This window comes from Sphingobacterium pedocola (genome assembly GCF_015209965.1).
GTDB lineage: Bacteria > Bacteroidota > Bacteroidia > Sphingobacteriales > Sphingobacteriaceae > Sphingobacterium > Sphingobacterium pedocola.
Map to the genome: position 1 here is coordinate 1,067,720 of NZ_MU158689.1, position 57,671 is coordinate 1,125,390.

The 57,671-nt window shown below is 39.0% G+C and carries 52 protein-coding genes and 2 tRNA genes (2 of these 54 running past the window's edge); 24 read left to right on the forward strand and 30 right to left on the reverse strand.

Features of this window, described 5'->3' with window-relative positions:
- The 3 genes in view from C4F40_RS04445 to moaCB are tightly spaced (at most 1 nt apart) and all read left to right on the forward strand, a layout consistent with a single transcriptional unit that may run on beyond the window.
- Positions 1 to 868, forward strand: partial view of a ThiF family adenylyltransferase gene (locus C4F40_RS04445; protein WP_196938154.1) — the 3' portion only. It extends 236 nt beyond the left edge of the window; only the last 868 of its 1,104 coding nucleotides appear in the window; the start codon falls outside the window, past its left edge; the stop codon is at positions 866 to 868.
- A gap of 1 nt (position 869) precedes the next feature.
- The gene (locus C4F40_RS04450; protein ID WP_196938155.1) at positions 870 to 1,298 is read left to right on the forward strand and encodes a molybdenum cofactor biosynthesis protein MoaE; all 429 of its coding nucleotides are present in this window, start codon (positions 870 to 872) and stop codon (positions 1,296 to 1,298) included.
- 1 nt (position 1,299) lies between these two features.
- Positions 1,300 to 2,217 (forward strand): bifunctional molybdenum cofactor biosynthesis protein MoaC/MoaB, encoded by a 918-nt coding sequence (gene moaCB / locus C4F40_RS04455; protein ID WP_231389914.1) that lies wholly within the window; start codon positions 1,300 to 1,302, stop codon positions 2,215 to 2,217.
- Between the two features lie 5 nt (positions 2,218 to 2,222).
- Here moaCB and C4F40_RS04460 read toward each other — a convergent pair whose 3' ends face one another.
- The 3 genes from C4F40_RS04460 to C4F40_RS04470 form a co-directional block, all read right to left on the reverse strand.
- Positions 2,223 to 3,353: a cysteine desulfurase family protein gene (locus C4F40_RS04460; RefSeq protein ID WP_196938157.1), complete on the reverse strand. Its 1,131-nt coding sequence runs from the start codon at positions 3,351 to 3,353 to the stop codon at positions 2,223 to 2,225.
- Positions 3,354 to 3,495: 142 nt separating this feature from the next.
- Positions 3,496 to 3,580, reverse strand: a tRNA-Ser gene (locus tag C4F40_RS04465).
- A 136-nt stretch (positions 3,581 to 3,716) separates the two neighbouring features.
- The gene (locus C4F40_RS04470; RefSeq protein ID WP_196938158.1) at positions 3,717 to 4,601 is read right to left on the reverse strand and encodes a bestrophin family protein; all 885 of its coding nucleotides are present in this window, start codon (positions 4,599 to 4,601) and stop codon (positions 3,717 to 3,719) included.
- 52 nt (positions 4,602 to 4,653) lie between these two features.
- Here C4F40_RS04470 and C4F40_RS04475 point away from each other — a divergent pair, with 52 nt between their 5' ends.
- Positions 4,654 to 5,511 carry a glycoside hydrolase family 25 protein gene (locus C4F40_RS04475; RefSeq protein ID WP_196938159.1) on the forward strand — a complete coding sequence of 286 codons (858 nt, stop codon included), beginning with the start codon at positions 4,654 to 4,656 and terminating at the stop codon, positions 5,509 to 5,511.
- A 36-nt stretch (positions 5,512 to 5,547) separates the two neighbouring features.
- Entirely contained in the window at positions 5,548 to 5,847 is a 300-nt protein-coding gene (gene trxA, locus C4F40_RS04480; protein WP_196938160.1) for a thioredoxin, read from the forward strand.
- Here trxA and C4F40_RS04485 read toward each other — a convergent pair.
- Positions 5,844 to 7,166 carry a hemolysin family protein gene (locus C4F40_RS04485; protein WP_196938161.1) on the reverse strand — a complete coding sequence of 441 codons (1,323 nt, stop codon included), beginning with the start codon at positions 7,164 to 7,166 and terminating at the stop codon, positions 5,844 to 5,846. The two genes, trxA and C4F40_RS04485, sit on opposite strands and share 4 nt — an antisense overlap.
- A gap of 184 nt (positions 7,167 to 7,350) precedes the next feature.
- On the opposite strand from C4F40_RS04485, the gene C4F40_RS04490 reads away from it, so the two are divergent.
- Together C4F40_RS04490 and C4F40_RS04495 are read left to right on the forward strand one after the other, a co-directional pair.
- A complete protein-coding gene (locus C4F40_RS04490) occupies positions 7,351 to 8,466 on the forward strand; it encodes a phosphotransferase enzyme family protein (RefSeq protein ID WP_196938162.1) in 1,116 nt (371 codons plus the stop codon).
- An 18-nt stretch (positions 8,467 to 8,484) separates the two neighbouring features.
- On the forward strand, positions 8,485 to 9,114 hold the full coding sequence (locus C4F40_RS04495) for a carbohydrate-binding family 9-like protein (protein ID WP_196938163.1): 630 nt from the start codon (positions 8,485 to 8,487) through the stop codon (positions 9,112 to 9,114).
- Between the two features lie 537 nt (positions 9,115 to 9,651).
- On the opposite strand, the gene nhaA is transcribed toward C4F40_RS04495, so the two are convergent.
- Genes nhaA through C4F40_RS04510 form a run of 3 tightly spaced genes read right to left on the reverse strand, consistent with a single transcriptional unit; the run spans position 9,652 to position 13,069 of the window.
- Positions 9,652 to 10,839 (reverse strand): Na+/H+ antiporter NhaA, encoded by a 1,188-nt coding sequence (gene nhaA, locus C4F40_RS04500; protein WP_196938164.1) that lies wholly within the window; start codon positions 10,837 to 10,839, stop codon positions 9,652 to 9,654.
- Between the two features lie 3 nt (positions 10,840 to 10,842).
- The gene (locus C4F40_RS04505) at positions 10,843 to 12,150 is read right to left on the reverse strand and encodes an ABC transporter permease (RefSeq protein ID WP_196938165.1); all 1,308 of its coding nucleotides are present in this window, start codon (positions 12,148 to 12,150) and stop codon (positions 10,843 to 10,845) included.
- Entirely contained in the window at positions 12,143 to 13,069 is a 927-nt protein-coding gene (locus C4F40_RS04510; protein ID WP_196938166.1) for an ABC transporter ATP-binding protein, read from the reverse strand. Before C4F40_RS04510 ends, C4F40_RS04505 begins: the two co-directional genes overlap by 8 nt.
- Positions 13,070 to 13,129: 60 nt before the next feature.
- Here C4F40_RS04510 and yihA point away from each other — a divergent pair, with 60 nt between their 5' ends.
- From yihA to cmk, 5 genes are all read left to right on the forward strand, one after another.
- Positions 13,130 to 13,750 carry a ribosome biogenesis GTP-binding protein YihA/YsxC gene (gene yihA, locus C4F40_RS04515; RefSeq protein WP_196938167.1) on the forward strand — a complete coding sequence of 207 codons (621 nt, stop codon included), beginning with the start codon at positions 13,130 to 13,132 and terminating at the stop codon, positions 13,748 to 13,750.
- Positions 13,751 to 13,801: 51 nt separating this feature from the next.
- A complete protein-coding gene (locus tag C4F40_RS04520) occupies positions 13,802 to 14,665 on the forward strand; it encodes a UbiA-like polyprenyltransferase (protein ID WP_196938168.1) in 864 nt (287 codons plus the stop codon).
- Positions 14,666 to 15,022: 357 nt separating this feature from the next.
- Positions 15,023 to 17,392 (forward strand): type I DNA topoisomerase, encoded by a 2,370-nt coding sequence (topA, locus tag C4F40_RS04525; protein WP_196938169.1) that lies wholly within the window; start codon positions 15,023 to 15,025, stop codon positions 17,390 to 17,392.
- A gap of 6 nt (positions 17,393 to 17,398) precedes the next feature.
- Positions 17,399 to 17,812, forward strand: a complete 414-nt coding sequence (locus C4F40_RS04530; RefSeq protein WP_196938170.1) for a hypothetical protein — start codon at positions 17,399 to 17,401, stop codon at positions 17,810 to 17,812.
- 3 nt (positions 17,813 to 17,815) lie between these two features.
- A complete protein-coding gene (gene cmk / locus C4F40_RS04535; RefSeq protein WP_196938171.1) occupies positions 17,816 to 18,496 on the forward strand; it encodes a (d)CMP kinase in 681 nt (226 codons plus the stop codon).
- A gap of 19 nt (positions 18,497 to 18,515) precedes the next feature.
- On the opposite strand, the gene C4F40_RS04540 is transcribed toward cmk, so the two are convergent.
- A complete protein-coding gene (locus C4F40_RS04540; RefSeq protein WP_196938172.1) occupies positions 18,516 to 19,304 on the reverse strand; it encodes a Cof-type HAD-IIB family hydrolase in 789 nt (262 codons plus the stop codon).
- Positions 19,305 to 19,457: 153 nt separating this feature from the next.
- Between C4F40_RS04540 and C4F40_RS04545 the strand changes: the two genes are divergently transcribed.
- On the forward strand, positions 19,458 to 20,645 hold the full coding sequence (locus C4F40_RS04545; protein WP_196938173.1) for a class I SAM-dependent methyltransferase: 1,188 nt from the start codon (positions 19,458 to 19,460) through the stop codon (positions 20,643 to 20,645).
- A 4-nt stretch (positions 20,646 to 20,649) separates the two neighbouring features.
- On the opposite strand, the gene gloA2 is transcribed toward C4F40_RS04545, so the two are convergent.
- Entirely contained in the window at positions 20,650 to 21,036 is a 387-nt protein-coding gene (gene gloA2 / locus C4F40_RS04550) for an SMU1112c/YaeR family gloxylase I-like metalloprotein (RefSeq protein WP_196938174.1), read from the reverse strand.
- 3 nt (positions 21,037 to 21,039) lie between these two features.
- The gene (locus C4F40_RS04555) at positions 21,040 to 21,945 is read right to left on the reverse strand and encodes a DUF72 domain-containing protein (protein ID WP_196938175.1); all 906 of its coding nucleotides are present in this window, start codon (positions 21,943 to 21,945) and stop codon (positions 21,040 to 21,042) included.
- 89 nt (positions 21,946 to 22,034) lie between these two features.
- Here C4F40_RS04555 and C4F40_RS04560 point away from each other — a divergent pair, with 89 nt between their 5' ends.
- Positions 22,035 to 23,828 carry a mechanosensitive ion channel family protein gene (locus tag C4F40_RS04560; protein ID WP_196938176.1) on the forward strand — a complete coding sequence of 598 codons (1,794 nt, stop codon included), beginning with the start codon at positions 22,035 to 22,037 and terminating at the stop codon, positions 23,826 to 23,828.
- 69 nt (positions 23,829 to 23,897) lie between these two features.
- On the opposite strand, the gene clpB is transcribed toward C4F40_RS04560, so the two are convergent.
- Positions 23,898 to 26,495, reverse strand: coding sequence for an ATP-dependent chaperone ClpB (gene clpB, locus C4F40_RS04565; RefSeq protein ID WP_196938177.1), 2,598 nt, complete (start codon positions 26,493 to 26,495; stop codon positions 23,898 to 23,900).
- A gap of 255 nt (positions 26,496 to 26,750) precedes the next feature.
- Between clpB and C4F40_RS04570 the strand changes: the two genes are divergently transcribed.
- Positions 26,751 to 26,823, forward strand: a tRNA-Thr gene (locus tag C4F40_RS04570).
- Between the two features lie 108 nt (positions 26,824 to 26,931).
- Here the strand turns inward: C4F40_RS04570 and C4F40_RS04575 are convergent.
- The 6 genes from C4F40_RS04575 to C4F40_RS04600 all read right to left on the reverse strand — a co-directional run bounded on the left by C4F40_RS04575 (position 26,932) and on the right by C4F40_RS04600 (position 32,418).
- The gene (locus tag C4F40_RS04575; protein ID WP_196938178.1) at positions 26,932 to 27,315 is read right to left on the reverse strand and encodes a hypothetical protein; all 384 of its coding nucleotides are present in this window, start codon (positions 27,313 to 27,315) and stop codon (positions 26,932 to 26,934) included.
- Between the two features lie 285 nt (positions 27,316 to 27,600).
- Positions 27,601 to 28,662 (reverse strand): PA0069 family radical SAM protein, encoded by a 1,062-nt coding sequence (locus C4F40_RS04580; protein ID WP_196938179.1) that lies wholly within the window; start codon positions 28,660 to 28,662, stop codon positions 27,601 to 27,603.
- Positions 28,663 to 28,710: 48 nt separating this feature from the next.
- On the reverse strand, positions 28,711 to 30,771 hold the full coding sequence (ppk1, locus tag C4F40_RS04585) for a polyphosphate kinase 1 (RefSeq protein ID WP_196938180.1): 2,061 nt from the start codon (positions 30,769 to 30,771) through the stop codon (positions 28,711 to 28,713).
- A gap of 78 nt (positions 30,772 to 30,849) precedes the next feature.
- On the reverse strand, positions 30,850 to 31,230 hold the full coding sequence (locus tag C4F40_RS04590; protein ID WP_196938181.1) for a hypothetical protein: 381 nt from the start codon (positions 31,228 to 31,230) through the stop codon (positions 30,850 to 30,852).
- Positions 31,230 to 31,808 carry a DJ-1/PfpI family protein gene (locus C4F40_RS04595; RefSeq protein ID WP_196938182.1) on the reverse strand — a complete coding sequence of 193 codons (579 nt, stop codon included), beginning with the start codon at positions 31,806 to 31,808 and terminating at the stop codon, positions 31,230 to 31,232. Before C4F40_RS04595 ends, C4F40_RS04590 begins: the two co-directional genes overlap by 1 nt.
- 46 nt (positions 31,809 to 31,854) lie before the next feature.
- Positions 31,855 to 32,418: an NADPH-dependent FMN reductase gene (locus tag C4F40_RS04600; protein ID WP_196938183.1), complete on the reverse strand. Its 564-nt coding sequence runs from the start codon at positions 32,416 to 32,418 to the stop codon at positions 31,855 to 31,857.
- Positions 32,419 to 32,677: 259 nt separating this feature from the next.
- Here C4F40_RS04600 and C4F40_RS04605 point away from each other — a divergent pair, with 259 nt between their 5' ends.
- Positions 32,678 to 33,676 carry a YihY/virulence factor BrkB family protein gene (locus C4F40_RS04605; RefSeq protein ID WP_196938184.1) on the forward strand — a complete coding sequence of 333 codons (999 nt, stop codon included), beginning with the start codon at positions 32,678 to 32,680 and terminating at the stop codon, positions 33,674 to 33,676.
- A gap of 59 nt (positions 33,677 to 33,735) precedes the next feature.
- On the opposite strand, the gene C4F40_RS04610 is transcribed toward C4F40_RS04605, so the two are convergent.
- The 3 genes from C4F40_RS04610 to C4F40_RS04620 all read right to left on the reverse strand — a co-directional run bounded on the left by C4F40_RS04610 (position 33,736) and on the right by C4F40_RS04620 (position 37,569).
- A complete protein-coding gene (locus C4F40_RS04610; protein WP_196938185.1) occupies positions 33,736 to 34,743 on the reverse strand; it encodes an ATP-grasp domain-containing protein in 1,008 nt (335 codons plus the stop codon).
- Positions 34,744 to 34,967: 224 nt separating this feature from the next.
- Complete coding sequence (locus C4F40_RS04615) at positions 34,968 to 36,800, reverse strand: flavohemoglobin expression-modulating QEGLA motif protein (protein WP_196938186.1); 1,833 nt, start codon at positions 36,798 to 36,800, stop codon at positions 34,968 to 34,970.
- Positions 36,784 to 37,569 (reverse strand): N-formylglutamate amidohydrolase, encoded by a 786-nt coding sequence (locus C4F40_RS04620; protein WP_196938187.1) that lies wholly within the window; start codon positions 37,567 to 37,569, stop codon positions 36,784 to 36,786. The genes C4F40_RS04615 and C4F40_RS04620 overlap by 17 nt, the downstream gene beginning before the upstream one ends.
- Positions 37,570 to 37,795: 226 nt before the next feature.
- On the opposite strand from C4F40_RS04620, the gene C4F40_RS04625 reads away from it, so the two are divergent.
- Both C4F40_RS04625 and C4F40_RS04630 read left to right on the forward strand, forming a co-directional pair.
- Positions 37,796 to 38,179: a response regulator gene (locus tag C4F40_RS04625; RefSeq protein ID WP_196938188.1), complete on the forward strand. Its 384-nt coding sequence runs from the start codon at positions 37,796 to 37,798 to the stop codon at positions 38,177 to 38,179.
- Between the two features lie 146 nt (positions 38,180 to 38,325).
- Entirely contained in the window at positions 38,326 to 39,537 is a 1,212-nt protein-coding gene (locus C4F40_RS04630; protein WP_196938189.1) for a DEAD/DEAH box helicase, read from the forward strand.
- Positions 39,538 to 39,577: 40 nt separating this feature from the next.
- Here C4F40_RS04630 and C4F40_RS04635 read toward each other — a convergent pair whose 3' ends face one another.
- Both C4F40_RS04635 and C4F40_RS04640 read right to left on the reverse strand, forming a co-directional pair.
- The gene (locus tag C4F40_RS04635) at positions 39,578 to 41,704 is read right to left on the reverse strand and encodes a TonB-dependent receptor (protein ID WP_231389915.1); all 2,127 of its coding nucleotides are present in this window, start codon (positions 41,702 to 41,704) and stop codon (positions 39,578 to 39,580) included.
- A complete protein-coding gene (locus tag C4F40_RS04640) occupies positions 41,691 to 42,977 on the reverse strand; it encodes a BamA/TamA family outer membrane protein (protein WP_196938191.1) in 1,287 nt (428 codons plus the stop codon). The genes C4F40_RS04635 and C4F40_RS04640 overlap by 14 nt, the downstream gene beginning before the upstream one ends.
- Before the next feature lie 130 nt (positions 42,978 to 43,107).
- Here C4F40_RS04640 and C4F40_RS04645 point away from each other — a divergent pair, with 130 nt between their 5' ends.
- From C4F40_RS04645 to C4F40_RS04655, 3 genes are all read left to right on the forward strand, one after another.
- Positions 43,108 to 43,608 (forward strand): nuclear transport factor 2 family protein, encoded by a 501-nt coding sequence (locus tag C4F40_RS04645; protein ID WP_196938192.1) that lies wholly within the window; start codon positions 43,108 to 43,110, stop codon positions 43,606 to 43,608.
- 19 nt (positions 43,609 to 43,627) lie between these two features.
- Positions 43,628 to 43,912: a GNAT family N-acetyltransferase gene (locus C4F40_RS04650; RefSeq protein WP_196938193.1), complete on the forward strand. Its 285-nt coding sequence runs from the start codon at positions 43,628 to 43,630 to the stop codon at positions 43,910 to 43,912.
- Positions 43,913 to 44,150: 238 nt separating this feature from the next.
- Positions 44,151 to 46,364 (forward strand): NADP-dependent isocitrate dehydrogenase, encoded by a 2,214-nt coding sequence (locus tag C4F40_RS04655; protein ID WP_196938194.1) that lies wholly within the window; start codon positions 44,151 to 44,153, stop codon positions 46,362 to 46,364.
- An 89-nt stretch (positions 46,365 to 46,453) separates the two neighbouring features.
- Here C4F40_RS04655 and C4F40_RS04660 read toward each other — a convergent pair whose 3' ends face one another.
- From C4F40_RS04660 to C4F40_RS04675, 4 genes are all read right to left on the reverse strand, one after another.
- Complete coding sequence (locus C4F40_RS04660; RefSeq protein ID WP_196938195.1) at positions 46,454 to 47,404, reverse strand: glycoside hydrolase family 43 protein; 951 nt, start codon at positions 47,402 to 47,404, stop codon at positions 46,454 to 46,456.
- Positions 47,405 to 47,506: 102 nt separating this feature from the next.
- Positions 47,507 to 48,691 carry an oxygenase MpaB family protein gene (locus tag C4F40_RS04665; RefSeq protein ID WP_196938196.1) on the reverse strand — a complete coding sequence of 395 codons (1,185 nt, stop codon included), beginning with the start codon at positions 48,689 to 48,691 and terminating at the stop codon, positions 47,507 to 47,509.
- A gap of 11 nt (positions 48,692 to 48,702) precedes the next feature.
- Entirely contained in the window at positions 48,703 to 49,077 is a 375-nt protein-coding gene (locus C4F40_RS04670; protein ID WP_196938197.1) for a hypothetical protein, read from the reverse strand.
- Complete coding sequence (locus C4F40_RS04675) at positions 49,055 to 49,705, reverse strand: YgjP-like metallopeptidase domain-containing protein (RefSeq protein ID WP_196938198.1); 651 nt, start codon at positions 49,703 to 49,705, stop codon at positions 49,055 to 49,057. Before C4F40_RS04675 ends, C4F40_RS04670 begins: the two co-directional genes overlap by 23 nt.
- A 70-nt stretch (positions 49,706 to 49,775) precedes the next feature.
- Here C4F40_RS04675 and C4F40_RS04680 point away from each other — a divergent pair, with 70 nt between their 5' ends.
- Positions 49,776 to 51,779, forward strand: a complete 2,004-nt coding sequence (locus tag C4F40_RS04680; RefSeq protein WP_196938199.1) for a M13 family metallopeptidase — start codon at positions 49,776 to 49,778, stop codon at positions 51,777 to 51,779.
- A gap of 74 nt (positions 51,780 to 51,853) precedes the next feature.
- Here the strand turns inward: C4F40_RS04680 and C4F40_RS04685 are convergent, their stop codons facing one another.
- From C4F40_RS04685 to C4F40_RS04700, 4 genes are all read right to left on the reverse strand, one after another.
- Positions 51,854 to 52,147, reverse strand: coding sequence for a hypothetical protein (locus C4F40_RS04685; protein WP_196938200.1), 294 nt, complete (start codon positions 52,145 to 52,147; stop codon positions 51,854 to 51,856).
- Between the two features lie 107 nt (positions 52,148 to 52,254).
- Positions 52,255 to 53,454, reverse strand: coding sequence for a pyridoxal phosphate-dependent aminotransferase (locus C4F40_RS04690; protein ID WP_196938201.1), 1,200 nt, complete (start codon positions 53,452 to 53,454; stop codon positions 52,255 to 52,257).
- A 139-nt stretch (positions 53,455 to 53,593) separates the two neighbouring features.
- Positions 53,594 to 53,968 carry a DUF1573 domain-containing protein gene (locus C4F40_RS04695; RefSeq protein WP_196938202.1) on the reverse strand — a complete coding sequence of 125 codons (375 nt, stop codon included), beginning with the start codon at positions 53,966 to 53,968 and terminating at the stop codon, positions 53,594 to 53,596.
- A gap of 135 nt (positions 53,969 to 54,103) precedes the next feature.
- Positions 54,104 to 55,069 carry a KpsF/GutQ family sugar-phosphate isomerase gene (locus tag C4F40_RS04700; RefSeq protein ID WP_196938203.1) on the reverse strand — a complete coding sequence of 322 codons (966 nt, stop codon included), beginning with the start codon at positions 55,067 to 55,069 and terminating at the stop codon, positions 54,104 to 54,106.
- 91 nt (positions 55,070 to 55,160) lie between these two features.
- Here C4F40_RS04700 and recQ point away from each other — a divergent pair, with 91 nt between their 5' ends.
- The gene (recQ, locus tag C4F40_RS04705) at positions 55,161 to 57,350 is read left to right on the forward strand and encodes a DNA helicase RecQ (RefSeq protein ID WP_196938204.1); all 2,190 of its coding nucleotides are present in this window, start codon (positions 55,161 to 55,163) and stop codon (positions 57,348 to 57,350) included.
- A gap of 9 nt (positions 57,351 to 57,359) precedes the next feature.
- Positions 57,360 to 57,671 carry the 5' portion of a 3-deoxy-8-phosphooctulonate synthase gene (kdsA, locus tag C4F40_RS04710; protein WP_196938205.1) on the forward strand. Its footprint extends 504 nt past the window's final position, so the window shows 312 of its 816 coding nt (coding positions 1-312); its start codon is at positions 57,360 to 57,362; the stop codon falls past the right edge of the window.

A 57,671-nucleotide genomic window follows, 5' to 3' on the forward strand; every position in this document is an offset into this window, starting at 1 on the left:
ATTGAAGACTAAAGTCGCAGCGGAACAGCTTCGATTAAATAATCCTTCTATTGAGATCATTGAGCATCCCGTCCGTCTCAGTAAAAGTAACGCAGTCGAAATTTTGCCACAGTATGATATCATTGTAGATTGTACTGATAATTTTGCCATTCGTTATGTGTTGAACGACTGCTGTGTCATACTGCAAAAGCCACTTATTTTTGCCGCTATATATCAATACGAAGGACAGGTGGCTATATTCAATGTGCCAGATGGTCAAGGTATCGCCTGCAATTACAGAGATTTATTTCCGGAAATTCCTGACGCAAATGAGGCTCCTAATTGTTCAGAAAATGGCGTGTTGGGTGTGTTGCCTGGTATAATTGGTCTGATACAGGCGACCGAAGTGATTAAGTTGATTACGGGGCTTGGTGATCCACTTGTGAATAAATTAATGATTTGGAATGTGCTGAATTACCAATCCATGATTTTGGAGATCACGCATCGCGCAGACTTTCATATACCGGATATCGAGTCTTTAGATATCAAACAAGACGTGAATGGAGATCAAGGCCATGGAGGTGATATCGATACAATACACCCAACAGAAATCGAAGTATACCTTCTGGATCCTAAAGTGTGCTTGCTTGACGTACGCGAGTCATATGAAGAACCGAAGTTCCCTCTAGCACATCGAGGGATACCATTATCCATTTTACCCAAACGGGTGGATGAATTAACAGCAATGCATATTATTGTAGTTTGCCAAAGAGGACAGCGCAGCGTACATGCTGCGCTGTATCTGAAAGAGTACTTTGGAAAAAAAAGAAGAATTAGTCACCTTGAAGGCGGAATTGTACATTATTTAAATTATAAGAAAGCAGAATAGTATGAAAAATATATTTGTACAAGGAGCAATATTGCCGGAACAAATTGCTGAAAGTATAGCAAAACATAGCCATAAAAAGAATATCGGAGCCCATGAAATATTTTTGGGCCAGATAAGAGCAGATGAAATAAATGACCGGAGGGTAGCCTCTATCGTTTACACAGCTTATGAAGATATGGCTTTAGTAAAGATGAATGTCATACGGGAGGCGCTCTTTGCTAAGTACGATTTAATCTGTATGCACGTATACCATAGCCTTGGTCAGATCTATGCAGGACAACTTTGTTTATTTGTATTCGTATCATCTAAACATCGTACGGAGGCACAAAATGCTTGTCAGGAACTCGTTGAGCAAATCAAGCGAGAGCTTCCTATTTGGGGAAAAGAAGTATTCGAAGACGATACATATCAGTGGAAACAAAATAATTAAGATGGTAGATATTACGCACAAGCAGAATACCTTGCGTAAAGGTGTTGCTACAGCATCAGTGGTCACATCCGATGAAATGACAATCGAAGCGATAAAAACTGGTCAAGTTCCTAAAGGAAATGTATACGAGTTTGCACGAGCTGCTACTTTACTTGCCATTAAAAAAACAAGCGACATAATTCCCGACTGTCATCCATTACCTATCGAATATGCGGCAGTGGATTTTCAAATCGAAGGTCTTTCGGTTGTGATTACAGTGACCGTTCATACCATTTATAAAACTGGTGTGGAAGTGGAGGCTATGCATGGCGCTTCTGTAGCGGCTTTGGTATTATACGATATGTTAAAACCCATCGACAAAAATATCGAAATTGGTTCCATCCGATTACTACATAAATCGGGAGGCAAAAGTGATCATGTGCAAGTCGCAAAGGAACGAGCTTTTCGCGCTGCAGTGATCGTTTGCAGCGATTCCGTTTTTGCAGGTGAAAAACACGATCGTTCCGGGTTACTTTTAAAAGAACTATTGGAAGAACAAGGTGTGGAAGTCGTCAAGTTTGAAGTCGTTCCAGATGATATAGCGGCCATTCAGAATCAATTAAGAGCTTCTAAGCAGGCTGGTATTGATATTCTTTTATATACTGGTGGGACTGGTGTTTCCGATAGGGATGTTACACCGGAGGCTGTTTTGCCCCTACTAACCAAACAACTACCGGGAGTGGTGGAAACAGCAAGACAGTATGGACAGCAATTTATTCAAACTGCTATGTTGTCTAGAGCTGTAGCAGGATTTTCGGACGGTATGTTGGTGCTGACATTTCCCGGATCTACAAATGCGGTCAAAGAAAATATGAAAGTGCTATTTCCAAAAATTCTTCATGTATTTCCTGTTAAAAGCAATCAAGGACATAACGAATAAGTTTGTTATTGTCTCAGCTTGTTGACGAGCTTTTTGACAGTTTCGGTAGTATAACTGATTTCTTCGGCTGTCGTAAACCTTCCTAAACTAAAACGGATGGAACTCAAACTATGGTGATCCTGTAGTCCCATAGCTTTTAATACATGGGAAGGTTTGTTGGTTATAGCGGAGCAAGCCGAACCACTAGAAACAGCAATATTACCAAGTGATAGAATAAGCTGCTGTGCATTTACTCCTGGAAAGCAGACATTGGATGTATTATGGATTCTTTTGGCCGAATAGCCGTTGACAAAAACATTCTCAATTTTCAGGAGTGCGCTTTCCAAATCATCCCGCAAGGTTCTAATTTGTTCGGTTTCGATAATCATTTCCTTTTGAGCTATGGTGGCAGCTTCTCCCAACGCAATAATTCCGGGAACGTTCAATGTGCCGCTCCTGATCCCACCTTGTTGTTGTCCGCCATGTAGAAGGGGTTTTAATCGTGCCACGGTAGTGTTGACATATAATGCTCCTATACCTTTCGGTCCATAAAATTTATGTGCAGAGAGCGGCATTAAATCAATACCCAATGTATTTATGTCTATGGGTATTTTTCCCAGAGCTTGGGTTGCGTCACATAATAGCAAGGCACTTGCCTGATGGACGATATTAGCAATGCTTTCAATATCCTGTATAACTCCGGTTTCGTTATTGACCAACATAATACAGACCAATACAGTGTCTACTCGAAGGCTGTCTTTGAGAAGATGTAAATCAATAATTCCATCCTTGGTCACCGGAAGATAAGTAACGGTATACCCATTTTTTTCCATAAAACCGCAACAGTCCAATACGGCCATATGTTCAGTGGATGCACATATAATATGTCTGCGATTTTCATTTTCTATTCCTTTTAACGCAAGATTAATAGCTTCCGTCGCACCAGAGGTGTAGATAAGTTCCGAGGGTTTGCATCCTATAAGATGCGCCAAATCTTGTTGGGCGTATTCTGTTTTTTCCAGTATCTCCATACCAAACAGATGCGGGCTGCTGGGATTGGCATATTGGGAGTTGAAGTAAGGTAACATTTTTTTTAGCACCCGGTCATCTACCGGTGTCGTCGCGTTGTAGTCAAGGTATACGATTGATGATTGCATAGAACTATAAATGTAATGAATTATATGGCCGTATCGATAAAAAATACGATTTCGATGATCAAATGGAGTTACCCAGCCCATACCTCTGGTTCGAATCCGCGCAAACGCAAAAAACCTTCATCTTTCGATGAAGGTTTTGCTGCGGAGAGCGAGGGATTCGAACCCCCGAACCTGTGACAGTTAACGGTTTTCAAGACCGCCGCATTCGACCACTCTGCCAGCTCTCCGCGACAAAAGTAGAAATTCTAAGTAGATGTACAAAACTTATTTTGTCCTTTACGTTTTACTCGTTGAAAATGAGCTTAATTAGTTTTTAGCAGTACATGTACCGTTGCATATTTCTGTTAAAACAGACCTTAATAGCTAAGGTAGCAATACTTCGTGTGTGTGCTTTTTGATATTAATGGTGATCTTGTCAATCGGTAAATCATCTGGATCGGTACCGAATGGTTCTTCGACAGATTCTCCTATCATTTCTAACGTCGCGAGTACATAGAAAATAAAGGGTACAGCAGCTATCACAAAATAACCAATTGAAAAAACATATCCAATCGGCAAGGTCGCTGTATATAAGATGATGAATGTTTTTATAAATGAACTATAAGACATTGGAATGGGTGTGTTTTTAATTCGTTCACATGCTCCACATATATTGGTTAGATTTGTCAGCTCTTGGTTTATGATAATAAATTGATCACCACTAATCTTATTTTCGGTGTATAGTACGTTGGTTTTTTTAAATATTAAAGATGCAACTTGGTTAGGTCCGTGTTTCTTATCATCTAGATTTTTGAGCTCCGGGTGATCTACTTCGTCTAACATAAACTTGGTGTAGTCCGAACGAAGAAAATTATAGAGTGTTTCTGCATAGAGGGGTATGGCTTTACGATAGAAACTTCGACTGATTCTATCATCCGTATCCAGGATAGCATTCATTTTGTAAGCTAGCGTACGGCTGGTATTGGTGAGTTGCCCCCATTGTTTGCGTGCCTCCCACCAGCGATCATAGGCGGTGTTGGTACGGAATACCAGTAAAAGGGACAGTACAAAACCTAATAAACTATGTACTATAGTGATGTTCTTAATCCAGCTTTTATCTGATAATTTGAGATATTCTAATTCCCAATAGGCAATGCACCACGAAAAAAGAGCACTAATAATAAGATAAGGAAGTAGCCTTCTGAATATAATGGAAGTATGTAAGTAAATTGTGGTATTTAGCCAGTCCTTAGGATTATAGATTCTCATTGTAAAATTTATAGTTGTCAATAAATCAGAAATACACTAATTTCACCGCAATATGACAAAAAGTAGGAGAACGGTCAAGAAAAAACAAAAATCTGATAAGGAGATACAACGGCTTTATCTATTCTGGAGTGTTGTAATTCCGGCTATTCTTATTTTTCTTTTCACAGCCTATTATTATCGGGGCGGCATCCGGTTCTTTATAAAGAATGTTTTTGAAAGTGGCTACACCAGTGATAGCAAAGAGATCGACAAACATCGTGAGCGGAATACCTATCTGATGTCTAAATTTGATGATCGGATATTTGGTATCGATATCAGCGAATACCAAGGTAATATTGATTGGATAAGCGTGAATACAATTAATGATCAATTTCCTATTGGTTTTATTTTCATCCGTGCTACAATGGGCGTCACAGCTGTAGATAAAAGATACAAGTCCAATTGGAAGAGTGCTGAAAGCCGTGCCAAACTTAGGGGAGCATATCATTATTTTCGTCCGAATGAAAATTCCGTAAAGCAGGCTAGAAATTTTATAAAAACTGTAAAGTTGAGCCCTGGGGATCTTCCTCCGGTTTTAGATATCGAGGAACGGCCTAAACGACAGTCTATGGATAGTCTAAAAGTAGGTCTGAAGAGATGGCTGGAAACTGTCGAATCGCATTACAAAGTTAGACCTATTATCTATTCGGGAGATAGTTACTATACCGATTTTTTAGAGCACGAGTTTGCTGATTATACCTTATGGATCGCCAATTATAATTTTTGGGTCGAGCGTCCGAAGAAACATTGGAATTTTTGGCAGTTTTCGGAGAAAGGAAGTGTTAGGGGAATAAGAGGGAACGTAGATTTAAATTTATTTGACGGCAATATTGAACAATTGGAACAGTTGTGTGTTCCTTTCGGTAATTGACATATACATAAAGTTTTATTAAAGAAATACATTGGAATGGCTAGTTTTAACGAAATAATTCACAAAAACACAATCGTATTAGTTGATTTTTCTGCAGAATGGTGCGGCCCTTGCCAGACATTGGCACCTATTCTTAAAGCCGTGAAGGTGCATTTTGGTGATAAACTATCGGTTATCAAAATAGATGTCGATAAAAATCATGTGTTGGCCGTAAATTTTAAGGTTCAAGGTGTTCCTACATTGATACTATTTAAAAATGGTAACCAAATATGGCGTCAGAGCGGATTATTGCTCCGGTCGGACCTTATCGCTATTATTGACAAACAAATGGATTAATCAATATTGAAAGATTCGGAACCGTTGTGATCTTTTATGATGGTAAAGGCGACTTTGTCAATGCGATTTCCATCCATATCGATTACTTCAAATTGATAGCCCTTGAACGTAATGATTTCACCTTCTATAGGTACGTGATCCAATAAAAGAAATACCAGCCCGCCCACGGTGGTAATATTGCCAATTTCTTCTTCATCATCTTCAGAAAGTCCAATTTCAAATTTTTCAAAGAAATCGTCCAATTGATAACGGCCATCTAAGATAAATGAACCATCTTCGCGTTGCCGGAATAGCTTATTTTTCGGTTCATTAATATTGTCGTAACTTCCTACTAGACCAGCTAATATATCCTTCATGGTAATAATACCTTGAGGACTGCCGTACTCATCAATCACGATTGCCTGTAATACGTGTGCATTTTTTAAGACTTCGAGTACGTTGTAGATGCTGCTGTTTTCATTGACGAAGGGGATAGGCTGAACTAATTTCTCCAACTCTATTTCTGTGCCTTTAATATAACTTTTCAAAAGTGTTTTGGTATGCACTATACCTTTAATATTATCGAAGTTTCCGTCACATACCGGGTACTCGGTATGTTCACTTTCCAAAATATTCTTTTTGTTTTCTTCAAAGGTGTTTTCTAAATCTAAATAAGTAATGTCACTTCGGTGTACCATCATATTGATAGCCCGTTTGTCGCCGATATTAAGTAGTCTATCCACTAAATCGTGCTCGAATCCTTCTATTACTCCGCTATCCACACCTTCGTCAACTAATGCTTTAATTTCTTCTTCTGTCACTGTGTTTTTAGAAACTTTTATATTCATTAATTTAACAAGAAAATCAGTTGATATACTTAATAGCCATACAAACGGTTTGACGACCTTACTCAACGCCGTCATCGGAATAGCGATAATGGCCGAGTATTTTTCGGGTATAGCCATACCAATACGTTTGGGAACCAATTCGCCGACAACCAAAGAAAGATAGGTGATGACCAACACCACCAATACGACCGATAATTGATCACTATAGGGAGCTAAATAGGTATTCTTACTAAATATCTCGGACAGATACGCCGAAATAGAACCTCCGGAAAAGAATCCCGTTAGAATCCCGATTAATGTGATTCCGATTTGTACTGTAGATAAAAATTGGTTGGGTCTTTCTTTGAGTTTGATCGCCGCCTTTGCTCCAGGATTTTTAGCACTTGCAGCTTGCAATCGAGCTTTTCTGCTCGAAACAATAGCTATTTCCGAAGCGGAAAGAACACCATTAAACAAAATTAAAGCAAGGATAATAACTATCTCAGTAATCATATGGTATGTTAAAGTTAATTCAACTGCTCTAATTTACTAAATCTATATTAGAGAACCTGATTTATTTACATTAACACAAAAAATGTGCAATCGTTTGATTGAATAAATCGTTTTTGATAATGCCCGTAATTCGTGATATTGCGTTGCAAAATGAAATTAAGAAATTTTAAACCGTAATAAATTCATGTCAATTTACGATTTTAATAAGATTATAGAAATAGCGAAGCAATTTGATCTAACTAGCATAATAACTGATGCTGAGAGATTTGGGTCTGGACATATAAATGATACCTTTAAATTGTCTACTGGAAATCCCGGGGATAGATCGTATTTGCTACAACGAGTAAATCATGATATTTTTAAGGATATTCCTAGTCTGATGAATAATATTTATTTGGTAACTAACCATTTAAAGAATCAGTTCAAAATCAAAGGCATTTCCGATGTCGATAAATATACACTGACGATCATACCGACCAAGGATAATAAACTTTACCATAGGGACGACGAAGGAAGCTGTTGGAGGTTATTCATTTTATTATCGGATACGAAGAGCTACGATATTGTAGAAACCACAAAACAGGCTTATTCTGGCGGACAGGCATTTGGTCAGTTCCAAAAGCAATTAGCGGATTTGGACGCAACTCAACTGGTAGAAATCTTGCCAAATTTTCACAACATCGATTTCCGGATTAAAAATCTTAAGGACGCTGTCTCTAGTAATAAAGCCGATCGTATAGGGGAAATTCCAGATTTGTTGGATTACGTATTTGAGCGTGAATTGAAGATGCGTCGTATATTGGATCTGGCCGCTACGGGGGATTTACCCTTGCGAATCACACATAATGACACGAAATTCAATAACGTTTTGTTGGATCAAAATGACAATGTACAATGTGTCATCGATTTGGATACAGTAATGCCGGGTTATATAGCGTATGATTTCGGAGATGCAATACGTACGATAATCAATTCTGCTGCTGAGGATGAAATTGATATCGACAAGATAGTATTAAATATTCCGTTGTTTAAAGCTTATTCAGAAGGTTATTTGAGTGAAGCCAAAGAATTTTTAACGGATAAAGAAATTGAATCCTTGATGTATGGCGTGTTACTTTTGCCGTATATGCAAGCTGTTCGCTTCTTGACCGATTATATCGATGGAGACGCCTACTATAAAGTACACTATCCAAACCATAACTTGGTACGTGCAAAAGCACAGTTTAAATTGGTGGATGAGTTGGAAAAACATGAGGAAGAATTGAGAAATATTTTAGAACTTAGCCTTGTCGCTCAGTAAAAATATGAATGCTCGATTATGTCTACACTTGTCGTAAAAAAAATAAACGAAATAAAAGGAACTGATTTTTTCGCGATCCGGGAGGAAATAAAAGATCTTTCCTGGAATTCAGTTGCTGAGTCTCCATGGAAGGCTGATTTTCCATACAGTCCGGTTGTCGGGTTTCAAATTGCGCATACCGATTCTTCTGTGATCTTACACTATGCGGTAAAAGAGGAATTTTTGAAAGCACAATATATTAGATCGAATGAAAACGTATGGGAAGACAGTTGCGTCGAATTTTTTATTTCCCTGGATAATAAGGAGTCTTATTATAATTTCGAATTTAATATTCTGGGTACAGGTCTTATCGGATATGGATCCGCTGTAAAAGCTGAACGAAAAAGATTAGCGGCAGGGATGATTGACGCCGTGAATACATACAGTGCTGTTTGTAAAGTTGACGGACAGAAGAAATGGAACCTGATTTTACAAATACCAAAAACTATTATCGGCACAACGGAATGGAGTGGTAGAAGGTTACATGCTAATTTTTATAAATGTGGAGACAAATTGCCTAATCCCCATTTTATTGTATGGAATAATATAGATCATCCAACACCTAATTTTCATCTTCCTGAATTTTTTGGTGATTTGATTATAGAATAATTAAGAGGCATCTAGAAGGTTTGTTTGTTAATGGTTAATGAAAATGAAGGATTTTCTTAATCATTTTTTTTGCCCTCATCGGCGGGCGGCTCTCCTTCTTTTGCTTGGCCAAAAGAAGCAAAACCCAAGACTTGGTCAATGTTGCGCTAAAAGCTTTTGGATTTACTAAACAGCTCCAAGCCGTTTTCACTTCGGGGATCTGTTCTTATCGCAAATCCAAAAGGCTTTCTTAACGCTACATCGACCTAGGTCGTCCTCCTAAATTCAGCTGAGGTAATAATTTAATAATATACGCACGATTCGTACATTTTCGACAAATATCGCCTCAGCCATTTGCCGACAGCAGGAGGAGGCACTAGCCAATGTGGCAAATGGGTACAGCGATGATTTTTTGATTCTTTTTATAAAAAAAGAATGAGCCTGTCCGGCGGTGAGGACAAAAAAGATTAAAAAACTAATCTATGTTGCGATTCAAGCGATAAAATAAATTAGCATAAAATAATCCTTCCTTTAACAGCGACAATTTTCTTAAAAAGTTTACTGAACCCTAATCTCTTTTTTCTTCGCTAAGCCTGATAGATAAAGATAGCCTAACAATCCGGATACGAGGGAACCTGTGAGCACAGCTAATTTGGCTTCTTCCACAAGTATCGGGTCGTTAAAAGACAGCATAGATATAAAAATGGACATGGTAAATCCAATACCGCCCAACAGCCCCACACCAAACAGGTGTTTCCAACCGGCACCCTCGGGTAATTTTGACAAACCCGATTTAACGCATATCCAACTTGTGCCTAATATACCTATCGATTTACCGACAATTAACCCGACAATGATACCGAGTCCCATGGTGGAAGTCAATCCCCCTATCATTTCACTATGAAGCGTGATGGCGGTATTGGCGAAAGCAAAAATCGGAATGATGATGAAGTTCACAGGTCTCGCTAAGAGATGCTCCAATTTCTCTAACGGAGATTCTTTGTCATCAACTGTAGTCGGTAAGGTCATCGCCACTAACACGCCGGCAATAGTGGCATGAATACCAGAATGATGAATAAAGTACCATATAAAAAGCCCTGGTATAATATAGGCAAGGAGGCTTTTTACACCTAATCTATTAAATAAAAGTAATAAAATAAAAATACCACCAGCGTATAACAGATAGGTAAAATGTAAATCGGATGAGTAAAATACGGCAATGACCAGGATCGCTAGCAAATCGTCGACAATAGCTAAAGCGGCTAGAAATATCTTTAGGCTGGCAGGGGTTTTCTTACCTAACATTGAAATGACCGCTAGTGCAAATGCGATGTCAGTTGCCATCGGTATTCCCCAACCATGTTGCGAAAATGGCTGATTAAAATTGAAGGCCGTATAAATTAAAGCGGGTAATATAGCGCCTCCGAGTGCTGCAAAAATAGGTAATGCTGCTTGCCGGGGAGAGGATAGCTCGCCTTCTACTAGTTCGCGTTTGATCTCTAGACCGACAAGAAGAAAGAAAATAGCCATCAAACCATCATCTATCCACTGCTTTATACTGTAACTTAATTGGACGCTTTCATTTTCGAATCCTACTACTGTTGAAAACAGGCTGTTTAATCCTTCGGACCATGGTGAGTTTGCCATAAACAGTGCTAAAATCACACATATAAACAAAATAATACCTCCGCCCGTGCTAGACGCTAAAAACTGTTTAAAGGATTGTAAATTTATTCGTTTATTCATTGATTAATTTTTATAACGAAACCATTTTAAAAGTTCTTTGTAGGAAGCTTTCTTTCCGTACATTAAAATACCTACCCTATATATACGAGCGGCAAACCACGTAGTGAGTACAAATCCTCCTATTAATAACAAGGCGGATACGATCAATTGCCAGGTTGGAACGCCAAAAGGTACTCGCACCAGCATGGCTATAGGAGAGGTGAAGGGTATAAAACTGAGCCAGGTGGATATGCTACCATGTGGATCGTTGATCAATACCCCGAATGACAGGGCATAGGTCAATAACAAAGGCATCGTGATGGGCATCGTAAACTGAGAAGCTTCTGTCTCGCTATCGACTGCAGATCCTACAGCGGCAAATAATGCGCTATAGATAAGGTAGCCGCCAATGAAAAACACAAAGAAGCAAATAATGAGTTCCGGGAAGTTAATTGACTGTAGGGCCGAATAGAGCTCCAATTGCGAAGAGGAAGAAGTGGCTTGGGACAGCGATTCGTTTTGCGTCATCTGGTTCATCAAATCTTCTTTGGACACCAAAAATGTAGAGGCGACACCCGCTAGGATAAGCGATAAGAATATCCAAAGGACAAATTGGGTAAGCCCAACCATGCCAATACCTATAATTTTTCCCATCATAAGCTGAAAAGGTTTGACAGACGATATAATCACTTCAATAATACGGCTGCTTTTTTCTTCAATGATACCTCTCATTACTTGGGAACCATATAAAAACAGGGAGATGTATACCAATATAGACAGCGCTAGTGCAATTCCCATCGCAATTTCTGTATTACTATCCCGTGTTTCGCCATCCATTGTTACTTCTTTGGCATTAATGGATACCGAGGAGTTGATATTTTTAATGCTGTCGGTATTAACACCTAATTTCTGATAGGCATGATCTCTGAGGATTTCCCCTAATTGTGACTCGACCTCCTTTTGCGTTACCACATTTGGTTTTCCGGAAGATAGAAATTCGACTTTACGCGCTTCAAAGAAGTCGGCCGGTATCACCAATATATTTGTGTTCTTCTCGGATCCTTTCAAACTATCAATTTGATGTTGTAGCGCACGATTAGAGTAGGTGTACGTTAAATTCTTTGTATTCTCCAAGTTCTGAGCGATGGTACCCTCCTGATCGAACACATACACAATGGCGTGGGTATCGTCAAAGCTCTTTTTGGTAAGAAAAATTACACCTATATACATGCCAATGAAAAATAATGGCACTAGAAATGTTGTCAGTAAAAAAGAACGCTTCTTAACACGTGTTACGTATTCTCGTTGGATGATTAATCGTATTTTATGCATGAGTTTCTAATGATGGGGAAGTTACTTTTTCAATAAAAATATCATGAATAGATGGAATAATCTCATGTATTTGATGGATAAATATTTGATTAGTAAGCGTTAAGATGACGTCATTTAAATGGATACCTTCATTTAGTTTTAACTTAAGTTGATGCTCGTCTGTCTTTTTATGAGAAAGTACCTCGTATAAGGAATTATTTTCAAAAAAAGGGTCGTCGGCATATTTCGGATTATAGTCTATGCTATAGGTTTGGTTTTTATACATTTTTTTAATTTCCTTTACCGATCCATCCAATATTTTCTTAGACTTATGAATCAGGGCAATATGATCACACAGTTCTTCTACCGTTTCCATACGATGCGTAGAATAGATAACTGTCGTTCCCTTTTTGTTGAGTTCCAAAATCTCATCTTGAATAATCTGTGCATTTACCGGATCAAATCCCGAAAATGGCTCGTCTAGAATAATTAATTCAGGTTCGTGTAATACAGTGGCCACAAATTGCACTTTCTGCTGCATTCCTTTACTTAGATCTTCTACTTTTTTATCCCACCAAGATCCGATATTCAATTTTTCAAACCAATATTGGATTCTTCTCCGAGCCTCAACTTTACTTAATCCCTTCAATTGAGCCAGATAAATCATTTGCTCTCCAATTTTCATCTTTTTATACAATCCTCTTTCTTCTGGTAGGTATCCGATCGCGCCGACATGATCGGAATTCAGTTGTTTTCCGTTAAAATAAACCTGTCCCGAGTCTGGAGCCGTAATTTGATTGATGATCCGAATGAGCGATGTTTTTCCTGCTCCATTTGGCCCCAGTAAACCAAATATTATTCCTTTGGGTATAAATAGAGATACATCATCTAATGCGAGATGATTTGCATATTGTTTGGTAATATTCTTTATTTCCAACATTAAGAAAATGATTAGGGAGCTAAAATAAATAAAATTCCTTATAATATCTTACCTTTGTCTATGCTTGTAAAATCCGCAGAATTTGTATGTAGTAATACAGAAGTAAGTAAATTACCGGAATCAAACCTTCCGGAATACGCCTTTATCGGACGGTCGAATGTTGGAAAATCTTCGTTGATCAATGCAATGACCAATAAAAAAGGCTTGGCAAAAACTTCTCAAAAGCCTGGAAAAACGCAGTTGATAAATCATTTTATCATTAATGATAATTGGTATCTGGTGGATTTACCTGGTTATGGATTTGCGCAGACGTCAAAAAAGAATAGAGCTGAATGGAGCAAGTTCATCCGTCACTATCTCACACGTCGTGAAAATTTGCAATGTGTATTTGTGCTAATTGACAGTAGACTTGAGCCGCAAAAGATTGATTTGGATTTTTGTTGTTGGCTGGGTGAAAAAGGGTTACCGTTTATGCTCGCTTTTACAAAGGCCGATAAGCAATCGGGTGTAAAGTCGGATCAAAATGTCTCAAAATTCAAAAAAGCGTTGTTGAACTGGTTTGAAGAAGTGCCTCCTCACTTTGTAACTTCGGCGGAGAAGAAGATGGGGACTGAAGAGATATTGCATACAATTGATGATATCAATCAAAATTTTATTTTGCCTACACATATTCCTGAATAGACTTTTATTAATGAACCCAGTTCTGGTTGATCATAAAAAATAAAATAATACATGAAGAAGTACATGTCGTTAGTGTTGTTTGCACACAGTGTTTTTGCTTTGCCTTTTGCGATTATAGGTTTTTTCTTAGCCGTGAACACGACGGATTATCAATTTGAATGGAAACTATTTGTACTCATGTTGCTATGTATGGTAAGTGCGCGGAATGCAGCAATGGCATTCAATCGTTATTTGGATAGGGATATAGATGCGCTAAATCCGCGTACAGCAGTGAGAGATATTCCCGCGGGGAAAATCAGCCCAGCCAACGCACTTGTTTTTACGATTATAAATTGTGTGGTGTTTATGACGGCTACGTACTTCATTAATCCGATGTGTTTGGCTCTTTCTCCTGTTGCACTTTTTGTCGTGTTGTTTTATTCGTATATGAAAAGAATATCACCTTTGTGTCATCTGGTCTTAGGATTGGGATTGGGATTAGCGCCACTCGGTGCGTATTTGGCAGTAACAGGGAGCTTCTCTATTGTTCCCGTTTTTTTGGGACTTTCTGTTTTAACTTGGGTTTCGGGTTTTGATATTATATATGCGTTGCAAGATGAGGCCTTTGATCGGGCCAATGGACTGAATTCTATCCCGGCAAATTTTGGTGCAAGAAAAGCTTTGCGAATTTCAGAAGCATTGCACGTTTTCTCATTTGTGTTTGTAATTCTCCCAGCCTTTTTTACAGAAGTGGGACTATTTTATTATTTTGGAGTGATGTTTTATGGACTTCTTTTGGTCTACCAGCACCGGATTGTAAATCCTACTGATCTCAGTAGAGTGAATCGCGCATTTATGACGACAAATGGAGTCGCTTCAGTTATCTTTGCTTTCTTCTTTTTAATGGATGTTGTATTCCAACATTGGTTTTTTTGAACTGTTTTTTTATAATGAGGCTGTCTCCTAGGTCTTATAAAGCGAGTAAACGTCATTTCGACCAAAGGGAGAACCGAGCTTGCCCGCCTCTCGGAGGGCAAGCGAGCTCGCCGTAGGCAAATCTAACGACATATATATTATATATAAAGTATTGAAAATCAAATACACTTCAGTTATTCATGCTTTTAGATTTATCTTCGATGAGCCCTTCGGGTTTCTCCTCGTTCCTCGTCGAAATGACGACATAGTTTACTTAGGAGATAGCCTCCCGATAAAAAAAATGCTTTTATATGCAATCGTTATTAAATTGCATATAAAAGCATTTTTATCTAAGTTTGCAGAAATCTTAACAACTAAATGGCTAAAAATTTACTGATAGTAGAGTCGCCGGCGAAGGCAAAAACGATAGAAGGATATCTTGGGAAAGACTTTTTAGTAAAGTCTAGTTACGGACATATTCGTGATTTGGTAAAGGGCGATGACGCTATAGATACGGAAAATAAATTTCAACAAAAGTATGAAGTTCCTTCGGATAAGAAGGCCATAGTTAGTGAGTTAAAGAAATTAGCTAAAGCTGCAGAGATGGTTTGGTTAGCATCCGATGAGGATCGCGAGGGGGAAGCTATTTCATGGCATTTATTTGAGACACTAGGATTAAAAGAAGATAACACCAAAAGAATCGTTTTTCACGAGATTACCAAACCTGCGATTTTAAAAGCAATAGATAGTCCGCGTAAAATCGACTATAATTTAGTAAATGCGCAACAAGCTCGTCGTGTATTAGACCGTTTGGTCGGATTTGAACTTTCTCCAGTGTTATGGAGAAAAGTAAAACCTTCCTTATCTGCAGGTCGTGTACAATCGGTAGCGGTTCGTCTTGTAGTAGATCGCGAACGCGAAATCAATAAGTTTAATGCAGAAGCGGCTTATAAAATAGTAGCCATATTTTACACTGGAAAGGGGAAGGAAATTTTTAAAGCTGAACTTTCTAAAAGGTTCGAAGAAAAGGAAGAGGCTTCTAAATTTTTAAAAGATTGCTTAAATGCATCCTTTGCGATAAATAGCTTAGAGAAAAAACCGGCTAAAAGAACACCTTCGGCACCCTTTACCACTTCGACGTTACAGCAAGAGGCGAGTCGTAAATTAGGTTTTTCGGTTGCTCGTACCATGCAAGTTGCCCAGCGATTATACGAAGCGGGGCGTATTACATACATGCGTACCGATTCCGTCAATCTATCGGATACAGCTATTCAGGCCGCAGAACAAGAAATTTTGAAAGCGTATGGTGAAAAATACCACAAGCTACGTAAATATAAGACAAAATCGGCTGGCGCTCAAGAAGCACACGAGGCTATTCGTCCTACTTATTTTTCAGAACATACTATCGAAGGTGACGCGTCAGAAAAAAGGCTTTATGAGTTGATCTGGAAACGTGCTATCGCTTCTCAGATGAGTGAAGCAGAATTCGAAAAAACGGTTGCTAAAGTGGGGATATCAACACGATCAGAGGAGTTGATTGCTTCCGGTGAAGTGATGAAGTTTGACGGATTCTTAAAAGTCTACTTCGAGTCTATTGATGAAGACCAGGAAACAGCTACAGATAATGATTCAGACAACACGTTATTGCCACCATTGGAAAAAGGCCAACAGCTTACGTTGAATGAAATGACTGCTACCGAGCGCTTTTCTCGTCCTCCTGCTCGTTACACGGAAGCCTCACTAGTTAAGAAGTTGGAAGAATTGGGGATAGGAAGACCTTCTACCTATGCTCCTACGATTTCTACCATTCAAAATAGGGGATACGTAGTAAAAGAGGAACGAGAAGGAAAAATACGTGAATTCACCGTTTTAACGTTAAATAGCGGCGAGATTCAAGAGGCGATCAAAACGGAAGTGACAGGAGCGGAGCGTAATAAAATGTTCCCGACTGATATCGGTGTATTGGTAAATGATTTTCTTGTTGAGCATTTTAAAGGTATTATAGATTTCAATTTCACGGCTAAAGTGGAAAAGGAATTCGACGAAATCGCGCAAGGCAATAAAGAATGGACAGATATGTTGGAAGGTTTTTACATTCCTTTCCATAGCGAGGTTCAAGATACATTGGAGAATGCCGAACGTGCCACACATGAACGAGAACTGGGAGTAGATACTATCTCTGGTAAACCTGTGAGTGTACGTGTTGGAAGATTTGGACCTTTGGTTCAGATCGGTACGGCGGAAGACGAAGAGAAACCTCGTTTTGCTTCTTTGCGCAAGGGACAGATGATAGAAACCATCACGTTCGAAGAGGCAATGGAACTCTTTAAGTTGCCAAAAAAAGTTGGTGAATATGAAGAAAAAGAAATGACTGTAGCTATCGGTCGATTTGGTCCTTATATACGCCATAATTCTGCTTTCTATTCGTTGCCAAAAGGAATTGATCCGTTAGATGTAACACAAAAACAAGCTATAGATATCATCAATGAAAAACGTCAAAAGGATATCGAAAAAATAATACGGGTGTTTGATGAAAATCCAGAAGCACGAATCGAAAATGGCCGATGGGGACCATTTGTTCGTTTTGGAAAACAGAACCTGAAAATTCCGAAAGGAACAGATGTAAGTGCGATTACCTATGAGGATGTTTTGAAATGGGCTGAGAGTGATCCAAAAGCAAAGACAGGTAAATCGGCAAAGAAAACGACTACGCGTAAAACTACTGCTAAAACTGCAAAAAAGAAATAGCCTGCTATGAAAAGGGATCTTCCAGAGAATATTGTAGAGGATATTTCAGTGGCTATCGTTTTAGAAGGCGAGACGCCTGTTCTTAAAAACTGGGTTGTATATCTTGTTAATGAGAAAGAAGTGCCGCTTACCAATGTACTGGTGAGTTCCAAAGGTTATGGAGAGAAAGATGGAAAGCAGGTTAAAACAACGACTTTACGTCATTTTATAGGGGACGTTGAAGGGAAGTCATCTGTTAAAATAGAAGCGATAGACGAAGGTGTATTTGGATTGACCAACGAATATTGGTTGAGTTATTATATTAATGGTACGATTTACGATAAAAAATATATTTTTCTTCCGGAAAGTATCGTTGATGAAAATTTATCTAAAGTTCCGATAGTAAACAAACCTGGTGTCCTCATAGGAGGGATGAATTAAAAAATGGCAAGACGTAATTTTATTATCGCAATAGACGGTTACTCCAGTTGTGGGAAGAGTACTGTTGCTAAGGCTTTGGCGAAAAAGTTGCACTTCGTATTTGTCGATAGTGGAGCGATGTACCGCGCGGTTACACTCTATTTTCTTCGAAATGAGGTGGATCTCGATAATACAGCAGCCGTTGTGCAGGCACTAGCCGACATTCATATCGATTTTATTCCTAATACAGCACAAACACAGATTTTACTCAATGGTGAAGATATTTCGGAAGAAATTCGTCAGATGGCTGTTTCTGAACAAGTGAGTGAGGTGAGTGCCATTAAAGAGGTTCGTCATGCGATGGTGGCCCAACAGCAGAAATTAGGTAGCCGCCGTAATATTGTTATGGACGGTCGTGATATCGGAACCACTGTTTTTCCGGATGCCGATTTAAAAATATTCATGACGGCAAGTCCGAGTGTAAGGGCCGAAAGAAGATATGCGGAGTTAACAGCGAAAGGGGAAAACGTGACAATGGAAGAAATTCAAGAAAATCTGAGTCATCGGGATCATATCGACAGCACGCGTGAAGAGAGCCCATTAAGACAGGCAGCCGATGCCCTCATACTAGACAACTCCGATCTAACGCAAGATCAACAATTAGAAATTGTATTGAATGAATATTATAAAATAAAAGAAGCTTAATTTTTAAGCTTCTTTTATTTTATAAAACACCAAAGTGTTTTAATGCGTTCCAAATGCCTTCACTATCTACATCATCGGTAATGTAGTCGGCAATGTCTTTCACTTCCGGATTAGCATTTCCCATCGCTACACCCAATGCAACATGTTGCAGCATGGTAATGTCATTTCCCCCGTCTCCAAACGCCATCGTCTCTTGAATATCAACACCAAAGTGATTACAGAAAATATCAATACCTACTTTTTTGCTTTGCCCCTTTGGATTGACATCGGCAAACAGAGGTGTCCATCGTGAGGCAAGCGAATTGGGCATTACCTTTTCCATGAATGTTTGCTCGTCTTCTGGTCCCAGAAATATATTCGTTTGTAATACGCCATTCAAATCCACATTTTCAAGATCTACCAATGGCGGAACAGGTAAATTGAGATGGGCATACATTCCTGCAATCTCCGGCGTCACATCGTGTATGGTAATCTGTTTTTCGGACATAAACGAAAAACTCAACGGATTTGTCTTAGCATATTCTAAAACGGATTGAATATCAGTCGAATCAATCGCTTGGCGAAACAGGATATGTCCTTCTTTAGTCACACAATAACCTCCATTGAAGGTAATGTACCCGTCAAAATTCAGATATTTTACATGATCGATGCTATTAATAGATCGACCTGTCGAAAGTATAGTTTTTATTCCTTTGGCCTGTAATTGTTCTATTGCTTCTTCTGTGGATGCTGCAACTTCGTGGGTTTTAAAACTTAGTAAAGTGCCATCAATATCAAAAAAAACAGCTTTTATATTCGGATTTCGCATAATAGCAAAGGTAAATTCTTAATTTGATAAATCGTATGTTTCCTCTGAAATTAATGTATTAAGGCAGAAGAGAGATCGATAATTTGCTTTTATACGCGATTATAATTGTGTATAAAAGCAAATATATCTAAGTTTGACCTAACAAAAAATAACATGTCTACAGATCAATATTTTATAACACACATTCAGTCTAGTATTCAAGACGATGACTTCATTAAATTATCATTGGGTGATTATAAAGGTGTAGAACCGGATTTGAAAAACATATATGTGAAGCCAGTTTTAATAAAACGTGCATTCAAATTATCGTTTACCTATCGCTACAAAACACGGGATATTACCAAAAACTTTATGGTGGAGGAGGCGATAGAACAGATTCAAACGCTGTTGCAAGAGAATGGCTTTCGTATGGCGACTTTATTCACGACGAAAGAAAATACGATCTGTCAATGGAATAAGAAGAGAGGGTGGATGCTTAAATCGGAACAGCCAACGTCTGCTAAGCTTGACAGTCTTTCGCATGATTATCAAAAAGAACGTAAGATTGGTTCGACTTCAAAAAAGTACCTAGCGGAATTGCGTTTGACGGATTCGGATGGCAAGGTATTTAAAAATGCACAGGATAAGTGGCGGCAGATCAATCATTATATCGAATTGCTAAGCTCCATGTTGAAAGAATTGCCTGCTGACAAGGAATTGAGTGTGGTTGATATGGGTGCCGGAAAAGGATACCTGACTTTCGCACTTTACGATTACCTGAATAATGAACTAAACAAACCTGCTTCTGTTGTGGGTGTGGAATATAGGGACGATCTTGTTTCACTTTGTAATAATATTGCGAGCAGTTCGAGTTTCAATAAACTGTCTTTTGTACAGGGGACAATTGAAGATTATAATCCTACACAGGAATTAAATGTATTGATTGCATTGCACGCTTGTGATACGGCTACGGATGACGCTATATTTAAAGGAATAACAAATGGGGCCGACTTAATCGTCGTGGCACCTTGTTGCCATAAACAGGTAAGGAGGCAGCTTGAAAAAGTGAAAGCAACGAACGACTTGGATTTCATGACGCAATATGGCATCTTCTTGGAGCGTCATGCGGAAATGTTGACCGATGGCATCCGCGCATTGATTTTGGAATATTATGGTTACCAAACCAAAGTGTTACAGTTTATAGCGGATGCGCATACACCAAAAAATGTAATGATAGTGGGGGTTAAGAAGGCAATAAATCTGAAAAAACAACACGAAATCTTAGCAAAACTACTCGCGACGAAAGCATATTTCGGAATGGAATACCATTACCTCGAACGGTTATGTGGCCTTTCTTCCTGATATGCTAAGCTTCATACAGTTCCAACGGAAGATGGTCGGGGTCGGAAAAAAATGTAAATTTTTTGCCCGTGATCTCGTCTATTCGTATGTCTTCGACAGGGACATTTTTAGTACGCAGTTCTCCAACGGCTTCTTCAACGTTGGCAACAGAAAAGGCTAAATGTCGCAGTCCGGTAGCTTCTGGGCGACTGGAACGGGGTACATGCTGTGGGAATGAGAATAGTTCAATCAGGTATTGATCGCCCAATGCGAGGTCTAATTTATAGGAATCTCTTTCTTCACGGTATGTTTCCTTTAAGATACGGAGGCCCAGTACTTCTGTATAAAATGTTTTGGATTTTTTATAATCGCTAGCAATAATGGCAATATGATGGATAGAGGTTATTCTCATTTATTATTTAAATAAAGTCGGTGTATCAGATTTTTTATCTTCTGGCTTGTTCGGGATAGTCAATTCGGTTCCAATAGCCGCATTGAGTTTTTTTATAAAATGAGCAGCTAAAAGCGGTGATTCGAGTTCCACGTTTTGGTGGATGAAAAAATAGAGATGCCGTAAACCCACGTCTTTCCACGCTTTGATTACTTCGACCCACTCCTCTAAGCGGGTATAATCAGACGGGTGGTTGGCTCCGACATAGCGCACGAAAGCTGTCGGTGTGGTTAAGCGCATGTGCATCATATCGCGCCTTCCTGCGGTATCGACTATCACATTCGTCGTTTTTGTCTTTTCTAATAATTTATAAAACTTCTTCGCTACTTCTGGATTCGAAAACCATTCTTCGTTGCGCACTTCGACGGCTAATGGATATCCTGCCGGAAAATGAGTTAAGAAATGTTCCAAACGATCAAAATCTTTCGGTTTGTAGTTGTCAATCAATTGGAGAAAGGCCATGCCTAGTTTTTCGTCGAATAGTACAGTTGAATCCACAAAATTTTTTACTTTCTCGTCGGTATTCAATAACCTACTGAAGTGGCTTATCGATTGTGGAATCTTTGGGAAGAATTTAAAACCTTTAGGGGTCTTTTCTTTCCAGGTTTCTACCTGTTGTTTGGACGGTGAATTATAAAATGTCGCGTTCAACTCAATAGCATTAAACTGATTAGAATAATACAGCAGTTCGTCTTTCGTGCCACGAGGGTAAAACCCTTTCAAATCAGCTTTATTCCATTTTGCACAGCCTACGTATACCTCCATAGCGGACTTGGAAGCTGCTTTTTTAAGTAGGGCAATGGTTTCCTTAGGAGTCTCAGGAATGCTGAAGTCAATGGTTGAAGGGTCTTCTACTTGTCCGAATTTCATATTTATTTTTTATTATTTCTATAAAAATAAGGGTTAGTTTGCGAATTTTAATAACTTAAGGCTACAATAAAGTTAATTTTACTTTGTATATGAAATTCTTGCACCTCACCTTTATGCTGTTCTGTATCCAGTTTTGTCTAGGGCAAAATGTGGATAGTCTTGTAACGGAACAAAAATTAACGGAACAATCTGACCGTCTACTGAAAATTAAGGAGCAACAAACCCAGGATTCCTTGAGACGGGTCCAGTTAGAAAATAGACTATTTGCAGACGACCTCGAAGATACGAAGGAAAAACAGGCTTTACTGACAGAGCTGTATTTCCTGAAAAATCGGGATTCATTGGCGTTCGCTGAACGCAAACGGAAAGTAGACTCCATGCGTGTACTAAACCCGGGCATCCCGGTGAAACCATTTAAAGATACACTTTTTACAATCTATAGGGGTATTGGGGGATTTTCGATCCGCGAACGCGCCAATGCGGTACAATCGCGAGTAAAAAACCTTGCTGATCTGCATTCTTTCCATGCAGACTCGATACGGGTGTTGGAAAATGAGGATACCTGGTATATTACGGGGGGCAATGAGATGATAATGAGTGTGAGTGAGGAAGATGCGCTTTGGATGAATGCGGCGCCCGCGGCGCTGGCAGATTTATTCGCCACTAAGATTCGCGGAAGCATCGAACAATACAGAGATGATACGAGTATTCCAAAACTAATGAAGGGCATTGGACTCGCCGCGCTAGTACTTTTTATTGTGTCGTTGATTGTATATGGTATCAATAAGCTAGCCGGATACACTCGACGACTGGTGCTGCGAAATAAAGGCAATAAGTTGACTGGTATACGAATAAGTGGTTATGAACTGGTTTCTGCAACGAAGCAGGTTCGTTTTGTATGGGCACTCTTCAACTTAATAAAATGGGCATTTATTTTGATGGTGATTTATCTAGCTTTGCCAATAGTCTTTAACTTATTTCCGGCGACGGAGGGATTTGCCAATGTACTGCTGAGTTATATTTTGGATCCGATTAAGAAGATTAGTCTGGCAATTATCAATTATTTTCCGAACCTTATTACGGTCGTTGTTATCGTCATCATTTTTCGATATATTTTTAAGATCCTAAAATACTTTGCAAATGAGCTGCATCGCGGGGCATTAAATATCCCTGGATTCTACGCGGACTGGACGTTACCGACTTACCAGATATTGCGCGTACTGCTTACGGCCTTCATGTTGATCGTAATTTTCCCTTACCTACCGGGATCAAAATCGCCCATCTTCCAAGGTGTATCGGTTTTTATAGGTATCTTGTTTACCTTTGGATCTGCAGGGGCATTAGGTAATGTCGTAGCAGGCCTAGTGATCACGTATATGCGACCATTTAGCATAGGTGATAGGGTGAAAATCGGGGATGTGCAGGGCGACATTATCGAAAAAACATTGCTAGTAACTCGCTTACGTACGATAAAAAATGAAATAATATCAGTGCCAAATTCACAAGTAATGAATTCGCACACCATAAACTACAGTACAGATGCTCCTCTTAACGGCTTGATTGTACATACCACCTTAACCATTGGGTATGACATACCTTGGCAAACAGTTCATAAATTGGCCATTGAAGCAGCGTTAAATGTAGAATATATAGAAGCCGATCCTACTCCATTCGTATTACAGACTAGTTTAGACGATTATTATGTGTCGTATCAGATTAACGGTTATACCAAACAACCAAATAAGCAAGCGATAATCTATTCGGAGTTGCATAAGAATTTGTTAGACGAGTTTCATGGAGCTGGGATAGAGATCATGTCGCCACATTACAGGGTGGTACGAAGCAATGAAGATACAGCGATGCCACCTGCTGATGAACGATAGTTTAATATTAAAGCCCTCACTAGCGGTAAAGGGCTTTAATATAGAATCGTAATGTACCAAATAAATCGTTTACTCACTTTTATTTAAGAAAACAAATTGACCGTCAAACGTATCCAACTGAATGACAGAATCGTTTGTCACTTTTCCGGAGAGGATTTCTTTCGACAATTCGTTCAAGATCCGTTTCTGAATAACACGTTTCAACGGACGTGCCCCATATATAGGATCATATCCCAACTGTGCTAGCCAATCCAATGCTTCATCTGTAGCAGACAACACAATATTTTGTTCGGCAAGTTGATGCTGTACCCGATTAAATTGCATCCGAACGATATCTCCAATCTCATTGCGGCTCAATGGTGTAAACATGATGACTTCGTCGATACGGTTTAAAAATTCCGGCCGAATTGATTTTTGTAAAAGTTCGAATACCTCGTCTTTCGTTTTAGCAATCACACTATCTCTGTTTTCGTCTGTTAAATGGCTGAAATTTTCTTGGATAAGATGAGAGCCTGTATTAGAGGTCATAATGATAATGGTGTTTTTAAAGTTGACCACACGACCTTTATTGTCCGTTAGATGTCCGTCATCCAGTACTTGTAACAAGATATTAAACACGTCGGGATGTGCCTTTTCGATCTCATCTAACAAAACGACAGAGTACGGACGACGACGAACGGCTTCAGTCAATTGCCCACCTTCGTCGTAGCCAACGTATCCTGGAGGCGCTCCGATCAAACGTGATACAGCATGGCGTTCTTGATATTCCGACATATCAATCCGTACTAAAGCTTGCTCATCGTCGAATAAAAAATCAGCTAGCGCTTTTGCTAATTCTGTTTTACCAACTCCTGTAGTTCCTAGGAATATAAATGATCCGATGGGACGTTTGGCGTCACTAAGCCCGGCCCGCGATCGGCGGATTGCATCTGAAATGGCCTCAATGGCTTCGTCCTGTCCGGCTACACGTTTGTGTAGTTCTTCTTCTAATGTCAGTAATTTTTGACGTTCGGATTGAACCATTTTATTAACCGGGATACCCGTCCAACGCGATACGACATCTGCAATATCTTCAGAGGTGACCTCTTCTTTCAGCATGCGGCTACCTCGCTGTTTTTCGGCTAATTCAGCTTTTAGCTTTTCTGCGGCATCTTGTGCTTCCTTGATTTTTCCATAGCGCAATTCGGCTACCTTACCATAGTCTCCGGCACGTTCAGCTTGTTCAGCTTCCAATTTATAGTCTTCGATGTTTTGAATCTCCTGATTTACGCGGTCAACCAGATTTTTTTCGGATTGCCAAGAAGCTCTTAGCGAATCGCGTTCACCAGAAAGGTTGGCAATGGCCTCAGACAGTTCTGCGACTTTCTTTTTATCGTTTTCACGTTTTATGGCTTCGCGTTCAATTTCCAACTGCATGATTCTACGTTCGAGCTCGTCTACCGCCTGTGGTACGGAATCCATTTCAAGACGCAGCTTGGAAGCAGACTCATCGATCAAATCGATGGCTTTATCCGGTAAGAAACGGTCGGTAATATAGCGTTGTGACAACTCGACAGCAGCGATAATGGATTCATCTAGGATCCGTACTTTGTGATGCGTTTCATAACGTTCTTTTAGGCCACGCAGGATGGAAATTGCATCTTGTGTATCGGGTTCGTCAACCATTACTTTTTGAAAACGACGTTCTAGCGCTTTGTCTTTCTCAAAGTATTTTTGATATTCGTTTAGTGTTGTAGCGCCTATGGCACGCAGTTCTCCCCTTGCCAAGGCTGGTTTTAGAATGTTGGCCGCGTCCATCGCCCCCTCGCCGCCACCAGCGCCCACTAATGTATGGATCTCGTCAATAAAAAGAATAATTTCACCGTCACTTTCAGTCACCTCTTTTACGACTGCTTTTAATCGTTCTTCAAATTCTCCTTTATATTTTGCACCAGCTATTAAAGCTCCCATATCCAAGGAAAATACGGTTTTTGTATTTAAATTCTCTGGAGCGTCGCCCTTGATAATACGATGAGCTATACCTTCTGCAATGGCAGTTTTTCCTACACCGGGTTCGCCAACTAGAATAGGATTGTTTTTGGTACGTCGTGATAATATCTGTATCACACGACGGATTTCCTCATCACGCCCTATTACTGGATCTAATTTTCCGGATTCGGCATATTCATTCAGATTCCGTGCGTATTTACCTAAAGCATTATAAGTTGCCTCGGCATTTTGATCCGTGACTCGCGAAGTACCTCGTAGTTCTTTGATAGCCAATTTGAGGTCTTTTTCATTGACGCCTTGATCTTTCAATAAATTGGACACTTTGTCGTTTGCGGACAACAATCCTAATAAAATATGTTCAATGGAAACGAATTCGTCATTGAACTCTTTTAAATAACCCTGTGCTTTCTGTAATACTGCGGTAGAACTATTGCTGATATATATATTAGTTCCACTTACTTTGGGCAGGGCCTCTATTTGTTTTGTTATCTCTGTAGTTACGTAGGAAATATTTACGTTAAGTTTTTTTAATAAATGATTTATAACATGCTCATCCACCGTCAGCAATGCTTTTAATAGATGTGCGGGTTCAACAGATTGCTGTTGATTACCTGTAGCTATCTCAGAAGCTTTCTGAATTGCTTCTTGTGCTTTGATGGTATAATTATTAAAGTTCATATACTATTTTTGCTCCTTCCTGATTTGTATTGATGAGTTAACAAATAAAATGCCGCTGTGTTTTTACGGTGAACTTTCTGAAATTCTGTCTGTCGAATCTCAAAAAAGGCGACAAAATTTCTGATTTTGCGGAATATGAAAAATAATTCAGTTGATTTTCAAAAAGTTGATGAAAAGGGGAGAATAAAATTAAAAACAGTATTGATTTTTTAAAGTAAGCTTGCGATATTTGCGTCGTTATACTTCATTAAGTATGCCTCCTTAGCTCAGCTGGTAGAGCAACTGACTTGTAATCAGTAGGTCATTGGTTCGATCCCGATAGGAGGCTCTAAAAACAAAAGCTCAACACATGTTGAGCTTTTGTTTAACATATAAGCGAGTAACATTTTATAATTTGTTGTACTCCGGTGTGCTACGAATAAATATTCGTTCAGGGTTATCGATCGCAGTCTGCCGACCAAGCTCTTCCATCTTTAGTGTAAGCGATTCTTAACGTACTTTCGGTAATAGTGATAGAGCCTAGGGCACCGTCTCCAATGATAATGGTATTATTGTCTCCTTTTTTCATCTCGATATCACCCAACGTAGGGATCCCTTCCGAAAAGTTGAAGGTGTAATTGTTGCCGACTTTTACGACGGTCACGGAACCACTTGTAGTTGCTACATCTTCCTCTTCATCATCGGTGCTGGAGAAGCCTACACTACCCTCGTACCTGCCCGTGAACAAGTCATTATCTGCTGGATCGTCGTCTTTACTACATGCACTAAATGCAAAAAGCGTAATAAGTAGAAGGCTTAAAATTTTGATAGAATTTTTCATAATGTTGTGTGTTTTTAATATTATCTTTTCTACTACAACAACTCAAACTTCATATTGGCACATGTAATACTTCTACTTTTAACACTTGTTAACATTTAGATAACATAGGATTCGAAAACATACGACTTAATGCATCCTATCCAACATGCTCTAACCTGTCTAAATCCCATTGACTTCAATTCGTTCCTCTCAGGACCACGCTATTTTAATACGGCATTCCGATTGTAGCGTAGCAGAATAATAAAATCTAAAAACAGGAATACATCAGCGTATACGCTGTTTTTTTTAAAATAGGGTGAGTTGAGTCGACACCGCTTTGGGAAGCCCAGCGCAGTCGTACTCAAATATTTCTTTATTTAAACCGTTTTTAGCGCAGTGTAAGCGAAAGTTATCACGAATTATTTCGGCAATTTTACCACTTCCCTTCATGCGAAGTCCGAAATTGCTGTTATTTACCTTGCCGTCATGACAGGATTCGATGCTGTGCCATATCTTATCGGCTCGGTCTGGATAGGCGTACGCTAGCCAGTCTTTGAACACTTCTCCAATCTGCCCATTGAGTCGTACAATGATATAACTTGCCCATTTCGCACCTCTTGCAGCTGTCTCTTTTAACAACGCTGGTATTTCATGATCTGTTAAGCCAGGAATAGTAGGTGCAATATTGACGCCCATAGGTACACCTCTGCTGCTTAATTCTTCTACTACGCGAAAGCGTTGGGATGCTGTGGCGGTACGGGGTTCCAACTTTAGCCTGGTATCTTCTGTTAAGGAATTAATAGACAAGAATACCTTAATCAGATTGTGTTTGGCCATTTGCTCTAAAATGTCTGCATCTCGTAGAATCAGGCTATTCTTGGTGATTATGCTGATAGGCTGCCTGTAAAAAAGTGCAACTTCAAGTATTCGTCGGGTAAGTCGAAATTTTCGTTCTGCAGGCTGATAACAATCTGTATTTCCAGAGAGATGGATAGGAGTGATGGTCCATCCCTTTTTGCTAATGAAGCTTTCGAACAGCTGTGGTGCATTCTCTTTTACTATAATTTTGCGTTCGAAATCCAGACCTGAACTCAGATCCCAATATTGATGAGAATTACGTGCATAACAATAGATACAACCGTGCTCACATCCCTGGTAGGGGTTAGCAGAGTACATCATACCGACATCGGGGCTGTCTACTTTATGTACTAAAGACTTGGCATCGGAGGGAATAAACATAGTCTTATTACTTTCCGCTTCCCAATCATCTATCGCCTCTATATAGTCTACAGTATATTTATCTTTTTTATAAATATTCTGGGGGTTATATTGTGCACCCCTACCTTTTATATAATCTTTCTCCTGCATAACAGGATAAAATTACTAAAAATATTAGTACAATTAATATGACTTGATTTATATTTTGGATTTTAGGTATTTATACAGTTCTATTTGGGATCTGTAATGTGGTTTCCCATTTCTTGCGTAACCATTACTCAATACATCGTCTAGTATACGTGTTTTTACATTTCCCTTAAGCTGAATTTTGAGCATATCTATTAGTTCTGCTTTAAGTTTTTTATCGGATATACGCACTGCCGCTTCCACACGGTGGTCCAAATTACGGGTCATCCAATCGGCAGAAGAAATATAAACATGTTCTTTGCCTGCATTGTGAAAATACATAACACGTGCATGTTCGAGGTATTCATCTACGATACTTATTGCATGAATTGGTTTCTGAAAAGTGTTTTGATTCACTGCACAATAAATACTGCGGACGATCATTTCAATTTTCACGCCTGCTTGCGCAGCATCATAAATTTTCTTTATCAGCGTCTTATCACTTAACGAATTAACCTTGATGATGACATGTGCTTCGCGCCCGGCTTTTGCTTCCGCTATTTCTGTGTCTAAATAGGAAAGAATGGTGTTGCGCATATCCGTTGGACAGACCAACAAGCCAGTTCCCATTTTTAAAGTTTGCTGTAAATCCAGCTTTGGTCGTCTAAGTGCATTGAAAACCTTATTTATATCCGCCATAATAGCTCTATTACTTGTCATTAAGCAATAGTCGCCATAGATTTTAGCGGTCTTTTCGTTCATGTTTCCTGTACTGACAAAGCCATATTGTACAGTCTTGTTATTTACCCTCTTTTTTATTATACACAGTTTGGCGTGTATTTTTTTATGAGGAATGCCAATCAAAACATGGATGCCCTCCATCTCGAAACGCTCTTTCCATTCCAGATTATGTTCTTCATCAAATCGCGCTCGTAATTCGAGCATTACCGTCACATTTTTGCCGTTACGAGCAGCATTTACCAAGGCGTTTCCAATTTTAGAATTATTGGCTAATCGGTACGCTGTAATTTGAATGGTTTTTACATCTGGATCCATTGCAGCTTCTCGTAATAGATCGATTACCGGTCGGAAGGAGTGGTATGGAAAGGACAGAAGGACATCTTTTTTTATAATTACATCTGTAATGCGTTGCTGATTCGCAAATTGGGGATGTGTGAAAGAAGTTCGCTCTTTGGGCTGGTGGTACTTTTTAAATACATTTGGGAAATCCATAAAATGTTTGAAATTATGGATTTTTTGCCCGGGTATAATGCTGTCTTTTTTGGAAATACCGAGTTTCTTGATCAGGAATTCCAGCAATTTTTCATCCATTTCTTTGTCAAATACAAAGCGGGTAGGTTTGCCTTTTCGTCGGCTTTTTACAGCTTTTGCTATTTTCTCGGCGAAGTTAGTGTTGATATCATTGTCTAAATCAAATTCGGCATCCTTCGTAATTTTAAACGCGTGTGCCTTGAATTCATCGAATCCGAAGTACGAAAAAATATATGGAAGGTTGAATTTAATAATATCTTCCAATAGTATAACGTGGACTTGGTTTTTGGAAGATGGCAATATTGTAAAACGTCCTAACTGGCTAGAAGGTATTTCTATGATCGCAAATTTGGTTTCATACTGCCAATCTTTCTTCATCATTGCTACACCCAAGTACAAAGATTTATCTCTCAAATAGGGCATAGGATTTGCATCGTTCAGAAGAAGTGGAATGACATTAGATTCTATCTCGTCTTGATAGTATTGATAAGTAAATTTCTTTTGTTCCTCGTTAAGATCCTCACTCGTTTTGATGTAAACATGTTGTTTGGCCATCTCTTTTTGCACGTCTTCCCAAGCAGCATTAAATTTCTTTTGCTGACTGATCACTATATCGTGAATTTCATCTAATATCAGTTGGGGTTTTTCGAAGAAGGTGTTTTTTGCTTCTTTTTCATCAACTGCAAGTGCTCTCTTGAGACCGGCTACCCGTACACGAAAAAATTCATCCAGATTATTGGAAAATATGCCCAAAAATTTTAGTCGGGAAGGTAAGGGGACAGTTTCATCTGCGGCTTCCTGTAATACTCTTCCATTAAAACTCAACCAGCTAATATCTCTCGGTATATATTTTCTTGCCATTATTTAAACGAATATATTGGATTCAAATCTATATTATTGATGTTAGCTTAATGTTAAAATAATATGAATAACATAAAATTAGTCTGTTCCTCTTCTTTTTGCGATGTGTAGGGCAGAATATTTTTCCGTATCATAATGCGGACTTTCTAATGTCAGCAGTGTAGGGTATGGACTATTTTTATCGAAAAAATAAACGGTCGTTACGCTATTGAAATCATTTGTAGGAAATAAATCGGCGCAGGCATCGTAATTTGCTACAGAAGGATCCTGTACTGTAACCGCATAAATCCGTATAATTCCTCCTTTATTTTGTTCGTTTCGCACAAATGCCACCTCTTCGAAATTTCCCGGAATATCTTTTAAACTGGGCTGGCTATACGTCTGCCAAATTAGATACCCCAATAGTAAGATAATAGGTATGGCAATAAACCATATTCTTTTAGATTTTCTCTTTTTCATTATACGTTTATGGTAATGCCTAAAAGTTTATAGAAGTCTTTCAAAATTGCTTGGTGTCCAGGCCATGCTGGCGAAGTTACTAAATTGCCATCTACTATCGACTGATCGGCAGGTATATTTTTCCATGTACCTCCTGCTAGCTCAATATCCGGACCTACGGCAACATAGGCTGTCAAAGTCCGACCCTGCAATACCCGCGCTGTCGTGAGGACTTGAATCCCGTGACAAATGGCCGCCACCGGTTTATCCGTTTCGAAGAAATATTTTACAATTTCAATAACACGCTTATTCAGACGGATGTATTCAGCGGAACGACCTCCAGCAATATATAACCCGTCATAATCTGCAGGGTTGACTGTTTCAAAATCTTTATTTATTGCAAAATTGTGCCCACGAAGTTCTTTGTAGGTCTGGTCACCGATGAAATCGTGTACTGCGGTTGGTATTAGATCGCCTTTTTTTCGGTCTGGAGCTATCGCATGTACTTCAATACCTATTGCGCCCATGGCCTGAAAAGGTACCATTGCTTCATAATCTTCTACATAATCTCCTACTAATAGTAGTATTTTCTTTGCCATAATGATATGTATTAAATGCTGTATATAATAACCGGTTTGCTAAATTTTAGTTTGCTTCTGCTTGAATTTTTGCTAGTTCTCGTTTTGTCTTACGTACTTTTGCTTCTAACTGACTTCGATAAAGCATATTGGTTACCCCTTTTCCTTCTTCAAAATTCTTATTGAATTCAGGAAGAGAGAAAGTCTCCAATACGATACCTCCATCAAAAGGCATTCTATTTGTGGCGATATCAAGAACGCTTTTTCCGCCACGGGCACCGTTACTCGTGGCGATTAAAAACATCGGCTTATTTGGAAACGGTTTTCTTCCTTTGATACGGGATAACCAATCTAAGATATTTTTATATGCCGTGGAATAATTACCGTTATGCTCGGCGAAGGAAATGAGTATAAAATCTGCCCAATCTATTTTGTTGGCAAAATCTATCGCTAACTGTGGAATGCCATCCTGAACTTGGCGATCATGGGAATAAATGGACATTTCGTATTCATTTAAGTCGATTATTTCAATAAAGTCCTCGGCCTCTTTATAATACTTGCTGATACTGCTTATTAATTTCTTATTTATGGATTGCGAGCTATTACTCGCAGCGAATGCTAATATTTTCATTCGTAAATTATTTTTTAGTGACCATGTGTGATTGAAAAAATTCGAATGCTTTCATCTTCTAAATTTACAAAGTATTTTTTGTAAGCGGATGGAAAATAAAATATACAGTAAAAAAAGAGCATCACAACAGGAGCTATAAAAATACACGATGTTCTTTTATCTTCCAGTTTTAGAACATAAACTTTTCCCTATTCGGTTTGTTTACTTCTCATAACAAAACTATTTCGTTTATTTCTTATAACAGAACTATTTCAAGGCTATGGAAAAACAAAAAGGCAACTTTTTTAAAGATACATTTACCGTTTTAAAAAACTCAGGAATGGGTTTTACAAACGAAGACAGCTTGAAGTATAGCGCATCACTTGCATACTACACTGTTTTTTCTCTTGGGCCTATATTGGTACTGATGATCTCTTTAGCAAGTATTTTTTTTGGTGAAGAGGCTATTAAAGGAAAAATTTTTAGCGAATTAAATGGATTAGTGGGAGCCAGTGCAGCGCGACAGATCCAAGAAGTTATTAAAAACTTAGAGCTGTCTGGTCAGTCTACCATTGCGTTGATAATTAGTATCATCACCTTATTGATTGGTGCTACTACGGTATTTGGAGATATCCAAAACTCTATTAACAAAATATGGCATGTGCGGCCGAAACCCAAAAAAGGTTGGCTAAAACTGGTAAAAGACAGGGTATTATCGTCATCTCTGGTAATAGGTCTTGGATTTCTGTTGGTGGTTACGCTAATTGTAAATGGTGCTATTTTAGCGTTTACGGATAGGTTGCAGCGTCACTTTCCGGATATCACCGTATTCTTGATGGATGTAATCAATTTTTTTATTACGTTCGGCGTTATATTTGTTCTATTTAGCGTAATTTTTAAAGTATTACCGGACGTAAATATCACTTGGCGTACAGTACGATCAGGTGCGCTATTTACATCGGTGCTTTTTGTGATAGGAAGATTGCTGATAGGAATATACTTAAAAACCTCAGGGACCGAATCGACCTATGGCGCTGCCGGTTCTATCGTTTTAATTTTGCTTTGGGTATATTACACGGCTGCAATTTTATACTTCGGTGCCGTGTTTACGAGGGAATATGCCACTCTGAAAGGGATTCCCATACAACCTTCCGAATTTGCTGTACATGTGGAATTACAGGAAATAGAAAAGGAAGTAGATGAGGTACCCCCCGCTCCCTTGAAGCAGGAAGATCAAGTGATTGAAGAAAGAGACTCGGATGAGGACCCGAAAACGTAACAGTACAACAGTTTTAAAAAAGCCGGTCTAATGTGTTTATCATAGACCGGCTTTTTGGATTATAATTTATAGAATTTTTTGACTTTATCTTCTAAATTTTCGATTACAGCAGTGCTGTAATCGACACTATTTAATCGCGATGCTTGTCCCAATGCGCCTGGGCTAAAGACATTTATTTCCATGATTTTATCACCCACAATATCTAGTCCAACAAAGTACATATTGTCTTCTACGAGTTTGTTGGCTACTTTATTGACAAGGCTAAGAACCTTTTCATCGATAAAGGCTTGTTCGGCTTTAGCACCCTGGTGTATATTGCTCCGAATTTCGTCGGCTTGTTGCACTCGGTTTATGGCGGCATATTTTCCGTTTATCACGATGGGTTTTCCATCCAATAGGAAAAACCTTATATCGCCGTTCACCGCTTCCGGCAGATACTCCTGTGCAATGACGTACCCGTCTCTACTGATTACCTCTACGATCTGTTTTAAATTTTGCCGCTCCTTGAATGGGATTAAAAACACATTTTTTCCACCAGAACCTTTTAAGGGCTTAAGTATGATTTTGTCTTGTTGCTCTTCGAGGAATGAAATAACATCTTCGTGGTTTCGTGTTACAATGGTTTTTGGTCGTACCTCTTTCGGAAAGTTCTCTAAATAGAGTTTATTACTCGCTTGAATGAGGGTGTCTGGATCATTAATAACCAAGCGTCCGTTATTTTTGACAAGTTGTGCGAATTGAATTCCCATTGCGGCCGCCCAAGGTCTATTTATCATGTCTAGTACCGGGTCAAAACGAAGCCATAAAACATCTATTTCCTGTAAATTGATAATTTGTTTTTTATTATTTCGGAGGATATTTAATAGATCTTCGCCATTGTCAATACCTGAGTCTGGCTCTGCTACGCGACCGTGTGCGCCAATGCTCCGCTCATTTTGGTAAATAAAATCGGCAAGGCCGATGTAAAAAATAGTATGACCACGTTTTAACGCTGTTAGTGCTAGCACCGTTGTTGTGAAGGCTACTTCTTCTTTATGCGTTTGATTGATTAAAAAGGCTATTTTCATTTGTGTAAATTTATTTATTTATTTATTTATTGATGGATTTTTTTAGCGGGATCAATAAGCTCGCTAAGCTTTTAATGACAATGAAGCTTGCTTTCACTGTTTGTTTGTTTGTTTGTTTGTTTGTTTGTTTGTTTGTTTGGAATGGCAGCTCTATGGATTTCATTAGAATAAATTATTAACGTTTGCGTTTTTTTGGAAGGAATTAATGTACTCACCTGTTCGGACTAGTCATTAATAAGTTTAAATATATTTCCGATTTTATTTATATCCGTAAGCCTTTTCAAATTTTCGTTGTTAAGATAACGAGGTATTAGTGCTGGAGGCTGCAATACACCGCGTTGCATTAAATCTTGTACAATGGGAAGATAATCTTCCCTTATCTTCCCTACTGTTAAAAGCCGAATATCTTTACCCTCTTTAAGGTATTGGATCAATTCGATTAAACCTTGAAGGTAAAGCGCATCTTTGGTGAGTCCACCTCCGCGATATACCCGCATAGTCATCTGAAATGCCGTCTGTTCGGTAAAATTGTATTCCTCTGCAAGCATGGAAAAAGTGTCGATAAAGGAATGCCCCATCAACATATGACGTACAGCAAGGACACGGCCCGCGATGACACGAAGGCGATCATTATTGAGCCCGCCTATCAGATATTCGGCGAATACCGCTAAACCTTCTTGAAGTTGTTCGTAACCAGGGACACCAAGACTAAACAAACTCAGCGGCTGCGCTTTGCCATTAAAATAAGTTACGATATGTGTCCCCACTTCATGCTGAATCAATGCCTTAGCACGTTCTATTCCTATTCGATATTCTTTACTGATATTAAGAACCCCACGATTCACCATTACGCCAGATATATCATCCCGAACACGAACAGTAGTGCTAAAATCCGGACGCTGAGCTTGCAAATATTGTATCTCCTCTCTTGCCATTTTAGCAAATTCATGTGCATCTAGCGTCGTGTCATCTTGGAGGCTGGAACGATCACTGGAATCAATAACGGTCAATATTGCTTTTGCCGTATTCAAAAGTTTATCGCTCACGGCACCAAATATCTGAAGGCTTCCATGCATAAAGTCGTCCTTTCCTCTGTCGCTCAACATCGACATCATTGCATCTAATTCAGTTCTTTTATCCCTAAATAGGTAGGCAATAGTAGGATCATATAAGTCTTCAATCCGCAAATTATACAGATTTCGTTTTACCAAATCTGGATCTATTGGCATAGGACGATAAATAAACTTAGGTGTGCGATAGAATTTGTCTTTTTTAAATTGCAACCAAGCTTCATGGGCATTAATGGGGGTAACTAAGAGGAGAAAATCAAAGCGTTGACTTTCCTGTGCTAACTTCTTGTCGATTTCTAATACAAAGTTTGAAAGTTCTTCGTGTGTTTGTAATTTGAATTCGGCTGCTTTCACAGTGGTATGGATACGCAGAAATTCAAAAAATAATCGAGACAGGCTTTTTCCTAATGTCTCGCGAAAATGACGGAGTAAAATGGGGAGCGTGTGGCCTTGACGATCGATGTATCTTTGTTTTACAGAGATTCCTAACGACATGATCTGCTTGTCCTGTAGTTCCTTTAAGGTGAATAGATCCGAATATCCCTCCGGCTTGGGCACTTTACTCAATTTTTCGAGGGCTACGGTAATATCAGGAGCTTCAAGTACAATATTTTTAGCAAAGTATTCTGCAAGCTGCAACGCGTTTTTTTGTGATAATTGAATAGATATGTCCTGTACCTGATCTTTGGGTGCGTTCCATACTTCTATTACGAGACACGATCCGAACTCCTTTGCTAGTGCTTCCGCTATAATGCCGATCCACTCTTCCTGCGTGAAATCTAATTTATAAATAATACTTGCCGTCTCGGATTTAGTTAGATCCGCCAGCATGCGATCTTTACCTTCTATCGGTACGCGGTAGATAAAAAGATATGGAACAATCTTATTAAAGACCAATTTACCAATATTGGGTATCTGCTGATGGAAAGGCTTTTTTTCTTTTATAGCCTGCATGATCTGCTGTATGGTTTTATCCTCTTGTATCATCAAAATTATATTCTTGTAAATCAGTTAGTGCATTCATCAAAACTTGCCTGTAGGCCATGATACGCTCAATATACGGCTCACCTGTCCATTCGTCCATAAAATCTTTTCTAAATTCAATGGATAATACGCAACCTTTAGCTCCAAACTTTCCATTGATGAATTTAGAAAGATATCCCCCCTTGAATTTTACATTTTCACGAATGTCAATCGGCTGGGAGAGATATGCCTGATTCTGTACAGAAGTCATAAAACGTTGAATGAGCGGTTTCCATTTTGGATGATTATAAATCGTGCCCAAATTGATTTGAGGATTTGATTCATGATCTACCTCTTCATCCGGTCCGGATCGCTTGCAGTTATAACTATGGATATCGAGCACAACAAAATATCCATGGTCATCGATTGTACGTTGAATCAGCGTTTCTATTTCCTTGAATACATTTTGGTGTTCGTGTTGCAAGGCAGTGATGTGATTTTCTGGGAGTGTCGCCCAGACGGAGAGCCCCCAAGCTTGCTCAGGACGCAAGTAAATAGCGTCCGCGATTGTTCTATTAATATCCAATTGGAAGCGGGAGGTACTAACTATAAATTTATTAATCGGTAACTCAGCTATCGTACCGGTGTATGGGTCTTCTTCTCTAAATCGTTCAGCGTCGTTGAGTTTGAGATAATCCGTTAGCTCAGGATTTATCCGATTACCATCGTGAAGAGCAAAGGACCAAAACGGACTATTACTTGTATTGACATAATATGCAAAAAAATCAGACATAGTATTTGTTGTTATTCGTTACAAATTATAACGTATAAGAGATTGAAAAGTTTGTTATGTCTGCTTTTGAGGTCCTAGTTGAGCGAGATTCGCAATCTGAACGACCGTGAACTATACACACACGGAACAAGCTTACTTAAGTAGGTTTTAATATTTGTAAATAAGCTTTGGAATTTAAAATAATTGTTCGATATTAGATTATATCTACTTATGTCTACCGTTATTGATGCTTGAACTAAAACGTATAAATGTGCTGTTTGCAGATGATTCTGAAATATATCATTTGCTGTTTAAGGCTTTTCTTAGAGGTAAGGAACACTTTAACCTGATGCATTGTGCGATAAATGGAAAATTTTTAGTTGATTATATTTTTCACAGCGCTGTGGTTCCCGATGTATGTGTATTGGATTTGCATATGCCTGTCTTGAATGGGATAGATGCCTGTCAACAAATCAAAAGGTACTTTCCACATATTATTTTACTTGGATTTACCTCCTCAAGTGATGACCGTGAAAAGGAGGAGATGATTAATGCAGGAGCTCAGCGGGTTTTTCCGAAAGAAAATTTGAAAGAATTAATCGACTACCTAGAAAAAGCAAGCTTTAATTAGTCATTCTGTCCCGAAATAGAGTTATATATTTATTATTATTCTCCACCGTTAGGCAGCTTGCAATGTTTTCAGTATTATTACTTGCGCTTATTTAGAAAAAAAGCGTATATTATGCTGTTTTTATAATATTAAAGAAATAATCGAAATTGAAATTCACTGAATTTGGTTTAGTCCCTCTGTTGGAGGAAGGACTTGACAGCATGGGGTATCTTAATGCTACCCCTATACAAGAGCAGGCTATACCTGTCATTCTCCAAGAAAAAGATTTAATAGCCTGTGCTCAAACCGGCACCGGTAAAACAGCATCATATCTTTTGCCCATCTTAAATAAAATAGCAATTCGTGAGACTAACCACGTTGACACGTTAATTCTTGTTCCGACACGAGAACTTGCCTTGCAGATCGATCAGCAAATAATGGGCTTATCGTACTTTACCGGAACGACCTCTATTACCGTTTATGGAGGAGGAGGAGGGATGGATTACGAGCAACAGAAGAAGGCCATACAAGAAGGAGTGAATATTATTGTGGCCACACCAGGACGCTTGATCGCACATATGGCTTCTGGTAAGCTCGATTTTTCTAAACTTAGACACCTTATTTTAGATGAAGCGGACCGAATGCTAGATATGGGATTTTATGATGACCTCATAAAGATTATCAGCTATCTTCCAGCTAAAAGACAGAATTTATTGTTTTCTGCTACGATGCCATTTAAAATACGGTCTTTAGCAAAGAAAATCCTTCACGACCCTATCGAAATTAATATTGCCTTGTCAAAACCTTCTGAAGGTATTAAGCAACAAGCATATCTTGTCTATGACGAACAGAAGATGGAACTGATAAAGTCCCTACTTTCTGATCCGTCTTTCACAAGTATTATCATTTTTGCTTCGAAGAAAGAAATCGTAAAAAGATTGACCACCGAACTCCGTAAAGGCGGGATAGCTGCTGAGGCGTTTCATTCCGATCTAGAACAGGCACAGCGGGAAGACGTGATGAATAGATTCAAAGGTAAAAGGCTGAATGTATTGGTGGGTACAGATGTCATATCGAGAGGCATTGACGTAGTGGGAATTAGTTTGGTCATAAATTACGATGTTCCTCCTGACCCGGAAGACTACGTACATCGTGTCGGTCGGACTGCTAGGGCAGCTACAACAGGTACAGCAATTACCTTTATAAATATGAAGGATCAAATTCGCTTTTCCAAAATAGAGGAGTTGATCGGTGCTGAAGTTGAAAAGGTGCCACTACCGGAAGGATTTTCCGAGGGACCGAGCTATGATCCCAAAAGGAGACCTCCCAGGAAGAAGTCAAACAATAAGACTAACTTCAGGAAATTTTCTAAGAAATAAAAAAGTGCTAAAAGCACTTTTTTATTTCTTGCTTATGCCTCTATATACTCAACTTTAGACCACCGTAGTAATTGCGCGGAGGTGCTGGATTAAAATATCTTCCATTGATTGGATCAGTATTTCCAAAAAATGCATTGATATCGTTTCCTAAGCTATACTGTTCATTGAGGAGATTATCGACTCCTAAAAAAAACTGGATACTTGCAGATTTAATAAATTTTGTAGTCCAGTTCACTTTGGCTTGGAGAAGATGAAATTTCTTTGCAAAAATAGAATTCCCATCATTTAATGGCATACTCGAAGTATATTGATGCTGTACGTTAAGGCCAAAATCGTTTAATAACTCTAAATTGAGGGTATTCACCCATACCCAATCTGGTACCGCAGTAATTTTATTATCGCTATAGTCGTTCTCTTCAATTTGATACGTCCCAAAGCGGTAGTGGTTATAAGCTAGGCTGCTATTGAGATTTAGGGCACTAACAAGTCGATCCGGATTAGGCATCAATAGATAAGCCCATACGGCGGCTTCAATTCCTTGCTGATTCATTTCACCCGCATTGATATAATAGTCTGCATCATTTTCGCGTACCTGCCTCACTATACCATTATTCATACGATAATCGTATAGTGCAATGTCGGCAACAAAACGTCTATTCTGCGTATTCCATCGAATGCCCGTTTCGTAATTTGTGCCAGTTTCGGCGTCTAGCTCCGTGTTTATTGTAATGTCTGAAGGGCGTACTTCGGCAATAGTCGGGGCAGAATATCCTCGGGAAATTGAAGCGCGTAGCGCAACTTGATTGGTTATCAGAAAAGACGTCGCAATACGAGGCATCCAGATATCTCCAAAGCCAATGCTTCCATCCGGACTGCTGGTTTCTGGAAAATGCTGACGATAATTTATGCTATTTTTATTTAAGCCGATCGAGCTCTCTACAGTCCATTTTTCAAAAAGATGGGCCATTGCCCGATAGAAGAAACTATATTGCGCATTATTCAGCTCGTCTCGAGCTTGAGCTTCCGTCGCTGTCCCACCGACATTTTCATAATTATCGATTTTATAATATCCTTTTTGCGCCTCTAATCCCAGCTGCATTTGCCATTTAATGTTGACTTTTTCCTCGTCTACATACGAGAAATAGGTACGTATGCCTGCATTTTTCTCCTTTCGAAATTCGTAATTGGTAATAAATGGATTTTCTAAATCGGTAAAAGATCCAAATAGGTTTATCGAATGTGCTAATTTATCGGTGATAGTCGCATTATGCGAAATTCCTGTATAGAGTGTTTTGTTGTAGATCCCGGCTTTTTGTGCGGCAGCACTTGGATTGGGCCCGGCAGCAGGTCTGGATTGTCGCGGGTCTTCTTCATATTGCGACAATGTCAATCCGCCAGGTGTGCGATACCCTAGATCACTGTAAAGTACAAATAGTTTAAGCTCGTTGCTCGTATTGTATTTCCATTGATGCGCCGTTTGAAATGTTTTTTTGTTTAACGCCGTATTGCTCCGATAGCCATCGGATCGGGTAAGCGATTGATCAAAAGAAAAGTTGTAGTTTTCGTTGACTTTTCGCTGCATGCTCAACTGCTCCTGGAATAAACCATATGATCCTGTACCCAACAATAGTTCCGTATGGCTTTTTTGAATATTAAAGCCTTTGGGTTGAATACGGACCACACCTCCTGAATTCGCTCCGTATAATGAGCCATCCGGGCCTTTGGTAACATGGATATCCGCTATACTTGCAGGATCTATAAGATTAAGGTAGGTGTTTCCTCCTGCATCTGTTAATGGAAAATCGTCTATATATATTTTAACATTACGGATCCCAAAAGGTGATCTAATAAGGCTTCCGCGCATGGCGAGCCGATAGCTTCCGGGCGAACGCTCTTCCATGCGAATACCTGGAACAGTGCTAAGTGCAGGTAGAAGTGTAGTGGTACCTTGATCTTGTATTTGCCTAGCAGAAACCACTTGACCCGATGCTGTCAACGAAAGAAGGGGTTGGTTTACGAAATAGGCCTTAATTTTAACAGGTACAATCGATATGGCGGTTGAATCGGATACATCTTGCGCCCCTACGGGTAGTGCACCAATAACACATATCGCTATCCAGATGGTTTTCATTTTATGGAACATGAGGATGGGGTTAGAATGCTTCATTTAATCCCAAGAAAAGACCACGTTGTCCGAATTTTCCAAAAGCATAATCAATACATAAATTGGTTCTTGTCATTTTGTTAAACAGAATGCGGAGTCCACCACCTCCAGCAGGCTGCCATTGCTGAAATAGTTTTGTCCCCATTTGGTCGTCGGCCGTTTGCACATTGGCAAATACTACACCGCTTAAAAATTGATTTTTGAGAATTGGAAATCGGTATTCCATTTCGGAATAGAAAAATGATATGCCCTTAAAATATCCGTTAGTATATCCACGACCGCTACGTGCATAGGGATCTTTACCTGTACCAGGTAAATCTAAATAAAAGAGTGCACCGCCTAGGTTATACGAACCGTAGTTCCAGAAAGCCAAGACATGATTGGGCCGTTGTTCGGATAGCTGCCAATATTTTCTAAAATCGGTCTGTAGCTGATAAGCATTTTTTTGACTTCCAAGCCAGGTTTGGTTCATGCGTAGCACCACGTCCGTATAGATTCCTTTATAAGCACTATTTGGATTGTCCCGGGTCAGATACTGGAGGTTAAACATGAGTCCATTATTGTTGTTTTGTGTGGAGTTGAAATTATTCCATTCACTGTAAATATCGTTTGGTGAGGTATCGAACTCACTGGAAGTTCTAATATTTCGCTTGAGTTCAAAAAACACGCCTCCGCCAACAAACATACCGGGTAACAGCTGTTTGTATAAACGTTCACTAAATCCATATACGTTATAATGATTTACATATCGGTTACGTTCCGGATTATTCATAATCACTTCGTCTGCTTCTGGATTATCAAGTGGAATGCCCGTCCCGAGTCCGTAATCGAGACCTACCATTTTTGCCCCCACTATGTTACCCTTCAGGTTCCATTTGTTATCTTTGGTGTAGGTGTCGTGTGCTAAATAGGCATAAAATATTCCTCTGGTGGTATAATTCGCAGAAGTCGCAAAAATAGACATGCTCGTTGTCTTTTTATCACCTAGATATACACCACCAACAGCTTTCAAACCGATCTGGAAACCAATGCTCGGATTATAATTAATGTTAGGTAAATAAGAAATCCCAGACCTTGCTTTCGGTGTAGAAGTGGTGTCTGCCTTTCTAAAGGGATTGATATCCTGAAACAGATCCACCACATCGTATAATTTACTATCTACGAATTGGGTGGTATCCTGTATGACTACGCTAGAATCTTGTATAGAAACTACTTGTGCAGTACTATTTGGCAAATAAGCGAAATATAATATTAGGACGGTAGGTAAATATCTCATGCTGTGAATTAAACGCACGAAAATAAAGAATAGTTTTTAAACTCCGCGCTGATTAAAGAGAATATACCTGCGATACATTAATATCTGTCAAAAATAATGTAAATTCGAATTTTGCATTAAAGTTCAAACCATGAAAAAATACATATCGATCTCTCTTTCTTTCTTTTTGATTTCGCTATGCTTTTCGCAAGTGCGAGATACGGCCGCAGTTGCCCACACGGTTGATAAATGGCATTTTTCGGCGGCAAATGCTGATTTCAATACTTATTTCGATCTATTACATACGGAATCGATATTTATCGGAACCGATGCGACCGAACGCTGGAATAAACCCGAATTCATGGAATATGCAAAACCACATTTTGATAAAGGTCGTGCCTGGGATTTTAAATCTCTTGTCCGTTTTGTGAATTTTTCTGTAGATGGTCAAACTGCTTGGGTAGATGAATTGTTAGATACTCAGATGAAAATCTGTAGAGGTTCGGGTGTTTTGGTTTTGGAACGAGGCGAATGGCTTATTAAACAATATGTACTTTCCATAACAATACCTAATGACATGGTGGAGACGATAGTACCACTCAAAGCACTTCAAGAGGATAAAATCATCGAACAAATACGTTCGGATAAATAAATATAAAGGAGAAAAACACATGATAATCCAACACCAACAAGAAACAAGTAAAGGTCGCTTCGTAGCCTTAGAGGACGGAAAGCAGATCGGAGAGATGTCCTATTCCGTAGCCGGAACCGATAAAATCATCATCGATCGTACCGAAGTCGATCCCGAAGAGAAAGGAAAGGGTATAGGACATGTTATGCTATATAAAGCGGTAGAATATGCTCGGGATAATACAATTAAAATCCTTCCCTTATGTCCTTTTGCTAAGGCCTCATTCGATCGGGATGTTAATATACGTGATGTATTATTTACATAATAATTTTCGATCATCAAAATTTATTTCCCAAAATAGCAGATCCACCGAAAGATAAGATTTGTTATTTTGGGATGACGTATATTCTTCACCCTTTTGATCTTCCTAAGTCATAATTAACCCTTTTATGGCGATTTAGATTTGATTTTCTTATCTTTAGGCGAATTTTAAAAATAGCGCACTTCGTGTCGGCAAAATTTAACTTTACTTCAATGAAAATTAATAATACACAATAAAAATTATGTCATCTAAAATCATTTACACTAAGACAGATGAAGCTCCTTTATTAGCAACATACTCGTTCTTACCTATTGTTCAAGCATTTGCTAAGACGGCTGATATCGATGTTGAATTAAGAGATATTTCATTAGCAGGCCGTATTCTCGCTAATTTTCCGGACTATTTAACACCCGATCAAAAAACGGCTGATGCATTAGCCGAACTCGGCCAATTGGCTACTCAACCTGACGCAAACATCATTAAATTACCAAATATTTCAGCTTCTATTCCCCAGTTGAAGGGAGCTATTGCGGAGTTACAAAAAGCAGGATATAATGTACCCAATTATCCAGATAATGCGGGTTCGGAAGAAGAAGAAAATATTAAAGCCGTTTATGCTAAAGTGTTAGGTTCGGCTGTAAACCCTGTTTTACGTGAAGGAAACTCGGATCGCCGTGCACCTAAGGCCGTGAAAAACTATGCTAAAGCTAATCCACACTCCATGGGTGCTTGGTCTGCGGAAAGCAAAACCAAAGTTGCTTCTATGCAAGATGGTGATTTTTATGCGACAGAAAAATCGATAACCATAGAAGACGATTCACAATTTAAAATAGAGTTTGTGAACAACGATGGTGTCGTTAAGGAACTAAAAGGGTTGGCTAATTTAAAAGCAGGCGAGGTAATCGATTCATCCGTTCTAAATTTAGGAAAATTAAAATCATTTGTAGCTGCGACGATCGAAGAAGCAAAAGCTGAAGGCGTACTATTATCGGCGCATCTAAAAGCAACAATGATGAAGGTTTCTGATCCGATTATTTTCGGTGCGATTGTAGAAGTATATTTTAAAGACGTCTTTGCAAAATATGGAGAGCTATTTGACCAACTGGGTATCAATAAAAATAATGGACTAGGAGAGGTATACGCTAGGATAACCGGACAGGCTCAGGAAGCTGAAGTAAAAGCAGCTATTGAAACAGCCATCGCAAATGGCCCGGATCTAGCCATGGTTAATTCAGATAGAGGGATTACTAACCTCCACGTACCTTCGGATGTAATCGTAGACGCTTCGATGCCGGCCATGATCCGTACCTCAGGACAGATGTGGAATAAAGATGGTAAATCGCAAGATACGATCGCAATTATTCCAGATCGTTCGTACGCTGGTATTTACCAGGCAACAATTGATGACTGTAAAGAAAACGGAGCATTAGATCCAACTACTATGGGATCTGTTCCTAATGTGGGTTTAATGGCACAGAAGGCGGAAGAGTATGGTTCGCATGATAAAACTTTCCAAGCAATCACTACAGGTACGATCCGGGTAGTAGATGCTAATGGAAGTGTTCTATTGCAACAAGCTGTTGAAGAGGGGGATATCTTCCGTATGTGTCAAACAAAAGATGCACCTATTCAAGACTGGGTTAAACTAGCCGTAAACCGTGCGCGTCTGTCAGCTACTCCAGCGGTGTTTTGGTTGGACGAAAATCGTGCTCACGATAGAGAAATCATTAAAAAGGTAGAGAAATATTTGGGAGATTTTGATACTAACGGATTGGATATTTTCGTTATGAACCCTGTTGAAGCGACTAAGTTCTCCTTGGATCGCATTCGCCAAGGATTAGATACTATTTCAGTAACTGGTAATGTATTACGTGATTACTTAACTGATTTATTCCCGATTCTTGAAGTGGGAACTTCAGCGAAAATGTTATCTATCGTTCCATTAATGAATGGTGGTGGCCTTTTTGAAACAGGCGCTGGTGGTTCGGCTCCTAAACACGTTGAGCAATTCTTGGAAGAAGGATATCTTCGTTGGGATTCATTGGGTGAATTCTTAGCTTTAGGAGCTTCTTTGGAGCATCTGTCACAAACACAAAATAACCCTAAAGCATTAGTGCTAGCGGAAGCTTTGGATGTTGCAACAGAAAAATTCCTGGCTAATGACAAATCGCCGGCACGTAAAGTAGGTCAGATAGACAACCGTGGTTCGCATTATTATCTGACAGCATATTGGGCGGAAGCATTGGCAGCACAAACAAAAGATCCTGAGCTAGCCGCTAATTTTGCACCTTTGGCGAAGGTATTATCTGAAAATGAGACCAAAATAAACGAAGAACTGATTGAAGCACAAGGTAAAAAACAGGATATCGGCGGATATTATTTCCCTAATGATGACTTGGCGACTGAAGCTTTACGTCCTTCAAAAACATTAAACGATGCGATTGCTACGCTGTAAATTTTTGTAATAATAAATAATAGAGATAAATAAAAAATCCTCATTCTTTCGGATGAGGATTTTTTATTGAACGGGATTCCTGTATCTTTCTATTTCAATTTATAAGTTACCCCATCAAATGTCATTTTAACGGGTAGAATGTAGCCATCTCTGTCGAATTTCATTTCGTCAATGCAAGTTACGCGTTCGCTCGCTCCGGTTTTGCCAAGTGGTCTGCGGTGGTAAACCATATAGTACTTATCTTTATTAGGCACCTGAATAACCGAATGATGCCCAGCACCAGTGGCAATTTCTGGATCTTGCTCGAGGATGGTGTTGATACGTTCGAAAGGACCGAATGGAGAGTCTGCAATGGCATAGGCAACTTTATAATCCGGTCCGGTCCATCCTCCCTCAGACCACATAAAATAATATTTATTATTCCGGATAAACATAAATGGACCTTCTACATAATCTTTGGGGGTGATTTCTTTGTAATAACTCCCGTCATCGAAAGGTAAAATGCCGGTAAAATCCGGTTTGAGTTTTACTATATTGCAATGTTTCCAACCACCATAATACATGTAGTACGTACCATCTTTATCCTTAAATACAAATTGATCGATAGGTTGCGCTCCATTAATGATCTTATTAATCAATGGCTTACCGATCAAATCTTTATAGGGGCCTTCAGGTTTGTCTGCAACAGCAACACCTATGCCACCTACTTCACCTTCATGGACATCATTGGCTCCAAAAAATAAATAATATTTCCCATCCTTTTCGATTACAGCAGGTGCCCACATAGCGCGTTTGGCCCATTTTACTTCAGTTGTATCCAGGATTCGAGAATGCTTGGTCCAAGTTTTTAGATCCTTAGAGGAGAAGGCATCAAAAAAGATTTGGTCTTCGTATGCTGCCGAGAAAGTAGGATATATCCAAAAAGTATTGTTGTAAACGATACCCTCTGGATCGGCATAATAGCCTTCAAAAACGGGATTTTGTTGTGCTTGTACCGTAAGGTTAGCTGCAAAAAAGAGTGTAATTAATAGTTTCTTCATTTGTATATAGGTTTTATCCCAAAAATATAAAAACAAATAAAAATGCGCAAGAGATTATTTAAAAGGTTTTAGCATTATACACCAATATGCTATTTCAGTACATTACTGACCATTGAACTCATGATAGATTAACCGTACGTTTTCCTGTTCGGCTCCACCTTCAATAACCATTTTGTCGCGAAAGCCTGTTTCATTCAACCGTTTTTCTTGCTTTTTAGTTTTCCAGATATTGATAACTGCCAGTCTACCGATTGTGGTGGAGGATAGACCCAATTGATCACAGGAGTAGTCGCCCAGTAAATAGCGGTTATAATAGAGATGAACTTCGCGCATCATTTGCCGCATAAGCGGTTGCTTTGGATAATGAGCATGTATAGGCTCGTCTTTTAGTGCCGTAGCTAATGCTAAGGTATCTTCATCACCTTCGCGTTGGGTCATAGTCCAATAGAATAAGGCCTCAATAGCTTCATTTTCATTCTCTGGAATAATCTCTAGCGGTATACCCAATAGGTAGCCAATGTATTTCCAGAGATGAAAAAGACCATCTATTTCTTCGTCGGTTGGTTGTATACCCATACGTCGGAGTCCAACCAAGAATACAAGTGAAAAACCTAAATTAGTTGCCAACATATCCCAACTATTGAGTGGTACACCCCATTTATTGCTATCCCAATCTGTCTTTCCAAGTATATTGACACGGGCAAAAGAATGTATCATACGAGTAGACAATATATGCTTGAATCCCAGATTAGGACTTTCCAACGCATTTTCTTTCGTGATCTGAACCCAAAACTCAACGGTTTCGGTGAGTCGCTTAGCAGCTCCCTTTTTAAGGGCACCTGTATAGATCAAGGGCTTGTTTATAGCCGCAGATTCGTATCCCCCCATTAAACAATAATCTCGGAGAACGATAAGAGAAGTTAATCCTGGACGCCTGCTTAATTCGGCTCCAACCTGCAATCTTTTCCTGTCTAGCCAATCAGGATTGATATCGATGTGCTTAAAGAAGTCGTCAAACACGGTTTTTCGCTCTTTGGTAATCGGATTTTGATCAATATAATCGAAAAGACATGCATTGCCACGGACAAATCCTACGTGTTCGAAGAGATCAAGCACAACTTGATCTCCTAGGCGATCCCATTGGTACAATAGTGGAATAAATTTTTCGGAAATTGTCAAATCAGGTACATACCCCAGCCGGTTAAGTAATTCTTTGCCCATGCCTTGCGACCAATAATGCGCAAAAGAGGTATTGTTGTATTTAAAGCGATAAGGGATATGCGTCATGTGATTTACTATTAATTGTTTACAGACCAGTTAAAATACATCGCCGTTGCAATCAGATAATCATCAGGACGCTTTACAAAGGTAAAATCGACGTAATCGACAACACAGGATTCGATATCACTGCAACAAAATTGCCGTTCAATTGCAAAGTGCATTCGAAATCTACCTGTATTTTTGCTGATGTCATAGTGCCAATGGTTGATGTGTAGGTCACCTATTTGTGGCCCCCCATCTTTGTCTGCTACGACTTCCAATAAGGATTCCTTTAGCGCTGTCAATTGTAATTGAGATAGTCTGACAAGAAGTGATTGCGGGTCAAAGTTGCAGTCTAGGATATCCAAATCAGATACCACAATAGCCATATCAATCTGTATGTTCTCGTTCATAGGATACTATTTTTTCATGCTGTTTCCAGTCTTTTACAAATCGGTCTAGGAGACGGATTCGCTCTTGGGCATCAATATGCACTAAACACATTACTGCTTCTCCACAAATAAACGAAATAAATCCGATTGACTTTTGGATTAATTCTGACGAGAACGTGATGCGCTTATCCCTAGTACAAACGGTGAAATAATTTGTTTTCATTTTCCGTACTTTAATTTCGGAAATGAATATGTCTAAGTGTTCTTCCCACGCGCCAATCTGAAGAGTAAGCTGTTGTCGTAAAAGAGTGCGTTGTAAATTAGAGACAGTTTTTTTAAGAACGGGATAAGCAGGTGTATATATTTTACCGTGATGGAGATAAGGATTAGCTAATTGGGATTCGATTATAAGAGGGAGGACTGCATCGAAAATCTGAAACTTATCGAACTGCTTTTCGGAATTGGTGTTTGTTACATAATTGTTGATGAGTCGGCTATTGGCCCGTATGTAGGCATATAGCTCGGCTGTCGGTATTGCATACGGCACATGCAGATGAATCATCTGATTTTTATAGGCACCAATCGCAATGACTTTGGAAGAGGATTGAATAACAATATTATATGTGTAGCCGTCTACTTCTATAATCATTTTGTATAAAATAGTTACTTAACATTTTGCGTAGGTTTTATTATGTTTGCATATAATAATTAGTATAAATATGAATAAAATTTTTGTATTGACAGCATTATTATCGACTTCGGCCTATTCTTTTGCCCAAGAAGGTAAAGCAATCGATCTGTCACTTATGGATCAAACAGTTCGTCCCCAAGATGATTTTTATAATTATGTTAATGGGAACTGGATGAAAACAGTAGAAATCCCTTCGGACAAAGCGCGTTGGGGATCTTTTGACGAACTTCGTGAAAATACTGATATAGCCAGTTTGAAAATCTTAAAAGAATCGTTAGATACGAAATTTGAAAAAGGTTCGGACGGTCAAAAAATAGCAGATCTGTATAAATCGTATATCGACTTTACGACGCGCGACCAGATCGGATTAAAACCAATCCAGGATCAGCTACAATCGCTAGACGAGGTGAATAATCTAAAAGATCTATATGAATACTTTGTTGAATACGGTCGAATCGGGGGAAATCCATTTTTTGGAGGATACGTGTACGCCCATATGAAAAATAGCAGTATAAATGCAGTATATCTTGGGGGTGGAAGTTTGGGGTTAGGCCGTTCGTATTACCAAAGTGTTGATGAAAAGAATACAGAAACCTTAGCCGATTATAGCAATTTTATTTCTAAGCTCTATAGTAAAGTAGGCCAAAAAACAAGAGATTTGAAAGGCCCTAAAGTCGTTGAATTCGAAAAATCGATTGCAGCTAATCTGAAAACGATCGAGGAATCACGTGATGCGCAAAAAAGATACAATCCTGTAGCTGTTAAAGACCTGAAAGAACTAGTCAAAAATATAGATGTGGCTCAATATTTAGCCGATCTTGGTTTCAAAGCGGATACGGTGATCATTAGCGAATTGAAATATTACCAAAATTTGGATAAAATCCTAAATCAAACAAATCTTCCGCAAATCAAGGAGTATCTTAAATTCCATATTATTAATGGCGCTACAGGTTACTTAACAAAGGAATTGGACGAATTGTCATTTGATTTTTATGGACGTAAATTGAAAGGACAGAAAGAACAACGCGCGTTAGATAAACGCGGTTTGGAATTTGTAAACGGGACAGTAGGGGATCTGTTGGGTAAATTATATGTAGAGGAACATTTTCCAGAAGAAGCAAAAGCAGCTTGTGAAGAATTGGTGCAGTATTTAATCAAATCCTTCGAAGTGCACATTAATAATTTAGCATGGATGTCGCCCGTGACTAAAGAGAAGGCATTGGAAAAATTAGCAAAATTCAATGTAAAGATAGGATACCCGGATAAATGGAAAGATTATTCGCAGATGAATGTTGGTACTTCGCTATACGATAATGTAAAAAGTATTAATTTATGGGCGTTTCAAGAGAATTTAGAAAAACAGGGGAAACCGGTAGATAAAACGGAATGGGGTATGACGCCACAGACCGTAAATGCTTATTATAGTCCGTTATTTAACGAAATTGTATTTCCAGCGGCAATATTACAACCTCCATTTTACGATTATAAAGCGGATGCTGCAGTTAACTTTGGTGGAATCGGTGCTGTTATTGGTCATGAACTATCTCATGGATTTGATGATTCGGGATCGCAGTACGATGGCAACGGTAATTTGAACAACTGGTGGACGGAAGAAGATAAAGCGGAATTCGATGCGGCTGCCAATGCTTTGGTCGCACAATTTGAAAGATACGAACCTGTTCCAGGTGTATTTGTGAACGGTCGTTTTACATTGGGTGAAAATATTGGTGATCTAGGTGGCTCGTCTGTTGCTTTTGACGCGTTAAAAATGTATTTAAATGACAACGGAAATCCTGGTCAAATTGATGGGTTTACGCCGGAGCAACGCTTCTTCTTGTCGTGGGCAACAATCTGGCGCACCAAAACAACCGATGAGTTTGTGGTAAACCAAGTAAAAACGGACCCACATTCACCAGCCCAATATCGTGCATTTGCACCAATTATTAATTTAGATGGTTTTCATGAGGCTTGGGGTACAATGGAAGGCGATAAGCTTTACGTACCGAAAGATAAACGCATTATCATCTGGTAGATAAACGCAAGAACGTTACAACAAGGAAAGGCCATTTATACAATGGCCTTTTTCTCTTTGGAATCTATTATTTCTTACTTCATATTCCTAATTTCCTCTTGCTCTCGCAGTTTGTCCACATTGTTCTTCTCACCAAACGCTTCGGTCTTATTTTGGAATGATTCTAAGATCTCTTTTATTGCGTCAGAATTATCCGCTGTGCGTTGATAAATATCTGGTATTTTGCTTTCTATGATTTTATCACCAAGTTCAATATTATCAACTTCAATTTTACCGATCTTTTCCAATACTGCTTGTTGACTATTTCTCACGTCTTCCAATTCTCGTGAAATCTTCGCCATTAAATCAAATTGCTTTAATTTATCCATAGTCTTATCATATTTGTTTCTATATGAAGAACGATTGAAGTACAAAATTGTTTTAACAAAAAACAGCTTATTACGAATAAGCTGTTTGTCTATAAAAAAGTTTCTTCTTACGCAGTTTTTCCGGGATAAACTTCCAAGGCTTTTTCTAAACAACGTAAAGCCTTTTTTAAATCTTCTTGATTTAAGACGTACGCCAACCTCACTTCGTCCTCTCCAAATCCTGCTGTACTATAAAATCCTGTGGCTGGCGCCATCATTACGGTTTCATTATTGTAATTAAAGTCCTCCAATATCCATTGACAGAATCTATCCGCATTGTCGATAGGTAGCTTAGCCACAACATAAAAAGCGCCTCCTGGGTTTGGGCAAAATACACCGTTAATACTATTTAAACCACTTACTAGCGTATCTCTTCTTGCAGTGTACTCTTTTGAAACAGCATCAAAATAGGAATCCGGCGTGTCTACTGCGGCCTCTCCTGCGATTTGCCCCTCCAGTGACGGACTTAAACGTGCTTGTGCGAATTTTAAGGCGGTTTGATATAATTCTTTGTTTTTGGTGATTAAACAGCCAATGCGCGCACCGCAGGCCGAGTATCGTTTGGATATTGTATCTAAAACGACGACATGGTTTTCTAAGCCTTCCAAATGCATTGGCGAGATAAATTCTCGACCGTCATAACAAAACTCACGATAGGCTTCATCAGAGAATAAATATAAGTCATATTTAAGACATAAGACACGTAAAGCTTCTAGCTCCTCCTGAGAGTACAGATAACCTGTAGGATTATTTGGGTTACAAATAGCTATAGCTTTTGTTTTTGCTGTGATTACTTTTTCGAATTCTGTGATAGAAGGCAAAGCAAATCCACTATCAATATATGACATAATTGGCTTAATAACAATGTCTGACGAACAGGCAAAGCCATTATAATTGGCGTAAAAAGGTTCCGGAATAATAATTTCTTCACCGGGGTTTAAGCATGCTTGCATCGCGATGGTGATGGCTTCTGAACCGCCATTGGTAACTAATATGTCGGTTGGAGCTATAGAATAGTTTAATTTATTGTAATATTGAGCCAGTTTATTTCTATAAGATGCTGTCCCTTCAGACGCTGTATACGCCCATACTTTAAAGTCGATGTTTTTGAGGGCACTCAACATCCCTTCGGGTGTTTTAATATCGGGCTGGCCGATATTTAAATGATAGATCTTTTTGCCGTCTTTTTTAGCTTGATCTGCAAAGGGGGTTAATTTTCGAATCGGTGAGGCAGGCATATTAATACCTTTTTGTGAAATTTTTGGCATGAAGCATTCATTTTTTTTGTTATGTGCAAACTTAGATAAAATGCTTTGAATTCACGAATGCATAATAGAAATACAGAAACTGATGGCTAAAAAAAAAAGCCACACGAAACCGTGTGGCCTTAACAATATCTGTATTCGATTACTGAACTGTTCCTTTAACAGTAAGGGTTTTCACAGGTGTCTTTGTGTTAGATTTAACCGTGAATGATTTCGTAAATGGACCCTTTGCAGCCGCATTAAAAGTTGCTTTGATTGTTCCGGTTTCTCCGGGTTTAATAGGGGCTTTTGAAAAATCAGCAACCGAACAACCACAAGACGGAGCTACATCCGACAAGATGATAGGGGCATCGCCTGCGTTAGTAAACTTAAATTCGTGTGAAACAGGCGTTCCCTGAGGAATATTACCAAAGTCATGTGTTTCTTTTTCAAACTTAAACTCTCCAATCGCCACACTCATAGCTGTTAAAGAGATAAAAGCTATCATTATCGCTACTACATTTAAAACCTTGTTCATAGTTATTACGTTAAATATTATATTTCAATCTTATTCGTATCTTCAACATACGTACCAAATGTACCACAAATTGGATTGAAAATGGTTTCTAGTCTTTAAATTAACAATATTTTTACAAATTATCCAAACACAACATTAGATAATCCCTTCCTTCAGTAAATCCTGAATATGTACAATTCCTATAAAATTGTCATTCTCGGTTACTAACAACTGCGAGATGTTATTTTCACGCATCTTATGTAACGCATTAACGGCTAGATCGGTAGAGTCGATCATCTTGGGGTGCTGTGCCATAATATCTTTGGCAGTAAGATCCGAAATGTTATCGTATTGTTCGAGCATCCGGCGTATATCTCCGTCGGTAATGATACCAATAATCTGATTCTTTTCAATGACCGCTGTGGCTCCTAGTCTATACTTCGTGATGGTGATAATTACTTTTCTAACATTGTCTTCAGGTGAAACAACTGGTTTACCGTTTTCGTCCGACAAGTCGACTACTTTAAGGTAGAGTTGCTTGCCCAACGCGCCCCCTGGATGATATTTCGCGAAATCTCTATCGGTAAACTGGCGTGCAGATTGGAGGCATACAGCGAGTGCATCGCCCATCGCCAATTGAGCTGTAGTGCTGGTGGTGGGTGCCAAGTTATTCGAACATGCTTCGCGTTCGACTGTCGTATCCAAAATATAATCGGCTTTATCGGCAAGAAACGATGCCGTATTCCCAACTAATGCCACAAGCTTATTTTGACTGTGTTTTAAAAACGGCACTAACACTTTTATCTCTGGGGTGTTACCGCTTTTAGACAAAGCTATAATAAGGTCATCTTTTTGAATTATTCCTAAGTCACCGTGTATTGCATCTGCTGCATGCATGAATATGGCTGGCGTCCCTGTAGAATTTAAGGTAGCTACAATTTTCTGGGCAATGATCGCGCTTTTGCCGATGCCTGTCAATATAACACGACCTTTCAACATCAATATTTCCTCCACTACTAGCTCAAAGTCCATGTTAATTCTAGAAACCAATGCCTGTATCGCCTGAGCCTCAAGCTCTAAAACGCGTATAGCCTCTTTTTTAATGTCTATGTTGTTTTTCACCGAAAAAATGTTATTTTTACTTTAATATTTACAAAAATAAGTTTTTTAACTTAGTTAACTTAAGAGTCTATCTAATTTTGTGTCTGCGTCGATGGAAATAGAAAAATCACTGTTTGATAATCTGCAAGAATTTTTTGGTTTTGATACTTTTAAAGGAGATCAGGAAGCAATTATCACCAATGTATTAAACAAAAAAGATACATTCGTGATCATGCCAACTGGTGGTGGGAAGTCAATTTGTTATCAGTTACCTGCATTAATGAGCGAGGGCACGGCAATAGTCATATCGCCGCTGATTGCGTTAATGAAAAATCAAGTGGATCAGCTTCGAGCTTTCGGGGGGAATGAGAGTATTGCGCATTTCTTGAATTCATCATTGACAAAAGGCGATATAACAAAAGTAAAGGCTGACGTTTCTGCCGGAAAAACAAAGTTGCTCTACGTGGCCCCGGAATCGTTGTCGAAAGAGGATAATGTACTATTCTTAAAATCGATAAAGGTTTCTTTTGTAGCTGTTGATGAAGCACATTGTATTTCTGAATGGGGGCATGATTTTCGTCCTGAATACCGAAAGATACGTCAGATTATAAATGGTATCGGTGATAATATTCCTATTATTGCCCTGACGGCTACTGCAACTCCGAAAGTGCAATCAGACATCCGAAAAAACTTACAAATGAATAATGCAGCATTATTCAAATCTTCGTTTAACCGGTCGAATCTATATTATGAGGTACGACCGAAGAATAAAGTGGTGCGAGAAATTGTTAGATTTATTAAAAACAATTCGGGTAAGACGGGAATTATTTATTGTCTTAGCCGCAAAAAAGTCGAAGAAATTGCCGAAGTTCTTAATATCAATGGAATAAAAGCGCTACCGTATCATGCCGGCCTAGATGCAAAAACACGTGCCGATACACAGGACAAGTTTTTAATGGAAGATGTGGAGGTGATTGTTGCTACTATTGCTTTTGGGATGGGGATAGACAAACCCGATGTAAGGTATGTGATCCACCATGATATTCCGAAATCAATGGAAGGTTATTATCAGGAAACAGGCAGAGCGGGCCGGGATGGGGGAGAAGGTTTGTGTGTGGCATTTTATTCTAAAAAGGATGTCGAAAAACTGACAAAATTCATGAAAGATAAACCTGTGTCCGAACGAGAAATAGGGACACAGATATTGAAAGAAGTAATAGATTATTCTGAATCTTCTGTGTGTCGTCGTAAGCAAATCTTACATTATTTTGGAGAAAAATTTGATGAGACAGGGTGTGATAATATGTGCGACAATTGTAGAGCAGCTAAAACCCAAATTGATGCCGAAGAACCGTTATTCAAGGTGTTAGGTTTTATTAAAGAGCAAGGTGACAAATTTGACGACCACCATATTATTAATGTGTTAATGGGGCAAAATAATCAGCCCGTTTCATCATACAAACATGATGAACACAAATTATTTGGTTCGGGGAAAGAAGATGGTGTAAATTATTGGAACTCGGTGATCCGTCAGGCGGAGCTAGCTGATTTTATAAAAAAAGATATTGATCACTACGGACTATTGACATTAACGGAATCAGGTAAAAAATATCTAAATAATCCGTATGCAATAAAATTCATTATCAATAAACCAATGGAATTTACGGATGAGGATGGGGGAGAAGATGTTTCGCAAAGCTCGGCAGCACTGGATATCGAGTTGCTTAAAATGCTTAGAGACCTCCGAAAAAAGCTAGCTAAGCAAAAATCTTTACCGCCTTTTGTTATCTTTCAAGATCCTTCGCTTGACGAAATGTGTACACATTATCCGATTACATTAGACGAACTGAAACAAATCCATGGTGTCGGATCGGGTAAGGCAATGAAATTTGGGGCACCTTTTATCGAGTTAATTAAACAGTACGTAGAGGATAACAACATTGATAGACCTCAAGATCTTATTGTGAAAAGCACAGCTAATAAGTCCGCATTGAAGGTGTCTATCATCCAAAATATAGATCGTAAAATAGGATTGGACGATATCGCTGCGGCTAAAGGCATAAGCTATGAAGATCTACTCCGAGAAGTAGAATCGATTGTATACTCCGGGACAAAATTAAATATAGGTTATTTTGTCGACGAAATGATTGATCAAGATCTACAGGACGAAGTTTATGATTACTTCAAATCAGCTGAAGTAGATTCTATTAAAGAAGCATTAAAAGAATTGGGTGAAGCAGAATATACGTATGAAGATATTCAATTAATGCGTATTAAGTTTATATCAGAATTGGGAAATTAATATTTACAAATGATTAATACATATTTGCCTCAATTAAAAAACGGGCAATCCGATCAGTTTTTTTTAATGGCCGGACCGTGCGCCATCGAAGGTGAGGAGGTCGCATTAAGAATTGCAGAAAAAATCGTTACCATTACGGATAAATTAAGTATACCTTATGTTTTTAAAGGTTCATACCGTAAAGCAAATCGCTCGCGTGTAGATTCATTTACAGGTATAGGTGATGAAAAGGCGCTAAAGATCTTAGAGAAGGTAGGAAAGGAATTTGGTATTCCTACGGTAACAGATATTCATGAAAGCCATGAGGCGGCGCTCGCTGCA

Excerpts from the sequence above, each read along its gene's own strand:
- C4F40_RS04610 (WP_196938185.1), bottom strand. The coding sequence starts at position 34,743 with ATGAAAATAGCCTTTTTAATCAATCAAACGCATAAAGAAGAAGTAGCC.
- C4F40_RS04545 (WP_196938173.1), top strand. The coding sequence starts at position 19,458 with ATGTCTACAGATCAATATTTTATAACACACATTCAGTCTAGTATTCAA.
- C4F40_RS04495 (WP_196938163.1), top strand. The coding sequence starts at position 8,485 with ATGTCTACACTTGTCGTAAAAAAAATAAACGAAATAAAAGGAACTGAT.
- C4F40_RS04595 (WP_196938182.1), bottom strand. The coding sequence starts at position 31,808 with ATGGCAAAGAAAATACTACTATTAGTAGGAGATTATGTAGAAGATTAT.
- C4F40_RS04540 (WP_196938172.1), bottom strand. The coding sequence starts at position 19,304 with ATGCGAAATCCGAATATAAAAGCTGTTTTTTTTGATATTGATGGCACT.
- recQ (WP_196938204.1), top strand. The coding sequence starts at position 55,161 with ATGGAAATAGAAAAATCACTGTTTGATAATCTGCAAGAATTTTTTGGT.
- C4F40_RS04605 (WP_196938184.1), top strand. The coding sequence starts at position 32,678 with ATGGAAAAACAAAAAGGCAACTTTTTTAAAGATACATTTACCGTTTTA.
- C4F40_RS04655 (WP_196938194.1), top strand. The coding sequence starts at position 44,151 with ATGTCATCTAAAATCATTTACACTAAGACAGATGAAGCTCCTTTATTA.
- C4F40_RS04505 (WP_196938165.1), bottom strand. The coding sequence starts at position 12,150 with ATGCATAAAATACGATTAATCATCCAACGAGAATACGTAACACGTGTT.
- C4F40_RS04475 (WP_196938159.1), top strand. The coding sequence starts at position 4,654 with ATGACAAAAAGTAGGAGAACGGTCAAGAAAAAACAAAAATCTGATAAG.
- C4F40_RS04555 (WP_196938175.1), bottom strand. The coding sequence starts at position 21,945 with ATGAAATTCGGACAAGTAGAAGACCCTTCAACCATTGACTTCAGCATT.
- C4F40_RS04460 (WP_196938157.1), bottom strand. The coding sequence starts at position 3,353 with ATGCAATCATCAATCGTATACCTTGACTACAACGCGACGACACCGGTA.
- C4F40_RS04560 (WP_196938176.1), top strand. The coding sequence starts at position 22,035 with ATGAAATTCTTGCACCTCACCTTTATGCTGTTCTGTATCCAGTTTTGT.
- C4F40_RS04600 (WP_196938183.1), bottom strand. The coding sequence starts at position 32,418 with ATGAAAATATTAGCATTCGCTGCGAGTAATAGCTCGCAATCCATAAAT.
- C4F40_RS04530 (WP_196938170.1), top strand. The coding sequence starts at position 17,399 with ATGAAAAGGGATCTTCCAGAGAATATTGTAGAGGATATTTCAGTGGCT.
- moaCB (WP_231389914.1), top strand. The coding sequence starts at position 1,300 with ATGGTAGATATTACGCACAAGCAGAATACCTTGCGTAAAGGTGTTGCT.
- nhaA (WP_196938164.1), bottom strand. The coding sequence starts at position 10,839 with ATGAATAAACGAATAAATTTACAATCCTTTAAACAGTTTTTAGCGTCT.
- clpB (WP_196938177.1), bottom strand. The coding sequence starts at position 26,495 with ATGAACTTTAATAATTATACCATCAAAGCACAAGAAGCAATTCAGAAA.
- C4F40_RS04580 (WP_196938179.1), bottom strand. The coding sequence starts at position 28,662 with ATGCAGGAGAAAGATTATATAAAAGGTAGGGGTGCACAATATAACCCC.
- C4F40_RS04615 (WP_196938186.1), bottom strand. The coding sequence starts at position 36,800 with ATGATACAAGAGGATAAAACCATACAGCAGATCATGCAGGCTATAAAA.
- C4F40_RS04690 (WP_196938201.1), bottom strand. The coding sequence starts at position 53,454 with ATGCCAAAAATTTCACAAAAAGGTATTAATATGCCTGCCTCACCGATT.
- C4F40_RS04635 (WP_231389915.1), bottom strand. The coding sequence starts at position 41,704 with ATGAAGCATTCTAACCCCATCCTCATGTTCCATAAAATGAAAACCATC.
- topA (WP_196938169.1), top strand. The coding sequence starts at position 15,023 with ATGGCTAAAAATTTACTGATAGTAGAGTCGCCGGCGAAGGCAAAAACG.
- C4F40_RS04645 (WP_196938192.1), top strand. The coding sequence starts at position 43,108 with ATGAAAAAATACATATCGATCTCTCTTTCTTTCTTTTTGATTTCGCTA.
- C4F40_RS04625 (WP_196938188.1), top strand. The coding sequence starts at position 37,796 with ATGCTTGAACTAAAACGTATAAATGTGCTGTTTGCAGATGATTCTGAA.
- C4F40_RS04510 (WP_196938166.1), bottom strand. The coding sequence starts at position 13,069 with ATGTTGGAAATAAAGAATATTACCAAACAATATGCAAATCATCTCGCA.
- yihA (WP_196938167.1), top strand. The coding sequence starts at position 13,130 with ATGCTTGTAAAATCCGCAGAATTTGTATGTAGTAATACAGAAGTAAGT.
- C4F40_RS04590 (WP_196938181.1), bottom strand. The coding sequence starts at position 31,230 with ATGAAAAAGAGAAAATCTAAAAGAATATGGTTTATTGCCATACCTATT.
- C4F40_RS04685 (WP_196938200.1), bottom strand. The coding sequence starts at position 52,147 with ATGGATAAATTAAAGCAATTTGATTTAATGGCGAAGATTTCACGAGAA.
- C4F40_RS04660 (WP_196938195.1), bottom strand. The coding sequence starts at position 47,404 with ATGAAGAAACTATTAATTACACTCTTTTTTGCAGCTAACCTTACGGTA.
- C4F40_RS04670 (WP_196938197.1), bottom strand. The coding sequence starts at position 49,077 with ATGAACGAGAACATACAGATTGATATGGCTATTGTGGTATCTGATTTG.
- gloA2 (WP_196938174.1), bottom strand. The coding sequence starts at position 21,036 with ATGAGAATAACCTCTATCCATCATATTGCCATTATTGCTAGCGATTAT.
- C4F40_RS04680 (WP_196938199.1), top strand. The coding sequence starts at position 49,776 with ATGAATAAAATTTTTGTATTGACAGCATTATTATCGACTTCGGCCTAT.
- C4F40_RS04620 (WP_196938187.1), bottom strand. The coding sequence starts at position 37,569 with ATGTCTGATTTTTTTGCATATTATGTCAATACAAGTAATAGTCCGTTT.
- C4F40_RS04675 (WP_196938198.1), bottom strand. The coding sequence starts at position 49,705 with ATGATTATAGAAGTAGACGGCTACACATATAATATTGTTATTCAATCC.
- C4F40_RS04470 (WP_196938158.1), bottom strand. The coding sequence starts at position 4,601 with ATGAGAATCTATAATCCTAAGGACTGGCTAAATACCACAATTTACTTA.
- C4F40_RS04520 (WP_196938168.1), top strand. The coding sequence starts at position 13,802 with ATGAAGAAGTACATGTCGTTAGTGTTGTTTGCACACAGTGTTTTTGCT.
- C4F40_RS04485 (WP_196938161.1), bottom strand. The coding sequence starts at position 7,166 with ATGATTACTGAGATAGTTATTATCCTTGCTTTAATTTTGTTTAATGGT.
- C4F40_RS04575 (WP_196938178.1), bottom strand. The coding sequence starts at position 27,315 with ATGAAAAATTCTATCAAAATTTTAAGCCTTCTACTTATTACGCTTTTT.
- C4F40_RS04450 (WP_196938155.1), top strand. The coding sequence starts at position 870 with ATGAAAAATATATTTGTACAAGGAGCAATATTGCCGGAACAAATTGCT.
- C4F40_RS04640 (WP_196938191.1), bottom strand. The coding sequence starts at position 42,977 with ATGAGATATTTACCTACCGTCCTAATATTATATTTCGCTTATTTGCCA.
- C4F40_RS04665 (WP_196938196.1), bottom strand. The coding sequence starts at position 48,691 with ATGACGCATATCCCTTATCGCTTTAAATACAACAATACCTCTTTTGCG.
- C4F40_RS04695 (WP_196938202.1), bottom strand. The coding sequence starts at position 53,968 with ATGAACAAGGTTTTAAATGTAGTAGCGATAATGATAGCTTTTATCTCT.
- cmk (WP_196938171.1), top strand. The coding sequence starts at position 17,816 with ATGGCAAGACGTAATTTTATTATCGCAATAGACGGTTACTCCAGTTGT.
- ppk1 (WP_196938180.1), bottom strand. The coding sequence starts at position 30,771 with ATGGCAAGAAAATATATACCGAGAGATATTAGCTGGTTGAGTTTTAAT.
- C4F40_RS04490 (WP_196938162.1), top strand. The coding sequence starts at position 7,351 with ATGTCAATTTACGATTTTAATAAGATTATAGAAATAGCGAAGCAATTT.
- trxA (WP_196938160.1), top strand. The coding sequence starts at position 5,548 with ATGGCTAGTTTTAACGAAATAATTCACAAAAACACAATCGTATTAGTT.
- C4F40_RS04650 (WP_196938193.1), top strand. The coding sequence starts at position 43,628 with ATGATAATCCAACACCAACAAGAAACAAGTAAAGGTCGCTTCGTAGCC.